Source organism: Methylobacterium iners, assembly GCF_022179305.1.
GTDB classification, from domain to species: domain Bacteria; phylum Pseudomonadota; class Alphaproteobacteria; order Rhizobiales; family Beijerinckiaceae; genus Methylobacterium; species Methylobacterium iners.
In genome coordinates, this window is the sequence record NZ_BPQP01000049.1 from 111,778 (window position 1) to 155,604 (window position 43,827).

Genomic DNA, 43,827 nt, shown 5'->3' on the forward strand with positions numbered 1-43,827 from the left:
GCCCGACAACGCGCCCCACATCCTCGTCGTCGACGACGACCGGCGCGTGCGCGAACTGCTCTCCCGCTTCCTGTTCGAGCAGGGTTTTCGGGTTACGGCCGCCGCCAATGCCGCCGAGGCGCAGGCGAAGTCGCAATGCATCGTCTTCGACGCGCTGGTCCTCGACGTCATGATGCCGGGCATGAGCGGCTTCGATTATGCCCGGCAGGTCCGCGAGACCTCGCGAGTGCCGATCCTGATGCTGACGGCGCGCTCGAACCCGAACGACCGGGTGATGGGCCTCGAGATCGGCGCGGACGATTACCTGCCCAAGCCCTTCGAGCCGCGGGAGCTGATCCTGAGGCTCAACAACATCATCAAGCGCAGCGCCGACGGCACTCTCCTGCGGGAGCGCACCGGCGACACCGTCACCTTCGGGCCGTTCTCTTACCGGATCGACCGGGGCGAGCTCCGCCGCGACGAGGAGACGATCCGGATCACCGAGCGCGAGCGCGAGATCCTGACGATCCTGGCCATGGCCGGCGGCGGCAATGTCGAGCGCGAGACCCTCACGGGCAGCGGCGGGCTTGCGGCCGAGCGCAGCATCGACGTCCAGATCAACCGCCTGCGGCGCAAGACCGAGGTCGACCCCGCCAATCCCCTGTTCCTCCAGACCGTGCGGGGCGTCGGCTACCGCCTCGCCATCGATTAGGGCGGGATCATGCCGGCGGGCGGTCTCACCCTGTCGAGCCTGCGCCGCGGCGCGAGCCTCGCCTGGGCGGCGCGGCCCCGCCCCCGCGAGCTCTGGCGCCGCATCGCGCGCGCCATCGGCGACGCTCTGCCGAAGGGCCTCTACGCCCGCTCGCTGATCATCATCATCGCGCCCGTCGTGCTGCTGCAATCGGTGATCGCCTACACCTTCATGGAGCGGCACTGGCAGCTCGTGACGCGGCGCCTCTCGGCGGCGGTGACGGCGGACGTAGCGGCGCTCATCGACATCTACGAGAGCTATCCTCAGGGGAAGGACGCCGAGACGCTGACCCGGATCGCCGGCGAGCGCCTCAGCCTCGACCTCGACATCCTGAAGGGGGCGAAGCTCCCCGAGCCCGGCCCGCGGCCGTTCTTCTCGATCCTCGACGAGGCCCTGTCGGACGAGATCCGGCGCCAGATCCGGCGGCCCTACTGGATCGACACGGTGGGCCGCTCCAGCCTGATCGAGATCCGGGTCGCGATCCCCGACGGGGTGCTGCGGGTGCTCGCCCGGCGCAGCCAGGCCTACGCCTCGAATTCGCACATCTTCCTGCTCTGGATGAGCGGCTCCTCCCTCGTGCTGCTCGGCGTCGCGATCCTGTTCCTGCGCAACCAGATCAAGCCGATCCTGCGGCTCGCGGCGGTGGCCGAGAGCTTCGGCAAGGGCCGCGAGATCGAGTTCCGCCCGCGCGGCGCCCGCGAGGTCCGCCAGGCGGGCCACGCCTTCATCGAGATGAAGCGGCGCATCGAGCGGGCGATGGAGCAGCGCACGACGATGCTCAACGGCGTCAGCCACGATCTGCGCACCATCATCACCCGCTTCAAGCTCTCGCTGGCGCTCGTCGAGCAGACCGCCGAGGTGGAGGATCTGCGGCGCGACGTCGACGAGATGAGCCGGATGCTGGAAGCCTATCTCGCCTTCGCCCGCGGCGATTCGGGCGAGGCGGCGGTGCCGACCGACATGCGGGCCCTCCTCGAAGACCTGCGCAGCGACGCAGAGCGCCTCGGTGCGCATGTCGACGCCGTGGAGATCGAGGGCGACGCGCTCGTCACCCTCAAGCCCGATGCGATGCGGCGCTGCCTGTTCAACCTGGCCGCCAACGCCGCCCGCTACGGCGAGACCGTCGCCATCGTCGGCAAGCGCGAGGCCCGGGCTTTCTTCGTCTCGATCGACGACGATGGCCCAGGCATTCCGGCCGAGCAGCGCGAGGAAGTCTTCAAGCCCTTCGTCCGCCTCGACGATGCGCGCCAGGACGCAGGCGGATCGGGGCTCGGCCTCTCGATTGCCCGCGACATCGCACGGGCGCATGGCGGCGACGTCAACCTGCACGACAGCCCGCTCGGCGGCCTGCGCGCTACCGTGCGCATTCCCGCCTGAGCCGCCTTCGTCGCATCCCGCGAAATTCTTCCGCTGGGATGTCCCCAGGACGATTGCGCAGTGCTATGAGCCCATCCGTATCCCGATCCGGCCCCGCCCGGATCCGACCGACGTGAGTGCCGAGATGAACCCGCTGGTGCCCCTCTTCGTCCTGCTTCTGCTGCCGCTTGCCGCGATCGGCCTCATCTTGGCCATCGATACGGGTATCGAGCCGGCCCTGTTCTATGCCAGCGTCAAGACCTTCGTGATCCTGGGCGTGCTCGCGGGCCTGCTCTCCTTCGGTGCGAGCCGTCTCGCGGACCGTTCCTAGGCGGTCAGCTCGGCTTCGAGCCTGTCGGCGGCCTCTCCCGGCACGTCGAGGGCATCGGCGAGCATTCGCAGGAACTCACGCTCCTGAAGCGTGTCCGGGTCGATGGCGAGGCGCGCGGCCGCATAGATCCGGGCCGCCGTGTCAGGGTCGTTGACCTGCTGGGCGATGTCATCGACGTCGAAGGGCTCGGCGAGTTCCTTCTCAAGCCAGGCCCGGCCGTCGCTCTCGACGCCGGCCGCGGCGACCGCGTCGTCGAGGCGTTTACGCTCGTCGGCATCGACGATCCCGTCCGCGAGCGTCGCGGCGATCATGGCGCGCAGCATCGTCCGCGCCTCGTCCTCCCCGACATCGATATGGTCGAACGGCGTCGCCGGGCCGGCGCCTGCCCTGGCCGGCTCGCCCCCGCGCAGGGAACGGTAGGCGAGGCCGGCGAGCAACGCGAGGCCGCCCAGGGCAGCCGTCGCCGCGATGCCGCTTCGGCGCGAGCGAACCAGCGCGTCGACGATATGCCTGGCCTGCGCCATGTTCTTCTCGGTCATCTCTGAGGGCTCCGGGTCTGTCGGACTGGAGTGCAACGGACGAAGGCGCGGGCCGGTTCAGCCGGCACGGTGCATCACGTTCGATGACGGCCGGACGGCACAGCTAAGGGGAGGGAGGCGGCAACCGTGCGAATTCCGTTGGTCCGAGCCGTCGCCGCCGCCGTCCTCGCGTCGGGAGCGACCGCCCAGGAGGGCGCCCGCCTCCCCGATTGCGCCCTTTCGGGTGCCGCGAGCGTCATGATCGGCGGCCGACCGGCCCTGCGCATGTCCGACGTCGCGAATTGTCCGGCCGAGCTCTACGAGGTGGTGCCGAGCATCCGCATCGAGGGCCAGCCGGTCATCCGGTTCCGCACCGGGACCGAAGCCCGCGGCAGCTGCACGGCCACCGGCGACCCGTCGGTCCGCTTCGAGGGCCGGACCGCTCCGCGAATCGGCGACGTCGATTGCCGCGGGCGCTGACGTCCGGTCGCCTGGTGGGCGAGCAGAGGACGCGCCGGCATCAAGGCGACCTCGTGCCTGCCGGACGGTTTCGCGCTATAAGCGGTTGACAGGGGCGGCCCTGCCTCGCCACATCCCAGCTATCATGAGTGAATTGAACGCGACGACCCTGCCCGCCGAGGGCAAGAAACCTCCGCTGGAGATCCTGCTCTGTGCGCCGCGCGGGTTCTGCGCCGGCGTGGTGCGGGCGATCGACGTGGTCGAACGGGCGCTCGCGATCTACGGGCCGCCGGTCTACGTCCGCCACGAGATCGTCCACAACAAGTACGTGGTCGAGAGCCTGAAGCGCAAAGGCGCCGTGTTCGTCCGCGAGCTCGACGAGGTGCCGGACGGGAACGCCCCGGTGATCTTCTCCGCCCACGGCGTCGCCAAGACCGTGCCGGCCAATGCTGACAGTCGTGGCCTCGTCACCATCGACGCGACCTGCCCGCTGGTGACCAAGGTCCACCGCGAGGCGGAGATTCACCACAAGCGCGGCCGCCACGTCCTCCTGGTCGGCCATTCCGGCCATCCCGAGGTCGTCGGCACCATGGGGCAGCTCCCCAAGGGTTCGATCACGCTCGTCGAGGACATCGATCAGATCGAGGCCCTGACGCCGGAGAACCCGAACAACCTCGCCTGGGTGACGCAGACGACGCTGTCGGTCGACGACACCCACCACATCGTCGAGGCGCTCAAGAAGAAGTTCCCGACCATCACGGGGCCGCACAAGGACGACATCTGCTACGCCACCACCAACCGCCAAGAGGCGGTGAAGCAGGTGGCGCCGCTGGTCGACGCGCTGATCGTGGTCGGCTCCTCGAATTCCTCGAACTCGCAGCGCCTGCGCGAAGTGGCCGAGCGGGTCGGCGTGCCGATCACCCGCCTCGTGCTTCGCGCCGAGGAGATCGATTGGGAGGCCTTCGGCAACGTGCGCAAGCTCGGGCTGACCGCCGGCGCCTCCGCCCCGGAGGTATTGGTGGAGGAGATCATCGACGCCTTCGCCGCCCGCTACGACGTGACCGTCGACACCGTCTCGACGGTGGTCGAGGACATGTCCTTCCCTCTGCCGCGGGAACTCCGCAGCGAAGCCGCCGAGTAGCTTGTTCCCGGCCATTGCCGGCCTTCAAGCGGGGGCGCCCAGCGGCGCCCCTTCGCGTGTCTCGACACTGACCTGAAGCGACTCCCGTGGCCGTCTATACTGAGGTTTCCGACGCGGCCCTGACCGCCTTCCTCCAGGCCTACGAGATCGGCACCCTGCTTTCCTACAAGGGCATCGCCGAGGGCGTCGAGAACACCAACTTCTTCCTGCACACCACCGCCGGCTTCTACATCCTTACCCTCTACGAGAAGCGGGTGCGGGCCGACGACCTGCCTTTCTTTCTCAACCTGATGGAGCATCTGGCCGACCGCGGTCTTGCCTGTCCGCAGCCGATCCGCAACCGCGGGGGCCAGGCCCTCGGCCAGCTCTGCGGCCGACCCGCGGTGATCGTCAGCTTCCTCGAAGGCGTCTCGGTCAAGCAGCCCAACGCCGACCATTGCCGGGCGCTCGGCCGGGCGCTCGCCGGCCTTCACGCGGCGGGCTGCGATTTCGGGATGGTCCGCGAGAACAATCTCTCGGTCCAGGCTTGGAGGCCGCTGTTCCGGTCGGCCGAGGCCCAGGCCGACGGCGTCGCGCCGGGTCTCGCCGAGCGGATTCGGGCCGACCTCGCCGTGCTGGAGGCCGGCTGGCCCAGCGGGCTGCCGGGCGGCGTCATCCACGCCGACCTCTTCACCGACAACGTATTCTTCATCGGCGAAGCGCTGTCGGGGCTGATCGACTTCTACTTCGCCTGCACGGACGCCTTCGCCTACGACATCGCGATCTGCCTGAACGCCTGGTGCTTCGATCCGGACGGCACCTATCACCGGGACATGGGCGCGGCGCTGATTGCGGGCTACGAGGCGGTGAGGCCCTTGGAGCCCGCCGAGGTCGCGGCCCTGCCGATCCTGGCCCGCGGCGCGGCGCTGCGCTTCATGCTGACCCGGCTGGTGGACTGGCTCAACGTGCCCCCCGGCGCCCTGGTCCAACCGAAGGACCCGCTCGAATACGACCGGCGGCTGACGTTCCACCGCAGCGCTGGGCACGCGCGGGATTACGGGTGGGAGGGGTAGTTCCCACACTCCTTCGACCCAGGCCTGCGTTCTTCCCCACGCTTGTCATCCCGAGGCGCCGCAGGCGAGCCCGGAACCCAGAGCCGCCGACGGCGCCTTGCCTGCCGCGTCAGCGATGATGGGTTCCGGGCTCGGCTCCGCAGCCCCGGAATGACGAAGGTGGAGCAGGACGAAAGGCAGGGGCGGCTCAGATCACCTTGAGCAGCGCTTCCGCCCCCGAGATCTCCGTCTTCACCGGCACCTCCTCGAGGTGCAGCACGCGCACCACGCCGTCGTCGACGAGCATGGAATAGCGCTTGGAGCGCGGACCCAGGCCGAAGCCGGTGCCGTCCATGTCGAGGCCGGTCGCCTTGGCGAACTCGGCGTTGCCGTCGGCGAGGAATTCAATGCCCTCGGCGCTGCTCTCCTTCTTCCAGGCATTGAGCACGAACACGTCGTTCACCGACGTCACCGCGATGGCGTCGACGCCGCGCGAGAGGATCTCGTCCTTGTGGGCGACGAAGCCGGGCAGGTGGTTGCGGTGGCAGCTCGGGGTGAAGGCGCCGGGAACGCCGACGAGGACCACGCGCCGGCCCTTGAACAGGTCGTCCGTCGTCTTGGCTTCCGGCCCCTCCGGTCCGTTCACGCGAAAGGTCACCTGGGGCAGGTGGTCGCCGACCTGGATCGTCATGTTTGTCTCCTCGTCGACGGGGCAGGGGGCCTCGAAGCGCCGCCCCTCTAACGTGACAGGACTGCCATGTCGATGCGCTTTGGTGGTGGACAATGCGGGCGTCGCGCGTAGCATGACGCGCATGTCGGATTCCGATGCGCCTGCCTATCTCGACGGTCAGTTCCTGGTCGCCATGCCGGGGATGGGCGACGAGCGCTTTGCCCGCTCCGTGATCTATCTTTGCGCCCATTCCGCCGACGGCGCGATGGGCATCATCCTGAACAAGCCGGCCAGCGACCTCAACATGCCGGACCTGCTCGTCCAGCTCGACATCGCGACGGAGGCCGACGCCATCCGCCTGCGCGAGCGCGTCGGCCACATGCCGGTGCTGATGGGCGGACCGGTCGACGCCAAGCGCGGCTTTGTGCTCCACACAGACGATTTCCACATCGACCAATCCACACTGATCATCGACGACGGCATCTGCCTGACCGCGACCGTCGAGATCCTGCGGGCCATCGCCAACGGCGACGGCCCCGCCAGCGCCGTCCTGGCGCTGGGCTATGCCGGCTGGCAGGCGGGGCAGCTCGAGAGCGAGATCCTCGCCAATGGCTGGCTCACCTGCCCGGCCGATCCCGAGCTGATCTTCCATCCCGCGCTCGAGGCGAAGTACGAGCGGACGCTGCGCAGCAACGGCATCGATCCTGCGATGCTGTCGGCGAGTGCGGGCCGGGCCTGAGCGCTCGGAACCGAGAATGTTTCACGTGAAATTTTTCCTATTCGCTCCCGGCTGAGCCGATCGATCCGCCCTTCCCCGGACGCCTGGAGCGTCAGCGGAAGGTGACCCGGCACCCAGCCACAAACGTGCCGCGCCAGCGGCTCAAAACGACAGCGCCATCGTTCGGATGCTTCGCGGCTTTTTCGCTGGATCCCGGATCGGGTTCCGCTTCGCTCCACCCGTCTGGGAAAGGACACGGGTGAGACGACCATGCCGTTCGGTCGGAAGAAGCCCAGTCACTCCGGCGGCGCGTCCGGGTTCGTGCCCTCCACCTGCGGCTTGCGCCGGGGCCGTGGCGGCGCGGCGGCGGCGCTCGGGGCGGCAGAACTCACACCGAGGCGGGCGGCGAGTGCCAGGGCCCGGGCCTCGCTGAAGCGGACATGGCAGAAGCCGTGGGCGCCTTCCCGGGCGTAGGTCCGGCAGACCTGCTCGCGCTCGGAGGAGAACGCAGCCTGCTCGGTGACGATCGGCCGGACATCCTGCGCGCGGGCCCGCTGGGTCATGACCTTGTAGTTCTCGCGCACCGCCTTGTCGGCGTTGCCCCGGGCGCTGTCGAACTCGGCCGAGCGCGGGATCAGGCTGGATGCCGCCGGTCCCCAGAGGCCGAACGGCGTCGTGGAGCAATCCTGGGCGGAGAAGGTGCAGACCGGGCTGCCGCCCAGCGGCGTCACGAGCACGCTGCCCTCCAGCACTTCGAAGCGCAGCGGACATTCCGCGGCCGCGGCCTCGAGCCGGGCCACGCCGTCGGGCCGGCCGGCGGAGGCCAGGGTGATGGGCGCGCCGCCGTTCAGCGGCACCTTGCAGGTCTCCGTTGGCTGCGAGACCTTCGTGCCGGGCAAGGTGATCCGCAGGCTCGTGCCACCACCGGCCCGCTCCATCTTCAGGCTCCCGGTCAGGCCGTTGAGCATCAGCTCGTGGCCTATCACGTTGTCCTCGGCCGGCGCCTTGAGGACGACGGGCCTGAGCGGCGCCGGTCTCGGGGCTTCCGCCGCGGGGTCGCCGGGCTGGCCCGGTTCTCCGGGTGCCGTGGGCCCGGGCGAGCCCGGAGGTGGGGGCGCGCCGGGAATGGGGCGGGGCGGCACCGGCGGCTTCGAGGGCTTCAGCCCGAACAATTCCTCGAAGAAGGATTGCGCCGCGGCGTCGGTCGCATGCGTAACCGAGCCCGTGACGGCGGCCGTCGAGAGGAGAAGAACGCGGAAGAGACGCATCGGGACTTTCGAGCCTGGGGCATCGGGGGCCCAAGACTGCAACATCCCTAACATGGCGTCGATGGGGCCGGCGTGGCACGTCCGCAACAATGGCGGGCGCGGCGACCGCGAACGTCCAGTCCTGGGAAGGGGATAAGCCGGATCGGCGGACAGGTGGGACTCGTCTTGGCCGCTCGTCTTGCGGCACTCCAACGACCTTCTTATATGCGCCCCAGCACGGATTAAATCCCGGATTTGGCCGTCGCCGGCCCCTGATCCGGGCTCGCCCCGTTCTCACGATTTCACTGTTCCGTCGCCATGGGCTGAGCTGCTTCGGGGCTCGGCGGTCTGCTTGACCAGAAGACATAGAGGGATCCCACCATGGGTAAAGTTATCGGTATCGACTTGGGGACCACCAATTCCTGCGTGGCCGTCATGGAAGGCACGCAGCCCAAGGTCATCGAGAATGCGGAAGGCGCGCGCACCACGCCCTCCATCGTCGCCTTCACGGACGAGGGCGAGCGCCTCGTCGGCCAACCGGCCAAGCGCCAGGCGGTGACGAACCCCGAGCGCACCTTCTTCGCCATCAAGCGCCTCATCGGGCGCACCTACGACGACCCGATGACCCAGAAGGACAAGGGCCTCGTGCCCTACAAGATCGCCCGTGGCGACAACGGCGACGCCTGGGTCGAGGCGGACGGCAAGAAGTACTCGCCCTCGCAGATTTCCGCCTTCACCCTGCAGAAGATGAAGGAGACGGCCGAGGCCCATCTCGGCCAGCCCGTGACCCAGGCCGTGATCACGGTGCCCGCCTACTTCAACGACGCCCAGCGTCAGGCCACCAAGGATGCCGGCAAGATCGCCGGGCTGGAGGTGCTGCGCATCATCAACGAGCCGACGGCGGCCGCGCTCGCCTACGGCCTCGACAAGAAGAAGGCTGGCACCATCGCGGTCTACGACCTCGGCGGCGGCACCTTCGACGTGTCGATCCTCGAGATCGGCGACGGCGTCTTCGAGGTGAAGTCGACGAACGGCGACACCTTCCTGGGCGGCGAGGACTTCGACAACCGAATCGTCGAGTACCTGACGGGCGAGTTCAAGAAGGAGCAGGGCATCGATCTGACCAAGGACAAGCTCGCCCTCCAGCGCCTCAAGGAGGCTGCGGAGAAGGCCAAGATCGAGCTGTCCTCGGCGACGCAGACCGAGATCAACCTGCCCTACATCACGGCCGACGCCACGGGCCCGAAGCACCTCGCGCTCAAGCTCAGCCGCGCCAAGTTCGAGAGCCTGGTCGACGACCTCGTCCAGCGCACGATGGAGCCGTGCCGCAAGGCGCTGAAGGATGCCGGCGTCTCGGCCTCCGAGATCGACGAGGTCGTGCTCGTCGGCGGCATGATCCGCATGCCCAAGGTGCAGGAGGTGGTGAAGGCCTTCTTCGGCAAGGAGCCCCACAAGGGCGTCAACCCGGATGAGGTCGTCGCGATCGGCGCCGCGGTCCAGGCCGGCGTGCTCCAGGGCGACGTCAAGGACGTGCTGCTCCTCGACGTGACCCCGCTGTCGCTGGGCATCGAGACGCTGGGCGGCGTGTTCACCCGGCTCATCGACCGCAACACCACGATCCCGACGAAGAAGTCCCAGACTTTCTCGACGGCGGAGGACAACCAGAACGCCGTCACGATCCGGGTCTTCCAGGGCGAGCGCGAGATGGCGGCCGACAACAAGCTGCTCGGCCAGTTCGACCTCATGGGCATCCCGCCCGCGCCTCGCGGCCTGCCGCAGATCGAGGTGACCTTCGACATCGACGCCAACGGCATCGTCAACGTGACGGCCAAGGACAAGGCGACGAACAAGGAGCACCAGATCCGCATCCAGGCGAGCGGCGGTCTCTCGGACGCCGACATCGAGAAGATGGTCAAGGACGCCGAGGCCAATGCCGAGGCCGACAAGAAGCGCCGCGAGCTCGTCGAGGTGAAGAACCAGGGCGAGAGCCTGATCCACGCCACCGAGAAGTCGGTGAAGGAGTACGGCGACAAGGTCTCGGCCGACGACAAGGGCGGCATCGAGACGGCGATGACGGCCCTCAGGACGGCGCTCGAGGGCGACGACGTCGAGACCATCAAGGCCCGGACCACGGACCTGATGCAGGCCTCGATGAAGCTCGGCGAGGCGATGTACGCCGCGAGCCAGGCCGAGGGCGCGCCGGGCGCCTCGGCCGAGGCTGGCGCGGACAAGAAGGACGACGTCATCGACGCCGACTTCCAGGAGGTCGACGAGAAGGACCAGAAGAAGCGGGCGTGAACCCAAGCCCTTCCCCCACGGACCTGGGGCTCACTCGGGGTCCGCGATCTTCGTGCTCGGATCGGGCAGGCTCGATCTGAGTGGGGGAGGGTGCCTGCGGAGCAGGCGGGAGAGGGGAACACCGCCCGATCCTGAGAAGGCCGTGCTCCCCCTCCCGACCCGCTGATGCGGGCCGCCCTCCCCCGTGAAGGGGGGAGGGTTTTTCTGTGACGACGCGGATTTCCGACCGGGGGCAGGATGTCGAAGCGGGACTATTACGAGATCCTCAGCGTCTCCAAGACTGCGACGGACGGCGAGCTGAAAAGCGCCTTCCGCAAGCTCGCCATGGTCTATCACCCGGACCGCAATCCCGGCGACAAGGAAGCCGAGATCAAGTTCAAGGAGATCAACGAGGCCTATCAGTGCCTGTCCGATGGACAGAAGCGCGCGGCCTACGATCGCTTCGGCCACGCCGCCTTCGCCCAAGGCGGGCAGGGCGGCCCCGGATTCGGCAACGAGTTCGGCGACTTCATGTCGGACATCTTCGACAATTTCTTCGGCGACGGCCGCGCGGCCCAGGGCACTGGGCGGGGCCGCGGCGGGCAGCCGGGCCGCGAGCGCGGTGCGGATCTCCGCTACAACCTCGAGATCACGCTCGAGGAGGCCTTCACTGGCAAGGCCGAGACCATCAAGATCCCGACCTCCATCGCCTGCGACGCCTGCACCGGCACGGGTGCCAAGCCCGGCTCGAAGCCGCGGGCCTGCCAGACTTGCGGCGGCTACGGCCGGGTGCGGGCCGCGCAGGGCTTCTTCGCGATCGAGCGGACCTGCCCGACCTGCCACGGCCGCGGCGAGATCGTCGACGATCCCTGCACCGCCTGCAGCGGCGCCGGCCGCGTGACCCGCGAGCGCACGCTCTCGATCAACGTGCCGGCGGGCGTGGACGACGGGTTGCGCATCCGGCTGGCCGGGGAGGGCGAGAGCGGCCTGCGAGGCGGCCCGTCGGGCGACCTCTACGTCTTCCTCTCGATCAAGCCGCACACCTTCTTCCAGCGCGACGGCGCCGACCTGTTCTGCCGCGTGCCGATCTCGATGGTGACGGCGGCGCTCTCGGGGGAGATCACGGTGCCGGTGATCGACGGCTCGCAGACGCAGGTCCGCATCCCGGCCGGCACCCAAACCGCCAAGCAGTTCCGCATCAAGGGCAAGGGCATGCCGGTCCTGCGGGCGCGGGAGGTCGGCGACCTCTACATCCAGGTCTTCGTCGAGACGCCGCAGAACCTCACGAAGCGCCAGCGCGAGCTCCTGCAGGAATTCGACCAATCGGCCTCCGACGAGAACCATCCCGAGAGCGCGGGCTTCTTCTCGAAGGTCAAGGACATCCTCGGGGGCCTGAGCGGCGGCGCGAGAAGCTGACCGCCGAGGCCGGATCAAATCCTCCCGGTCACGGTTATGGTTGTGGACGGCCGTCGATGCCCGGTCTCGTCCTTGCTAAGCCGGGACCTAAGCTTGACGGCGGGAAGCCTTTCGTCGTCTAGCCTGTCTCGTCATCCGTGATCCGAGGACGCCCGGTCTTGCCGTCGCTACGCCGTTCCAGCGCCAAATCCGTCGCCTTGTCCGGGAGCCTCCGGCACCGTCGCGATCCGCTGGAAGACGAGGCGCGGTTCCTGCGCTCCTGGTTCGAGCGTCCGCTGGTCACCGGGGCCGTCACCCCCTCCGGCAAGATGCTGGCCCGGACCATGGCCTCCTACGTCGACCCGCGGGTCGAGGGGCCGGTGGTGGAACTCGGGCCCGGCACCGGCCCGGTGACCGACGCGCTGATCCGCCGGGGCATCGAGCAGGAGCGGCTCGTCCTCGTCGAATACAACCCGGATTTCTGCGAGCTTCTGCAGCGGCGCTTCCCTCGCGCGACGATCGTTCAGGGCGACGCCTACAGCATCCGCGAGGCTGTTGGCGCGATCCTGCCTGGCAAGGCGGCGGCCACGATCTCGAGCCTTCCGCTCTTCACCAAGCCCCTGGAGCAGCGCCTCGACCTGCTCACCACCGCGCATGACCTGATGCATGCGAGCGCGCCCTTCATCCAGTTCACCTACGCGATGGTGCCGCCGATCCCGGCGCGCTGCGACACCGGCAGCTACACCGCGAGCCGCTCCAACAAGGTCTGGCTGAACCTGCCGCCGGCCCGGGTCTGGGTCTATCGTAGGCCCTGAGCCGCGGCACAACGCGAGCTGAACGAGGATCTCAGAGCCCGTTCAACCGCCGAGCTCCATCCTGCACATCCAGGCCGAGATCACCTCGGCCGATCGGAGGTCAGGAGATCGTCATGTCGATCCAGAGCTTCAAAGCCACCACGCGCCGCCTGCTCGGTGCGGCGCTTCTCGCCGGTGGCGTCATCATGGGCGCGGGCGGCGCCGCACAGGCCGGCCCCTACGGCCACCACGACGGCTACGTCGGGGTCGGCGGCGGCCACGGCTGGGGCCATCACCGTCACCATCGCCACCACGGCTGGCATCACCGCCATCGCCACTGGGACCATGGCCACGGCTATGGCCGGCGGCATGGGCACCACCACCGCGGTCACCATCACCACGGCTGGTGAGAGCGAGGCGGATCGCGTTCTCGCCCTCGATCGCCGGCGCCGCTCTCCTCCCCATTGTGGGGAGGAGTTGGAGGTGAGGGTGGTTCCGCTTGCCGCAAGTGTGGGTCGCCCAGCCACTCTCACCCCGGACCCTTCCGGCAAGGGCAGGGCGATCGCGAATGAGCTCGCTCTTCGGCCGGCAGCGGCCATTAACCCCCCGCTTGTCATTCCGGGGCGCCGCAGGCGAGCCCGGAATGACAAGCGGGGTACAAGGAGCCTGGCATAGGGCGGGCAATCTCATCTGCGATCGCCCCGCTGCTGGGGGCAGGGGGCGCGTCAGGACGAGATGTGTTCGAGGATCGGCGGGGAGGGTTCCACTGCGGCCTCCCCGACCCGATACGCCGCGCGCAGGGCCGTCGCCGCCTGCTCTGCCGCCGCCTCGTCCCGCGCATGAACGATCCCGAGCGGACGATCCGGCCCGACGGCGTCGCCCGGTCGGGCGAGCTGCGTGACCCCGACGGCCGGGTCGATCCCGTCCTGCGGGCGAGTGCGTCCGCCGCCGAGGCCGATCACCGCCAATCCCAGAACGCGGGTCGCCACGCTCTGGATGATGCCCGCGCTCCCGGGCGCGACCGGCCGCACGATCGGAGCGGCGGGCAGGTACCGACCCGGATCAGCCAGGAGATCGACCGGACCGCCGAGCGCCGCCACCATCCGACCGAAGATCTCGGCCGCGCGGCCGGAGTCGAGCGCCGTCTCAAGCTGAGCCGTCGCCTCGCTGACGTCGACAGCGAGGCTCCCCAGCACCAGCATCTCGGCGGCGAGCGCGAGGGTGACCGTGTGGAAGGCGGGCTCGCGGCCGCGGCCCATCAGGTAGTCGACCGCATAGGCGACCTCGACCGCGTTGCCCGCGGCCGAGGCCAGCGGCGCGTCCATGTCGGTGATGAGCGCCACGGCAGGCAGGCCCGCGCCGCCGGCGACGGAGACGATGCTCTGCGCGAGCGCCCGCGCGGACTCGCGATCGGCCATGAAGGCGCCCGAACCGCTCTTGACGTCCATCACGAGCCCGTTGAGCCCGGCCGCGAGCTTCTTCGAGAGGATCGAGGCGGTGATCAGGTCGAGGGATTCCACCGTGCCGGTCACGTCGCGAATCGCGTAGAGGCGCCGGTCGGCGGGGGCGAGGTCCGCGGTCTGTCCGATGATGGCGCAGCCGACCTCGCGGGTGACGCGGCGGAAGCGGTCGAGGTCCGGCGCCACGTCGTAGCCGGGAATGCTCGCGAGCTTGTCGAGCGTCCCCCCGGTATGGCCGAGGCCTCTCCCAGAGATCATCGGCACGAAGCCGCCACAGGCCGCCACCATCGGCGCCAACGCGAGGCTCACCGTGTCGCCCACGCCGCCAGTCGAGTGCTTGTCAAGGGCAGGCCCCGGCAGGTCCCAGCGCAGCAGCTGGCCGGAGCCCGTCATGGCGCGGGTCAGCGCGACGCGCTCGTCGAGGCTCATCCCGCGGAAGAACACCGCCATGGCGAAGGCGGCGGCCTGTCCCTCGGTGACGCGCCCCTCGGTCAGGCCTTCGACGAAGGCGGCGATCTCGGCGGGGTCGAGGGTGCGTCCGTCGCGCTTGGCGCGGATGATCTCCTGCGGCAGCCTCATCGGGCAGCCGTCAGCGCGGAGAGCAGGCTGCTCGCCCCGAGCCGCAGGGTGGCCGGGCGCGCCCAGTCCGGCCCCATGATCCGGTCGGCGAGGGCGAGATAGCTCGCGGCATCCGCGACCGTCCGCAGGCCCCCGGAGATCTTGAGCCCGACCTCGCGGTCACCGGCTTCGTCCCGGATCGCGCGGAGCATGGTCTCGGCTGCTTCCGGCGTCGCCGAGACCGAGCTCTTGCCCGTCGAGGTCTTGATGAAGTCGGCACCCGCCCGGATGGCAAGCCGGCTCGCGGCGGCGATCCTGTCCTCGCTCGCCAGCGTCCCGGTCTCCAGGATGACCTTGAGCAGGCGCCCATTGCGGCAGACCCCGCGCACCGCCTCGACCATGCCGCGCGCCGTGTCGGCATCGCCGTCGAGGAAGGCCCGGTAGGGCAGCACGAGGTCGATCTCGTGGGCGCCATCGCCCAGCGCCTCCACCGTATCCTCCACCGCCCGCTCGATGTCGGTGCCGCCCGCGGGGAAGTTGATGACCGTGGCGATGCGGACGGCCGAGCCAGCAAGGCCCTGGACCGTCCGCCGCACGAATTGCGGCCAGACGCAGAGAGCCGCGACGCCGTGCGTGCGCCCCTCGCGGATCAGCGCGTCGACCGCGCCGGGCGTGCAGGCATCGCCGAGGTCGGTGAGATCGAGGAGGAGGATCGCGCGCCGGGCCACGAGCCCGGCGTCGAGGCTGTCCGCGGCGGCGATCATGGCGGACTCCCGAGATGGGCGACGAAGGCCTCGACGAGGCGGGCGAGGTCGGAAGCGGCGGCAGCGGCCGCGGCCTTGGTCTCGGCATGGTGCGGATCGCCGCCGCGCAGTCCGGCGGCCATGTTCGTGACGACCGAGACCGCCGCGACCCGGAGCCCGAAGAAGCGGGCGAGGATGGTCTCAGGGACCGTCGACATCCCGACGAGGTCGGCCCCGAGGCGTCCGGCCATGCGCACCTCGGCCGGCGTCTCGAAGCTCGGACCCGAGAACCAGGCGTAGATTCCCTCGAGGAGGTCGAGGCCGCACCGGGCGGCCGCGACCCGGAGCCCGGCGCGGAGTGCCGGATCGTAGGCATCGACCATCGGCACGAAGCGGGCGTCGCTCGCTTCGCCGAAGAGCGGGTTCAGGCCCGAGAGGTTGATGTGGTCGGTGAGCGCCACGAGGCTGCCGGGACCGACACCGGGCATCAGCGAACCCGAGGCGTTGGTGAGGAGGAGCGCGCCGGCACCGAGCGCCCGGGCGACGCCGATCGGCACCCGCATGATGGCGGCGTCGCCGGCCTCGTAGGCATGGGCGCGGCCCTCGTAGAGGAGGACCCGCCGGCCGCCGAAAAGCCCGGCATGAAGGGTTCCGCCATGGCCGCTGACCCCGGGACGCGGGAAGCCCGGGATCTCGACGTAGGGCAGGGCGATCGGCGCTTCGAGCCGGGCCGCGAGGTGCCCGAGCCCCGTTCCCGTGACGATGGCGCAGGCGTGGGGACCCGCGAAGCCGCGCGCGCGCAGGAAGTCCGCGGCGGCCTCGACGGAAGCGGCTTCAGCCGGCGGCACCGAGATGCCCCGGGCCGAAGGAATGGGGAAGCAGCGCATCGAGGCTGAAGCGGGCGCGCAGGCCGTCCAGATCCGCGACGTGGATCACCGTGCCGGGGGACGCGAATTCGCGGATGCGCTGGCGGCAGGCGCCGCAGGGCGTCACCGGCTCCGGGCCGTCGCCCAGGATCAGGATGGCACGGATCTCCCGCCCGCCCGCGGCGACCATGGCGGCGATGGCGCCGGCCTCCGCGCAGGTCCCGACCGGATAGGCGGCGTTCTCGACGTTGCAGCCGGCATGGACCACCCCGGCCTCGTCGAGGATGGCAGCGCCGACGCGAAAGCCGGAATAGGGGGCGTGCGCCCGCGCGCGCGCGCCGCGCGCCGCCGCGAGCAGGACGGAGAGGTCCGTCATGGGGCCTTCGAATCCGGACGGGTGGCACGCATGGGCGGACCATCGCACCGCGCGAGCCCGCCTGTCGAGGCGGGATCATCGACAAGCCGGGACGACGCTCCTATGACGCGAAAGGATTGATCGCGGGCCGGGAGGCTTGAGGGACATGCTGGGTCGGTACGAACGCGGAGGCTCCGGCGAGGCGGTCGTCGAGTACGGCGACGGCACCATGCGCATCGTCAAGCCCGGCACCTTCGTGCGCTGCGCGGTGACGGGCGAGCCGATCCTGCTCGATGCCCTGCGCTACTGGAGCGTCGAGCGCCAGGAGGCCTACGCGAGCCCGGAGGCCGCGATGACGCGGCTCAAGCAGGGCGCGTTCGGCCACCGTTAGCGCGAGGCCATCATCGCCTCCAGGCGGGCGAGGAGGGCGGCCTCGTCCTCGAAGCGGAGGGTGACGGAGAACGTCTCAGCGGGAAAGCCTGGCGGCAGGCGCACATGGTCCTTCTCGGTGGTGACGAGGACGGCGCCGGCACGCTGGGCGGCCTCCGCGAGAGCATCGAGATCCCGCGGCCGGTAGGGGTGGTGGTCGGGGAAGGCGCGCGTGCCGGCGATGCGGGCGCCGGCCTCCCGCAGGCTCGCGAAGAACTTCTCGGGTCGGCCAATCCCGGCGAAGGCGAACACGGCGCGGTCCCGGAACGCGGCCCCGACCGGCGCCAATCGCGCCCTGTGGACGGCGAGACCGCGTTCCGTGGCCCCGCGGGCCAGGCGCTCCCCCGGCTCGCCCCCGCCGATCAACACGAGCCCGTGGACGTGGCGCCATTGCCGCGGCAGCGGCACGCGCAAGGGCCCTGCGGGGAAGGGCAGGCCGTTGCCGATTCCCACCGCCGCATCCACCACGGCGAGCGAGAGATCCTTGGCGAGGCTCGGGTTCTGCAGGCCGTCATCCATCACGATGACGGCCGCTCCCCGCGCCGCGCAGAGCCGCGCGCCGGCGGGACGGTCGCGGGCGACGATCGTGGGTCCGGCCCGCGCGAGGAGCAGGGGCTCGTCTCCGGTTTCGGCCGCGGAGTGCCTAGTCGGATCGATCGCGACCGGGCCGGCGAGGCGGCCGCCATAGCCGCGGGTCAGGAAGGCCGGCGCGGCATCGAGCCGGCGCAGGAGCGCGGCCAGCGCGAGCGCCGTCGGGGTCTTGCCGGCCCCCCCCAGGGTGAAGTTGCCGACGCAGAGGACGGGGCAGGGCGCGGCCTCGCCGGGGCGGTCCATCCGGGCCGCGGTGTGGCGGCCGTAGAACCGGCCGAGCGGCGCCAGCAGCCGCGCGGCGGGATGGTCCGGACTGCCCTCCCAGAAGGCCGGGGCACGCATCAGGCCCGGCTCACGAGGCGGTCATGGCCGCGAGCTTCATCTGGGCGACGAAGGGATCGAGCACCGCCAGCGTGCGCTCGACCGCGCCTTCGAAGGGACGGAAGGCACCCTGGCCGGCTTGCGCCATGGCCTGCAGGCGCTCGGGATCGCTGAGGAGATCGCCGACGCTCACGGCAAGATCGTCCGCATCCAGCACCGGGCGGGCGCCACCCACGGCGTCGAGGGCGGCGTAGACCTCGGAGAAATTCCCGACATGGGGCCCGTGCAGGATCGCGGCGTCGAGGCGGGCCGGCTCGATCGGGTTCTGGCCGCCATGGGGAACGAGGGAGCCGCCGAGGAAGACGAGGGGGGTCAGGCGGTAGAACAGGCCGAGTTCGCCCAGCGTGTCGGCCACGTAGAGGTCGATGGCGCGGTCCGGCTTCGCTCCTTGCGAGCGCCGTCCGGTTCGCAGGCCGGCCGCCGTGGCGAAGCGGGCGATCTCCTCGCCGCGGCGGGGATGGCGAGGCACGACGATGGTGAGAAGCTCGGGGATGCGGGCCTTCAGGGCGGCATGCGCCTCGGCGATCGCCTCGTCCTCGCCCGGATGGGTGCTCGCCGCCACCCAGATCGCGCGGCCCGCGAGCAGGGTGGCGAGCTCCGTCAGCTCCGCACGGTCGGCGGGTGGCACGGCGGAGTCGTATTTGAGGTTGCCCGCGACGCTCACCCGGGGCGCGCCGAGCCTGGCGAAGCGCTCGGCATCAGCGGCGGTCTGGGCGAGGCAGACCGCCACCCGCGAGAGCAACGCCTCCGCAGTGCGGGGCGAGCGCCCCCAGCCGCGGAAGGACCGCTCGGACATCCGGGCGTTGACGAGGAGGAGGGGCACCTCGCGCGCGTGGAGCGCGATGACCGTGTTCGGCCAGATCTCGGACTCGGCGACGAGGGCGAGGTCGGGCCGCCAGTGGTCGAGGAAGCGCTCGACCCAGCGCGGCGCGTCGAGCGGCATGTACTGGTGGATCGCGCCCGAGGGCAGCCGCCGCCCGATCAGCTCGGCGGCGCTGCGCGTCCCCGTGGTGACGAGGACCGAGAAGCCGCGGGCGATCATGCCCTCGATCAGGCCCAGCAGGGAGAAGGTCTCGCCGACGCTCGCCCCGTGCATCCAGACGAGGGCGCCGTCGGGCCGCTCACGCCCGGGCAAGCCCCGCCGCTCGGGTAGGCGGCCCGGATCCTCCTTGCCGCGGCGAGAGCGCCAGGCGAGAAGTCCTGCCACCGCCGGCTCCCCGAGATAAAGGCCGTAGCGATAGGCCTGGAGCGGAAGCGTCAGCGGCGCGGCCTTCACGCAGAGGTTCCGACGGCGTGGTGCTCCGGCTCGATCCGGTTCTGGCTGCCCTGGACGCGGTCCTGGCGCCCGACCAGGGCGTAGGCCTGATCGTGGACGCGGTTGAGCTCGGCCTGGACCCGCAGCCGCAGGGCCTCGAAGGCCTCGTCACCGACCTCGCGCGGCACCAGGATCGGCTCGCCGAAGACCATCGCGCCGCGGCCGAAGGGCAGGCCGAGGCAGGCCCGGTCCCAGGAATTGAAGCGGATGTGCCGGCTCGTCACGACGGCGACGGGCACGATCGGCCTCCCCGAGAAGCGGGCGAGCGTCAGGATGCCGGCGTCGCAGCGGCGCGAGACCTTGGGCACGTCGGCGCTGAAGGCGACGGTCTCGCCGTCCTTGAGCGCGCGCAGCATGGCGCGCAAGCCCTCGGCGCCGCCCTTGGCCTTGGCATCCCGCACGACCCGGCCACGGGCACCCGACGCCCGCATCACGCGCACGCCCATGCGGGTCAGCGCGATGGTGTTGATGTTGCCGTCGGCCGAACGCGAGATGATCGTGGCGATGCGGTCGTGCGGGCGGCGCATGAACGAGATCATCGTGTGCTGGCCGTGCCACATCGCCGCGATGAAGGGGCCGAGGCCGTCGAGCCAGGGATCGGGTTCGGGCGGCACCACGGTGAAGCGGTTCGTCCGGCGCACGAGCTGCAGGTAATGGCCGGCCAGGATGCCCAGCGCCTGCTGGACCGGTGCCGAACGCCCGATGCGTTTGACGAGGCTCATGTCTCGCTCCTGCGGGCTTCACGCCGGGTGGCGTCCGCCCCCTGGAGGTTCGATTCATGGCGAGGCGCGCGGATCGTCGGGCCACGTCGGCGGGCGCTCGCTCCGCCTGAGGTCTAGCCCCGATCCGATCACGGGCGCAACCAATGCCATGTCCCTCCGGCCTCGCTTGACGCGCGGTCGGCGAGCCGCGATGGCGTCTGGCTGCCGCTCCGAACCGGGAATCGATGTTCCGTCTCGCCCACCTGTCCGACCCGCATGTGGGGCCGCTGCCGCGGCCGCGCCTGCGGCAGCTCCTGAGCAAGCGGGCGACCGGCTACGTGAACTGGCGGCGGGGCCGCAAGCACGGCCACGACATGGACGTGCTCGCCGCCATCGTCGCCGACCTCCATGCCCAGGGTCTCGACCACGTCGCCTGCACGGGCGACGTCTGCAATATCGGCCTTCCGAGCGAGTGGGCGACCGCGCGGATCTTCCTTGAAGCCCTCGGCAATCCGGAGATCGTAAGCTTCGTCCCCGGCAACCACGACGCCTACGTGCGCGGCTCCCTCGAGGGCCTGCTCGGGGCCTGCGGCGCCTGGACCACCGGCGACGACGCGGCCGCGGGCCAATTTCCCTATCTCAGGCGGCGCGGCGACGTCGCGATCATCGGCCTGTCCTCGGCGATCCCGACGAAGCCCTTCGTGGCGACGGGCCGGCTCGGGGAGACGCAGATCGCGCTCGCCGAGGCGATGCTTGGCGCGCTCGCGCGCGAAGCGGAGCCGCCCTGCCGGATCGTCATGATCCACCACCCGCCGGATCCCGGTGGGGCCAGCGCGGGGCGCGAGCTGAAGGATGCGGCCGCCTTCACGGCGATGATCGCGAGGGCCGGTGCGGAGCTGATCCTGCACGGGCACAACCACGTCCGCAGCGTGCGCTTCGTAGCGGGCGCCGGCGGCCGGGCGGTGCCGGTGGTCGGCGCCGCCTCGGCCTCGACGGGGCCGGGACGGCGCGACCGCCGGGCGAGCTACCACCTCTTCACGATCGCGCGGACGGAAGGGCGTTTTGTCATCGCCGCGGAGGAGCGGGGTTTGACCGACGAGGGCACGATCGGTCCGCTCGGCCTGCTCGGGCTCCAACAGGCTTGAGCGCGTCGTCCGGCGTCAGACCTGCGCCGGCAGAATCCGCAACTGCCCAGCGATGCTGGCCTCGTAGCGTTCCGCCTGCAGGCGGGTCAGGCCGCTGATCAGGGCGATCGGTCCGCGATAGACCGTGTAGGTGCCGTCGTGTGTCGGCTTGACGCGAATCAGCTCGGACATGGGGAACTCCCTGCCTTTGAAGTGACCATCGACGCTGAAGACAATACGGCGATGTTAATCGGCCGTTCATCGAGCGCAAGTGGCCCCATCCGTTCTGGACAAGACTTTCGATGGCGCGGCGCACAACAGGCGAGATCACGGCCGCGTGAGTTAAGTGGAAAGTTGAGCCCGGCCCGCGCCTTGCTGCAATTGCAGCGCGGCAGGGCGCCCGCGGCTCAAGATTCCGCCGCGGCCTCGATGGCAGCCATATCGTCGTCCGAGAGCCCGAAATGGTGGCCGATCTCGTGGACGAGGACGTGGGTGACGAGGTGGCCGAGCGATTCGTCGTGCTCGGCCCAGTAATCGAGGAGCGGGCGCCGGTAGAGCCAGATCTGGTTCGGCATCTGCCCCGTGACGACCTCGCCCGCCTGCGCCAACCCAACGCCGCGGAACAGGCCGAGCAGGTCGAACTCTGTCTCGCAGCCCATCTCGGCCATAGTCTCGTCGTCGGGGAAATCCTCGACATGGATCGCGACGTCGGCGCAGAGTGCCCGGAATTCCTCCGGCAGTTCCGCGAAGGCCTCCCGCGCCATCGCCTCGAAGGCGTCGAGATCGGGCGCGCGCAGCCCGGCCCAGTCGGGCGGGTTCACCGGGGCGCCACCGCAGGCAGGACCCGCTGGCAGAGGAAGCCGGCGAGGTCGTTCGTGATGTGGTCGATATGGGGCTCCTTCACCGCCTCCTGCTCGAAGGCCTCGCGGAACGGGTCGAGGGTGCGGGGCACGACGAGGACGGTCGACATCCCGATCTCGTGGGGCACCACGAGGTTGCGGGCGATGTCCTCGAACAGGGCCGAGCGGTGCGGGTCGACGCCGTGGCGTTCGAGGAAGCGCTCGTAGGTCGAGCGCTCGGGTTTGGGCACGAACTGCGCGTCGGCGATGTCGAACACGTCCTCGAAATGGTCGAGGATGCCGAGCTTCCTCGCCACGTTCTCCGCGTGCCGGCGCGAGCCGTTGGTGAGGATGAGCTTGCGGCCGGGCAATTCCTTGATCGCGGCGCCCAGCGCCGCGTCGAGGGTGATGGTGGAGTGGTCGATGTCGTGGGCGAAGTCGAGGAAGTCGTGGGGGTCAATTCCCTCCTCTTGCATCAGCGCCTTCAGGGTCGTGCCGTAGCGGTGGTAGAAATACTTCTGCAGGGCACGGGCCGAGATCCCGTCGAGTCCGTAGAGCCGCATCACGTAGAGGGTGATGCGCTCGTCGACCTGCGGCCAGACGCGGGCGTCGCTCGGATAGAGCGTGTTGTCGAGGTCGAACACCCAGGTGTCGACCTGGCTGAAGCCGCGGGCGTCGGAGGTGGTGAAGTGGCTCTCGCCGGGAAGGAGCACGGTGTCCGGGGTCGTTGCAGGGACATGATCGTCAGCCCCTTCAGATGGGGGCCGGCAAGCTTGAGAACAGGTTTGCGGTTTTCGGATGGCTCCCCAGGCGCCGCGCCTCTCAGGCTCGCCGGATCAGCGTGCCCGCGCCGTAATCGGTGAAGAGCTCCAGAAGCACCGCGTGGCCGACCTTGCCGTCGAGGATGACCACCGCCTCGACGCCCTGCTCGATGGCGTAGATGCAGGTCTCAATCTTGGGGATCATGCCGCCCGTAATGGTGCCGTCGGCCACCAGCCTCCGGCAATCCTCGACGGAGAGTTCCTGGATGAGCTTGCCCTCCTTGTCGAGGACGCCCGGCACGTCGGTGAGCAGCAGCAGGCGCTTGGCCCGGAGTGAGCCCGCGATGGCGCCGGCGAAGGTGTCGGCATTGACGTTGTAGGTCTGACCGTCGGCCCCGAAGGCGACGGGCGCCAGCACCGGGATCAGCTCGGCCTTCAGCACCGCGTCGAGGACGCCGCGCTCGACATGCTCGGGCTCGCCTACGAGGCCGAGATCGACCACCGCCTCGGTCTGGCTCTCCGGGTCCATCACGGTGCGCAAGGCCCGCTTGGCGCGGACCATGTTGCCGTCCTTGCCGCACAGACCGATGGCGCGGCCGCCCTCGGCCGAGATCCAGCCGACGATCTGCTTGTTGATCGAGCCGGCCAAGACCATCTCGACCACCTCGACGGTGGCCTCGTCGGTGACGCGCAGGCCGCCCTTGAACTCCGATTCGATGCCGAGCCGGCCGAGCATCCGCCCGATCTGCGGGCCGCCGCCATGCACCACCACGGGCTTTAGGCCGGATTGCTCCAGGAGCACGATGTCCTCGGCGAAATCCTCGGCCGCGGCGCGATCGCCCATGGCGTGGCCGCCGTACTTGATCACCACGATCTCTTGATCGTAGCGCTGCATGTGCGGCAGGGCCTGGACCAGGATCTCGGCGCGCACATGCACGTTCGGCAGGGGATCTTTCATCGGCGGGCAGGTCCTGGCGAGAGGTGACGCGAAGGGCGATGGCGCGCGGCTTCTAGCGCAGCCGGGCCGGGCTGCGAAGCGGCCGGCCGTAAAGATGGGGCGATCGGCGCCGGCGGCGACCGCTTGAGCCTTCGTTAACCATCCTGCGCGATCCTAACCTGTGTTACGACGGATCATCGCTGCCATGCTGAACGCCGACCCGCTTCTGCCCCGCCCCACCCTGACGAATCCGAGCCTGCTCGCCACGGCCCTCGATCGGCTGAGCAGCGGGACCGACTCCGTGACGGAGGTCTGGCGGGTTCTCACCGAGAACTACACCGTCGACCTCGACGCCGTCGCGATGCTGCTGCCGCGCCAGGAGCCCGAGCCGCTCTGGCTCGCCGCCCGCGACTGAGCCGTCACCGCCTGCACGCCGAGCAGGCGGGCCATGCCACCTCACGAACCATCACCGCAAGAAACGATCCTGGCACACGCCATGCTTGGTACGGAACGATAACGGGGGACACCAAGGCAACAATCACGCGGCCGCTCGGACGCCAGAGCCACTCCGCGGACCTTTCTCGCCCATTCGCAAACGGGGGTCCGTCATGTCCGAATTTCTGTCCGTTGCCCTGGTCTGCGCCGGCACGCTGCTGGCCCGGGACTGCTCCCGCACCACCGCCCTCGACGTCATCGTCGCCCCGGTCCGCACGCCCCTGCAGTGCATGATGCAGGCCCAAGCGACGACCGCCTCCGCGGGCCTGCTGGAGGGCGATTCCCGCTACCTCAAGGTCACCTGCGAGCGCCGTCACCACGACTTCCGAATGCTCCGGCGGGCTGGCTACGCCGCGGCCGTCGTGCTGGTGCCGCGCGACGCCATCTGAGGCGCTGACACGTCTACCGGGCGGAATCGCCATTCCGTTGCGAGGACGGCTCGGTCCAGAAGGCGTCGAACAGGCGCTGCATCGCCTTGGCGTTCTCCTGCTGCGCGTCGAGACCCGACTGGACGAGCTGCTGGAACAGCTCGAAGGGCGCACCCTCCTTGCCCCCCGCCGGCTCGGCCCCGCGGGACGGGCCCGGGCGCGTGGGAGGCTTGGCGAGGCTCTGGCTCCGCGAGCGGCCCGCAACCTCCGACTGCTTCGGAGCGCCGCCCGCGGCCAGGAAGGCGTCGACCATCTCGGTCCAGTAGGCGGCCGGCGGGAACCCGTAGAGCGCCGGCGACGGGCTCGGGGCCTGCGGCGGGGGCGGCGACTGGTTGATCATGACGTGGACGATGCCGGCCACGACCATCCCGGCGAGGACGGGCAGCATCTGCTTCAGCACCGGGGTGGCGACGCCGCTCGCCGCGGCCGCCTGCTGGATCACGGCCTGGCTCAGGTGCGGCGAGCCGAAGAGCTGCTGGACGAGGAAGTCCGCCTGGGGTGAGGCCAGGCCGGGCCGGGCCGCATTCGGGCCGACCATGCCGAAGAGCTGAGCGAAGCCCGTCGGGTCCGTCACCGCATTCCGCTGCAGGCCGAGGGTGAAGGCGGGCAGAAGCGCCTCCATCGCCCTGCGGCTCTGCTCGGGCGAGAGCCCGAATTGCTGACTCAAACCCTGGACACCGTTGCCGCCCTGGGCCTGCAGGATGTCGAACAGGGTGAACATGACGGCGGGCCTCACGGAATGCGATGCCGGGACGGTACACCAAACGCACGCGCCGTCCGAATTTCCTGCGGTTCGACCGGGACTTGCCCTTCGAGGTCGGAGCCGCGGCTCAGACGAGGGCGCCGGTGCGCTCCGGTGCGGCCGCCACGGCAGGATCCGAGGGCGGATCGGCCGGCACGGCCCGGCGCTCCAGGGTCCCGACCGTGCGGAAGGCAAGGACGACCGCCGCGAGCCCGAACAGGATGGAGCCGATCCCGACACCCGCGATCACGCCCTCGGGGCCGTACCAGGCCGCACCCAGCAGGGCCGGGGGCATCGTGCCCAGCGTGGCCCGCCCCCAGTTCAGCGCCGTCGACAGGAAGGGAAAGCCGAGATTGTTGAAGGAGGCGTTCGACAGGAACAGGAGCCCGTTGAAGAACCAGACCGCGCCGCTGACGAGGCAGAAGAAGCGAAACAGGTCGGCGGCGAAGCCCTGGAGCTCGAACAGGCTCACGAGCGGATCGCGGGCCAGGATCAGCCCGAGCCAGACCACGATGACGTAGAGGGCGGTGACGAGGGTTCCGTCGCGCAGGACGCCGCGCATGCGATCGAAGCGGCCGGCGCCCCAGTTCTGCCCGAGGATCGGCCCGACCGCCCCCGACATCGCGAAGAGGCCGCCGAAGGCGACGGGCACCAAGCGGTCGATGACGGCATTGGCGGCAACCGCCGGCGCCCCGAACTTCGCGAAGGCGTGCGCCATGAAGGCGCTCGCCACCGGGGGGGCGAGGTTGGCGAGCACCGCCGGCAGCGCGATCCGGAACGTGGCGGGCGCGTCGGCGACGACGTCCCCGAGGCGCGGCCGGGCGAGGAGGCCGTGCCGGCTCATGCCCCACCAGCCGATCAGGGTGAAGACCAGCCGCGCGATGCAGGTGGCGATGGCGGCCCCGTCGACGCCGAGCCCGAAGCCGAAGATGAGAAGCGGGTCGATGACCGCCGTGACCAGGGCCCCGCCCAGAGTGACGTACATGGCGTGCCGCGCAGCCCCGACCGCGCGCAGCAGACCGGAATAGGTCATGCCGAGGCTCATGAGCAGGTTGGAGGGCAGCGTGATCCAGAGGAAGCGCTCCGCCACGGGCAGGGTCTCGGCGTCGGCGCCGATCCAGGTGAGCAGGGGCGTGAGCAGCGGCAGCAGCGCGAGGACGAGGACGCCCGACACGATCACCCCGTGCACGGCGGTCGAGGCCGCGAGCCGCCGCGCGCCGGCGCCGTCGCCCGCGCCGACGGCCCGCGAGACCAGGGCGCCGGCCGCGATCATCATGCCGACATTGATGGAAATGCCGACGAACTGGATGATCGTGGCGAAGCCGACCGCTGCGGTCAGGCGCGGATCGCCGAGCTTGGAGACGTAGAGAAGCGAGAGGAGGTCGACGACGAAGATCGCCATCAGCCCCACCGAGCCGGTCCCGGTCATCACGAGGACGTGGCGCAGGATCGAGCCGGTGACGAAGCGGGCGGGCTCCTCGGGCGCCGGCGGCAGCGCCGGCGCGAGGTCAGCCATCGACGCGTCCGTCCTGGGTCTCCAGGGTGCGGGTCGCCGCCTCGCGCCGCTCGGTCCCAATGATGTCGCGGGTCTCGGCATTGAGGGCGCGGGAGGGGCGCTTGGGCGCGGTCAGCGGCTCAGGCTTGATCTCGGGCGCGCCGCGCATCCAGCCGCTGCCGTCGGGCAGGGCGCCCGCCTGCTGCAGGACGAGGCGGGCGACGTCGCGCTTGCGCACGTCGGCGAGCGTCGCGGCCGCGGCCTCCGGGGCGACGCCGAGACCCTCCAGCGTCGCGCGCCCGAAGGCGAGGGCGGATTCCACCGTCTCGCGCAGCTGGTAATCGACGTCGCGGTTCATGAGCGCGATCGAATGCGTGCGGTCGTAGGAGCGGACATAGGTACGCACGCTCGCGAACTCCTCGTGCACGATGTCGACGATCTTGAGCGCCGCCTCGGCGTCATCCACGCAGATGCAGAGAAGTTCCGCCCGACCGATCCCGGCGGCGCGCAGCACATCGAGGCGGGTCCCGTCGCCGTAGAAGATGCGGAAACCGAAGCGGGAGGCGCTACGGATCTGGTCGACGTCCTTGTCGATCACGGTGACGCTCACCCCCTCGGCGAGCAGGACCTGGGTCAGGATCTGGCCGAAGCGCCCGAAGCCGATGACGAGGACGCGGGCCTCGGCGTTCTCGATGGTGTCGGGCGCGGGCTCCGGCTCGGCCGGGCGGCGGGCGAGCACGCCGTCAAGCGCCTTGGCGGCGATGGGGCCGACCAGCATGGTGAGCGCCGCGAGCGCCACGGCGAAGCGGGTCGAGGCGCCGTCGATGATGCCGAGGCCGCTGGCGAGGGGAAGCAGCACGAAGGCAAACTCGCCTGCCGGCGCCAGGATCGCCGCCCCGCGCACCGCATCGAGCCAGGGTGAGCCGAACAGCCGGAACAGGCCCGCGACCAAGGCCACCTTGATCAGGATCGCCGCCGCCGTCGCCCCGAACAGCGAAGGCCAGGCAGCCTTCAGGAGGTTGCCGTCGATCGACATGCCCACCGACATGAAGAACAGGCCGAGCAGCATACCGCGGAACGGCTCGATGTCAGCCTCGAGCTGGTGGCGGAAGTTCGATTCCGCGAGCAGCACCCCGGCGAGGAAGGCGCCCATCGCCATCGAGAGGCCGACCTTCTCCATGAGGAGCGCGGTGCCGAGCACCACGAGGAGGGCGGCGGCCGTCATCACCTCGCGGGCGCCGCTCGCGGCGAGCAGGCCGAAGAAGGGGTTGAGGCCGTAGCGGCCGACGAGAACCACCGCGACGATGGCCGCTCCCACGGTTCCGGTGGAGCGCAGGGCATCGCCGAGCCAGCCGGCATTGCCGCCGCCCCCGGCCGAGGCGAGGAGCGGCATCAGCGCCAGGATCGCGACCACCGAGATGTCCTGGAACAACAGCACCGCGAAGGAACGTCCGCCGTACGGCGTCCCCAGGTCGCCGCGCTCCTCAAGGAGCTGCAGGGCGACCGCCGTGGCCGAGAGGGCGAGCGTGATGCCGATGACGATCGAGGCCGACGGCGACAGGCCCATCCAGGCGCCGACGCTCCCCAGCGCCAGCGAGCAGACGACCAGCTGCGCCGTCCCCAGGCCGAAGATGTCCCGGCGCATGGAGACGAGCCGCGAGATCTGCAATTCGAGCCCGACGATGAAGAGGAGCAGGACGACCCCGAGTTCCGCCACGCTTGCCGCGGTTTCCGGTTCGGCGATCAGCGAGAAGCCGAAGGGACCGATGATCACGCCGGCGACGAGGTAGCCGAGCACCGCGCTCTGGCCGAGCGCGCGGAAGACCGGCACGCCGATTACCGCCGCCGACAGGAAGGTCAGGACCGGCGGCAGGAAGCTCGCGTGGGTGGAGGCGCCAGCCATCGTAGACCCGGATTGGAGGAGGCCTCCCGGCCCGGGATGTCCCGGCCGGAGGCCCGCATCCTTTAACCCAGGCCGCAGCCCTCCGTCACGCCTCGCCACATGGTCAGAGGCCCATGTGGCGGAACCGGATCGCTCCGTTGTGCCGCAGCACACGCGGCGTCAGCCCGCGAGAACCCCGGCGCTCCCCGCGTCGCGCGATCAGGAAGAGGGAGGGGTCGCCGTTCTCAGGCAGGCAGGCATCCTCCACGTCCTGTGGAACGAGGCCGATATCCCGCAGGTCGCGCTCCGACATCGCGGCGAGCTGGTGAAGGACGCGCCGGTTCATCGCCTGGCGCGAGAGCCCGTCGGCCACCGCACCGACGAGGCGGGCCAGGTAGCGGACCGCCCTGTCGAGGAGGGACCGGGGCGCCGTCGGCGTGCAGGTCGTAGTGTTCATGTCTCGCTCCTTCCGCTTCGTCGCCGCGAAGGAATGGCGCGCGCGGGGCTGGCCGCGACAGGCACAATCCAGTACGATTTCGCGGAATTGTCCGGACAATCTGGCCGTACAGATGAAAGCCTCGTCCCGAGCCGAGCCCAGCCGCGTCGGCCGCGTCACCGCCGCGATCGCCGAGCGGATCGCCGGCCGTCACCTGGCGCCGGGCACCCGGCTGCCCTCGGTTCGGGCCTTCGCCGAGGCCATGGGCGTGTCGAAATCGACGGTGGTCGAGGCCTACGACCGGCTCGGCGCCGAGGGGCTGATCGTGGCGCGCCGCGGCTCGGGCTTCTACGTCGCCGGAAAGACGAGGCCGCTGTGCCTGAAGACCGTGGGGCCGCAGCTCGACCGGGAAGTCGATCCGCTCTGGATCGCGCGGCAATCGCTCCAGTCGGGTCCGGGCCTGCTCAAGCCCGGCTCGGGCTGGCTGCCGTCGGCCTGGATGCCGATGGAGGCGATCCGCCGGGGCCTGCGCCAAGCCGCGCGAACGCAGGACCGCGGCCTCGTCTGCTACGATCAGCCCCTCGGCTTCCCGCCCCTGCGCGCCCAGATCGCCCGCCGGCTGGGCGAGCGGGGCGTCGAGGCGGATGCCGACCAGATCCTGCTCGTCGATTCGGCGACGCAGGCACTCGACCTGATCTGCCGGTTCCTTATCGAGCCCGGCGACACCGTAGTGGTGGACGATCCCTGCTACTCGAACTTGCACGCCCTCTTGCGGGCGCACCGGGTCACGGTCGTCGGCGTGCCCTACACGCCCTCGGGACCGGACCTGGCAGGGCTGGAGGCGATGCTCGCCCAGCATCGCCCGCGCTTCTACCTGACGAACTCCGCCCTCCAGAATCCCACCGGCGCGACCCTGGCACCGGCCGTGGCGCACAAGGTGCTGCGGCTGGCGGAGGCCCACGGCACCCTGATCATCGAGGACGACATCTTCGGCGATCTCGAGCCCGACCCGGCGCCGCGGCTCGCCGGTTTCGACGGGCTGGAGCGGGTGATCCAGATCGGCAGCTTTTCCAAGATCCTCTCGGCCTCGATCCGCTGCGGCTTCATCGCGCTGAGGCCGGACTGGGTCGAGGCGCTCATCGACCTCAAGCTCGCCACCGCGCTGAGCAGCGGCCACTTCTCGGCGGTGCTGATGCACGGGCTCATCACCGACGGCACCTACCGCCACCATGTCGGCGAGGTGCGCGAAAAGCTCGCCCGCGACATGGGCCGGACCCTGCGCCGCCTCGAGGCCTGCGGCCTCACGCCCTGGACGCAGCCGCGCGGCGGCCTGTTCCTGTGGGCGCGCCTGCCCGACGGGCTCGATTCCGCCGAGATCGCCCGGCGGGCACTCGCCAACGACGTGGTCCTGGGGCCGGGCGGCGCCTACAGCCTCTCGCCGATGGGACAGCGCTTCCTCCGCTTCAACGTCGCCCATTGCGGCGACCCGCGGATCTTCGCCGTGCTTCAGGAGGCGATGGCTGCCTCGCGCCGCTCTCCACGCCACGGAGCGGAACCAGTGGCCTACGGCGACGCTTGAGCATCGCGCACCGTTGCGGCTGCGCGATCGAGGACGTCCCATGCCCAAGCGCGAGCCTCAGGAGCCGATCCCGCCGAGTCTGCTCCCGCCCTGGCGCAGCGACGCCCGCGTCGCGCTCCAGGAGCAGGCCCGCGCCTTCGCCCGCGACGTGGTGATGCCGATCGCCGACGAGCTCGACCCGCAGAAGGCCGAGATGCCCCGCTCGCTCATCGACGGAATGGCGGCGAAGGGCTGGTTCGGCATCACCATCCCCGAGGCGCATGGCGGCCTCGGGCTCGGCGTGTTCGAGTACTGCCTCGTATCGGAAGAACTCGCCCGTGCCTGGCTCTCGGTGGGCAGCATCCTCGCCCGCGGCCAGGGGCTCGGCACCCAGACCCTGGACGACGAGCGCCGCCGCACCCTGCTGCGCAAATCCGCGCGCGGCGAGTGGATCGGCGCCATCGCGCTCTCCGAGCCGACGGCCGGCTCGGATCTCGCCGGCGTCGAGACCCGCGCGGTGCGCGAGGGCGACGAATGGGTGCTCACCGGCACCAAGCGCTGGGCCGGCTTCGCACTCGCCGCCGACTTCGTCGAGGTCCTGGCCCGCACCCGCGAACCGCGCGAGGGCGAGCCGCGCTCGGCCGGGTTGGAGCCCTTCCTGGTGGTCAAGCAGCCCGGCACCTTCCCTGCGGGCATGACGGGCCACGCCATCGACAAGATCGGCTATCACGGCTTCCTCACCTGGCAGCTCGAACTCGATGGCGTGCGCGTGCCCGAGGGCGACCGCCTCACCGGCCTCTACGGCGACGAGGGCGCCGACGCGGATTCCGGGGGCTTCGCCTCCGTGCAGCGCGGCCTTAACATCGCCCGCGTCCACACCGCCGCCCGCGCCGTCGGCGTCGCCCGCGCGGCCCTGGAGGACACCCAGACCTATCTCCAGGAGCGCGAGCAGTTCGGCCACCCCATCGCCGAGTTCCAGGCCCTGCGCTTCGCGCTGGCCGACATGGCCGCCGAGGTGGCCCAGGCCCGCGCCTATTGGTGCCAGGTCGCGCATCTCCTCGACGCGGGCGAGCCGGCCGAGAGCGAGTCGGCGCAGGTGAAGCTCGTCGCCACCGAGATGGCCGTGCGCGTCACCAACCAGGCGATGCAGCTCCACGGCGGCAACGGCTACACGACCGAGCGCCGGGTCGAGCGCTACTGGCGCGATGCCCGGCTGACGACGATCTTCGAGGGAACGAGCGAGATCCAACGGCGGATCGTCAGCGACCGGCTGCTGGGGCGGTGAGGAGGCCTGCTCGTCAGGCGCGCGGCGCCCCGTCGGCCTCGATCTCCAGGCCTTCCCCGACGGAGAGCCGTCCCCCGGCCAGCACCTCGGCATAGACCCCGCAATCGGTGTGGCCGAGATGGTGGTCGAGGGTGCGTGGAATCGCGAGGTCGCGCTGGCCCGTCATCGGGTCGACGTTGGTGGCCGCGCAGCGTTCCGTGCGCTTGAGGACGCGCAGGCGCAGGCCGTCGGCGGTCTTGAGGACCCGGCCGACGAGGTCGAGCTCGGCCCAGGGCGCGAGGCCCGTGACATAGAGGTTGGCCCGGAAGCGCAGCGGGTCGACCGGGGCGCCGACCCAATCCTCGATCGCGGCGACGCTCGCGAGATTGATCAGCGAGACGTAGCCGCGGGCCGAATCCGTGAACCGGAATCCCTCCGGCGAGCGCAGCAGGCGCGGCGCGCCCCGGAGCGAGTCCGGCAGGTAGCCACGCAGGAAATCCTCGATCGCCCGCCGTCCTTCCTCAGTGGCAAGGTGCGCTTGTGCCGCGACGCGGCCCTCGTGCCGGATGGTCAGGACGTCCCGCGCCGGATCGTAGCGGGCGTCGAGCCGGGCGAGCGCCTCGTCGCGCATCAGCATGAGGAACTTGATCTTGGGCTGGTGGCGCGGGGCCGTCGGATCGAAGCCCGACGGGCCGTTCTCGATCGCGAACAGGCGGTCGCCCGGAAAGTAGGCCCCAGGCTCCAGCCTGGCCTCGCTGAGCGGCTCGGGGCTCAGCCCCTTCACGGGGTAGCGGTACAGTGCGTCGAGGCGGAGGTCGGGCGTGCGAGTCATGCGGTGAGCGTGACCGTGATCCGCACCGCGATGCAAGTCCCGGCCTCCGCCCTTGTGGTGCTCAATTGCAACACCACATCGGGGCAAGCGGCGGCCGATGCGGCGCCGCCATCCTCAGCGGAAGGGTCCGGAGGATGTCATCGCGTCGATCGGCCGTGCCACCGAGCGGGCGGTTGGGATCGAGCGGGGAGGGAAGACACATGAATTTCGAGATCTATACCGAACGCGCCCGCGGTTTCGTCCAGGCCGCCCAGAGCCTCGCGCTCCGCGAGGGCCATCCGCAATTGCAGCCGGGTCACCTGCTCAAGGTGCTCCTCGACGATCCCGAGGGCCTCTGCGCCGGTCTGATCGACCGCGCCGGCGGCCAGTCGCGGGTCGCGCTGGCTCAGGTCGAGGCGTGGCTTTCCAAGCAGCCGAAGGTCTCGGGCAACGCGAGCCAGCCGCAGGCGACGCGCGAGCTCGTGCGCCTGTTCGACACCGCCGAGAAGGCCGCCCAGAAGGCGGGCGATTCCTACGTCACCGTCGAGCGGCTGCTGCTGGCGCTCGCCGTCGAGAAGGACAGCGAGGCCGGCCGGGCGCTCACCGCCGCCGGCGTCACCCCGGCCTCTCTCAACGGCGCCATCAACGCGCTCCGCAAAGGCCGCACCGCCGACAACGCCTCGGCCGAGAACGCCTACGACGCGCTCAAGAAATACGCCCGCGACCTCACGGAAGCGGCGCGAGAGGGCAAGCTCGACCCGGTGATCGGCCGCGACGAGGAGATTCGGCGCACGATCCAGGTCCTGTCCCGGCGCACCAAGAACAATCCCGTCCTCATCGGCGAGCCCGGCGTCGGCAAGACCGCCATCGTCGAGGGCTTGGCGCTGCGCATCGTCAACGGCGACGTGCCGGAAAGCCTGAAGGAGAAGAGCCTGCTGGCGCTGGACATGGGCTCGCTCATCGCCGGCGCGAAGTATCGCGGCGAGTTCGAGGAGCGGCTGAAAGGCGTGCTCTCCGAGGTGACGTCGGCCGAGGGCCAGATCATCCTGTTCATCGACGAGATGCACACGCTCGTCGGCGCGGGCAAGGCGGATGGCGCCATGGACGCCTCGAACCTGCTCAAGCCCGCGCTCGCCCGCGGCGAGCTGCACTGCGTCGGCGCGACCACCCTCGACGAGTACCGCAAGCACGTCGAGAAGGACGCGGCGCTGGCCCGCCGCTTCCAGCCCGTCTTCGTCTCCGAGCCGACCGTCGCCGACACGGTCTCGATCCTGCGCGGGATCAAGGAGAAGTACGAGCAGCACCACGGCGTGCGCATCCAGGACGCGGCGTTGGTCGCGGCCGCGACCCTGTCGAACCGCTACATCACCGACCGCTTCCTGCCCGACAAGGCCATCGACCTGGTCGACGAGGCCGGCTCGCGCCTGCGCATGCAGGTCGACTCGAAGCCGGAGGAGCTCGACAACATCGACCGCGAGATCGTGCGCCTGAAGATCGAGGGCGAGGCGCTGAAGAAGGAGACGGATTCCGCCTCCCGCGATCGGCTGCAGCGGCTCGAGAAGGAGCTCGGCGATCTCGAGGAGCAATCCGCCGCCATCACCGCCCGCTGGAAGGCCGAGAAGGACAAGCTCGGCGCAGCCGCGGAGCTGAAGAAGCGGCTCGACGAGGCGCGCACCGAGCTCGCCAACGCCCAGCGCCAGGGCCAGTACCAGCGCGCGGGCGAGCTCGCCTACGGGGTCATCCCAGGCCTGGAGCGGCAGCTCGCCGAGACCGAGGCGGGCGCCGAGGGCGGCCGCGACGGCATGATGGAGGAGGCGGTGACGCCGGCTCACATCGCCGGCGTCGTCTCGCGCTGGACCGGCGTGCCCGTCGACAAGATGCTGGAGGGCGAGCGCGAGAAGCTGCTGGCGATGGAGATGGCGCTCGCAAAGCGCGTCGTCGGCCAGCGCGAGGCGGTGGAGGCGGTCTCGACCGCGGTGCGCCGGGCGCGGGCCGGGCTGCAGGACCCGAACCGGCCGATCGGCTCGTTCATGTTCCTCGGCCCGACCGGCGTCGGCAAGACCGAGCTGACCAAGGCGCTCGCCGGCTTCCTGTTCGACGACGACACCGCGCTCGTGCGCATCGACATGTCGGAATACATGGAGAAGCACTCGGTCGCCCGGCTGATCGGCGCGCCTCCGGGCTATGTCGGCTACGAGGAGGGCGGGGCGCTGACCGAGGCCGTCCGGCGCCGGCCCTATCAGGTCGTGCTGTTCGACGAGGTCGAGAAGGCGCATCCGGACGTGTTCAACGTCCTCCTGCAGGTGCTCGACGACGGGCGTTTGACGGACGGGCAGGGCCGAACGGTCGACTTCCGCAACACGCTCCTGATTATGACCTCCAATCTCGGGGCGGAGTACCTGGTCACCCAATCGGAGGGCCAGGACACCGACCTCGTGCGCGACGAGGTCATGGGCGTGGTGCGGGGCCACTTCCGGCCCGAGTTCCTGAACCGGATCGACGAGATCATCCTGTTCCACCGGCTCAAGCGCTCGGAGATGGGGGCAATCGTCGACATCCAGCTCGAGCGGCTTCGGCAGCTCCTGGAGGAGCGCAAGATCCAGATCGCGGTCGAGCCGGAGGCGCGCGACTGGCTCGCCGACAAGGGCTACGACCCGGCCTACGGGGCCCGGCCCCTGAAGCGGGTCATCCAGAAGACCGTGCAGGACCCGCTCGCCGAGCAGATCCTGTCCGGGCTGGTCCATGACGGCGAGACGGTGCCGGTGCGCCTGGGGCCGCTCGGCCTCGTCGTCGGCGACAAGGGCGTCGCCGTCGAGCGCCGGCCGGCGGACGCGACGCTGAACTGAGCGGATGGCGCGGAGCCCTCATCGGGGAGGGCGCCGCGCCCGGAGCCTCAGGCCGGCGCGTTCGGGTGTTGCCGGAAATGCTTGGGGAACCCGACGCGAGCCTCGTCGCCCGATATCACGTGGGCCTCCCGTTCGTTCTCGATCCACCACGCCTCGCACAGATCGCAGCGGCGGAGCTGGGCATGGGCCTCAAGGCTCACGGCGAGCGGGAGAGGCGTGGTGGGGCTGCCCGCGAGGATCCCCGCCCGGCATGCCTCACAACCCTGATCGTACCACTCTGCCATCCTGGGCCATCCCGGGCCTCGCCGATCGGAAAGCTCTCGTTAACCATACTGCCGTAGCGAGGGCTCACAGGCTGCTGGTTACCGTCTCAACACCGGGGCAGCGTGCGACACAGGCGATCCGAGCCCCCCTCGGATCGCCTTCTTTGTTCTGGGTGCCGTTCCGTCAGTTCCGACCCGCCACGGGATTCCGGCGTGCACCTCCGCCAAGACCGTGATCTCGGGCCGTGCGAGGACAAATCGCGCTGGCCAGGATGGTTCACACCTCAGCGCCGGAAGCCGAAGGCGAGCGTCTGGACCTGCTGGTCGAGGGACGCGATCGTGACGGCGGTCGACTGGCCGACGCAGCGGGCGTAGCTGTTGCTGGTCAACATCCCTGTCGCCCATTCGCGGCAGGAGTACAGCGACGGCATAACAAGAAGCGCCAGACCGACGGCGATAACGATCGCGAACTGGAGGAGCAGTCGGCGCAGCCATCCTCCCGGGCTCGGCACGGCCACACTTGGCTCATCGGCCCGTTGGGCGGGCGCGTCGGTCAGGTCGCGAACGGCGAGCCCGCGCTGGCGCCGGACCGCCAGCATGTCCTCGACGCTATGATCCTTCACCGCTACCGACATCGGACGTGCCCCCGGATTCTCACCCCTTCCGGTTAAAGCCAAGCCGCTAAGGAAGGCTGAAGCATCGAGCCGGGCGCGGCTTGAGCCCGGCGGCATCTGCACCAGATGGCACGCCACCGGCGGTTTTCCCAACGCACCGGCTTTCGAAGGGCGGTCGATGCCGACATCCTCCCGAGATCCGTCTCTGCAGGCTTCGCGCCCCGATGCGCCGGCCGAGGGCGCGCTCGCCCGGGCCGGCATCCGCTTCACGGCCTGGGCGGAGCGCTGGTTTCCCGATGCCTTCATCTTCGTCGCGATCGCGGTGGTGATCGTGGCGCTCGGCGCGCTGGCGAACGGTGCGCCGGCGAGCGCCGTCGCCAAGAGCTTCGGCGACGGGTTCTGGAGCCTGATCCCCTTCACCATGCAGATGGCCTTCGTCACGATCGGGGGCTACGTCGTGGCCACGGCCCCGCCCGTGCAGGCCCTGATCGACAGGCTCGCGACGGTGCCGAAAACCGGCCGCGGGGCCGTCGGCCTCGTCGCGGCGGCCACCATGCTGTCCTCGTTCCTGAGCTGGGGCTTGAGCCTGATCTTCGGCGGCCTGCTCGCGCGGGCCCTCGCCCGTCGCGAGGACCTGCGGATGGATTACCGGGCGGCAGGCGCCGCCGCCTATCTCGGCCTCGGCGCCACCTGGGCCATGGGCCTGTCCTCGTCGGCCGCCCAGCTGCAGGCCAACCCAAAAAGTCTGCCGCCGAGCCTCCTGCCGATCACCGGGGTGATCCCGTTCAGCGAGACCATCTTCCTGTGGCAGTCGATGTTCGTGGCCCTGGTGCTGTTCGTGATCTCGGTGGTGATCGCGGTGGCCTCGGCCCCGAGGCCGGCGACGGCGGTGACGGCCCAGGACATGGGCCTCGACGTCTCGCGGGCGGAGGAGGATCTTCCACCCCCTGCTCAGCCCGGCGAATGGCTGGAGCACTGGCCGGTCCTGACGATCCTGCTCGTCGTGCTGGCCGGCGGCTGGATCGTCCAGGAATTCGCGCGCCAGTCCTGGATGACCGCGATCTCCAACCTCAACACCTACAACTTGCTGTTCCTCACCCTCGGCCTGCTGCTGCACTGGCGTCCCAAGCGCTTCCTCAACGCGGTGGCCAAATCCGTGCCCGCCACCGCGGGCGTGCTGATCCAGTTCCCGCTCTATGCGTCCATCAGCGCAATGCTCACGGGGGCGAACAACGCCGCCGGCACCTCGGTCTCGGACCTGATCACCCACGCCTTCGTCAGCCTGAACACGACGGGCAGCTTCCCGATCACGATGGGCCTGTACTCGGCGGTGCTCGGCTTCTTCGTGCCCTCGGGCGGGGGCAAGTGGCTCCTGGAGGCCCCCTACGTCATGCAGGCGGCCAACGAGCTGAAGGTCCATCTCGGCTGGGCGGTGATGGTCTACAACGCGGCCGAGGCGCTGCCGAACCTGATCAACCCGTTCTGGATGCTGCCGCTGCTCGGCATCCTCGGCCTCAAGGCCCGCGACATCGTCGGCTTCAGCTTCCTGCAGATGCTGATCCACCTGCCCGTGGTGCTGTTCCTGCTCTGGGCGCTCGCCTTCACGCTGACCTATCACCCGCCGGTGGTGCCGGGGTGAGGCAGGCCGCGGGAAAGCCGCAAGGGAAGAGCAAACGGCAAGGTCCGAGCAAACAGTCCTTCTTGGGCTCGGTCGTTCAGCACCGCAGGGAAGGGAGGGCGGCGAGCAGAGATCCCGCCATCAGCGGTTCCCGCAGCCCGCTGCCTGGGTGCCGTTCATGCTCCCGGCGCCGACCGTCGCGCTGGCGCATCACCGGCCGGTGCCGTAAGCGGGCGGTGCAGGGCCACGGCGAAAGCGGCGAGCCATGACGGAGATCGAGGCCGCCGTCGCGGCCATCCCCTACGAGGACGCGTACGGCACGCCCGAGCGGTACACGGACGATGCGATCACGGCCTGCGAGCAGCAGGTGGGCAGGCCGCTGCCCCCGATGCTCCGCTGGTATCTCACGAATGTCGGCTGGCGTAAGCTCGCCTACGATCACCGCTCCATCCTCGTACCGGACGCTGCCTATCTCTGCTTGTTGGCCTTCGAGGGCGCCGACCACCAGGTTTTTGCGCAACATCATTATGAGGAGTATCTCACGCGCAACGAGGGCGGCCTCCTGCCTCACGACAAGGCCGCCTATCTGCCGTTCGGCATGCTCACGGGCGGGCGCGGCAGAACCGCTTCGCTGCGCCTGCTGATCAGCCTGAACGACGACGATCACGGCTCGATCTGGGCCGTCAAGCCGTTCGCCTTCTTCGGAAACTGGTCCCCGTCGCAACCCTTGAGGCTCGCCGACGATTTCGCCGCGTTCCTCCGTCAGATCGGTCCTGCCGACAGGCTCGGCCCGGTCGCCGACGCCAACAACGAGGCGCTGTTCGAGCGGCTCGTCGACCGCTACCTCGCCTCGAGAACCGTCGAGCCGACATCCGCACCGACCGCCGAGGCGCTCATGCGGACGTTCTTCGAGCGCTACGCGGACATGATCTTCGACGGCGCCCGGAACGTGGAGTTCCAGCACCGCGCCTATGGCCACCCTTACGAGGACGAGCGCGCCTTCGCGATCGATGCCAATCGGTTCGGCATCGAACTGCGAGCGACGTCAGCGTGGATGCCGGGTCCGCTGCAGCGCCGGGACATCCGGATCGGGCAGCCCGAGCTGTTCGACCGGATCTACGCCTACAGGACCGGCGAACATCGCCTTCGAATCGTGACGATCGACAGCGTGGTCGGCGACGGTCATCGCCTGAGGGAGGAGTTCCTCCTGCACCACGATCCGGACGCGGCGTCCTGGACGATGCTTCGCCGCTTGGAGGCGACGATCGACGACGTGCGCGTGAAGGGGGTTGGGACCTTCACCTTCGACGCGACCGAGCAGTGGCGGCTCAAGAAGAAGATCAGACCGGCCTGGAGCGAGCTGCCGGCAACCCTCCACGTCGCGGGTGACGAGGGCGCGCTCACGCGCGCCCGGATCGCGTTCGTCGAGGACATCCTGCGCCGGGAGGACTTCAAGCCGATCCTGGAGGCGCATGTCTTCGATCTCTACACGCGCGTCGCGTATCCCGAGTTCGAGGCGATGCCGGAAGAAGGACGACTGGCGCGATGCCTTTCCGCTCCTGAACGCCACGAAGGACATCTGGCGGCTCTTAGGCAAGCGGTGCGCGATCTCCGTCGAGAGCGACCAGGCCTTTCACCTTCAGGCCGATTGTACCTGGGACACCGAGCATGGGCTGACGGTCCGGGTCCGGGACTGGCGGATCGAGCCGTGAGGCGTTTCAGCGCCGCACGGGCAGGCAGGCCACGACGGCGACCGCGAGCCAGGCAGCGATGAGAACGATGCCGCCCGTCGGCGCCGCCATCGGGAAGAGCGGGGTTTCGGCGAGCACCCGCATCGCCAGATCACCCGAGAACAGCGTGAGCCCCAGCACCAGCGCAGCCGCCGCGACGCGGGTCGGACCGCCGCGGGTCAGGCCGGCGGCGGCAAAGCCTGTCAGAGTCAGGATCGCAGGCGCGTGGAACAGCAGGAACTGCGCGGCGGTCCTCAGCGTCTCGCCGCCGCTCGTATGGGCCGCTGCGGCGCTGCCCGCGACGCCGAGGAGGCCGGCGAGCGCGGCGAGAGCCGCGAGGGCGCGATCGGGCCCGCTCATGCGCCGCGCTCGGCGAGCAGGCGCGCGACGCTGGCGCGGAGTTCCGCCACGCCGCGATCGTCGCGGCTCGAGGTCAGCAGGATCTCCGGATAGGCCGCCGGGCGCTTGGCGAGCGCCGCCCGCGTCGCGGCGATGCGCGCGTCGACCTCGGATTTCTTGAGGGCGTCACCCTTGGTGAGCACCACCTGGTAGCTCACCGCCGCCTTGTCGAGCCCATCGAGCACGTCGGTGTCGATGCTCTTCAGCCCATGCCGGGAATCGATCAGCACGAAGACCCGGGCGAGGTTGGCGCGGCCTTTCAGGTAGGAATGGATCAGCGCCGTCCATGCCTCGACCTTGGCCTTCTCGACCGCCGCATAGCCGTAGCCCGGCATATCGACGAGGGTGAGCCGCCCCTTGATGTCGAAGAAGTTGAGCTGCTGCGTGCGCCCCGGCGTGTGCGAGGTCCGCGCCAGAGTGTTACGGCCGGTAAGCGCGTTGACAAGGCTCGACTTGCCGACGTTCGAGCGTCCGGCGAAGGCGATCTCGACGCCCTTCATCGGCGGCAGAACTCCGAGCGAGGGCGCCGCGGCCGTGAAATCCGCGGTGCCGGCGAAGAGCAGGCGGCCGGCCTCGATCAGGTCGGCATCGTCGGCAGCGACCGTCAACGGGCCGACCTCAGCTCTTGGCCGCCGCAGGCGCCTTCTTCTTGAACATGCCGGTGAGGTTGTCCCAGAGCTCCACCTTCACCCCGTTCTTGCGCATGATCCAGTATTGCTGGATCACCGAGAGGAGGTTGTTCCAGGCCCAGTAGATGACGAGCCCGGCCGGGAACGAGCCCAGCATGAAGGTGAACACGATCGGCATGAAGGTGAAGATCTGCGCCTGGACCGGGTCCGGCGGCGCGGGGTTCATCTTCATCTGGACGAACATCGTGATGCCCATGATGATGGGCCAGATTCCGAGCGGGATGAAGTCGGGCGCGGCGAAGGGCAGGAGGCCGAACAGGTTCAGCACGCTCGTCGGGTCCGGCGCGGCGAGGTCCTGGATCCAGCCGAAGAACGGCGCGTGCCGCATCTCGATGGTGATGAACAGGACCTTGTAAAGCGCGAAGAAGACTGGGATCTGGATCAGCACCGGCCAGCAGCCGGCGACCGGATTGATCTTCTCCTTCTTGTAGAGCTCCATCATCGCCTGCTGCTGCTTCACCTTGTCGTCGGCGTAGCGCTCGCGGATCGACATCATCTCCGGCTGCACGGCCTTCATCTTGGCCATGGACTGGTAGGACTTGTTGGCGATCGGCAGGAACAGCAGCTTGAGGAAGAACGTCACGACGAGGATCGAGACGCCGAAATTGCCGAACAGGTGGAAGAAGAAATCGAGCGCCCGGAACATCGGCCGCGTGATGAAGTGGAACCAGCCCCAATCGATCACGAGATCGAACTGCTTGATGCCGAGCTCCTTCTCGTAGGCGTTGATCGTGTTGACTTCCTTGGCGCCGGCGAAGAGCCGCTGCGTCGCGCTTGCGGAGGCACCGGGCTCGACAGCGACGCCGTCGCCGCGCACGCTGGCCTGGTAGACCTTGGTCTGGCCGTCCGTTCGCTCGGTGAAGGCACCGGTATAGGGGGTGTTCTGGTCGGGGATCGCAGTCGCCGCCCAGTACTTGTCGGTGATGCCGACGAAGCCGCCGGTGACGTTCGCCCAGGCCTTGCCCTTGGTCGCGGCGTTGCCGTAGGCCGGCTCCTTGGCAAGGTGGTCGTAGGTGTATTCCTGCAGGCCCTCGCCGCCGAGCACGCCGACCATGCCCTCGTGCAGCACGTAATAGCCCTGGACCGTGGGTTTGCCCCAGCGAGAGACCAGGCTGTAGGGGTAGAGGGTGACGGCCTTCGCGCCCTTATTCTCGACCTCGTCGCGGATCGTGAACATGAACTTCTCGTCGACGGCGAGGATGCGCTTGAAGACGAGGCCCGCGCCGTTGTCGAAGCTGAGCGTCAACGGCTTGCCCGCCGAGAGGACCTCGCCGTCGGCCGTCCACAGGGTCTCGCCGTTCGGGAGCGGTCCGGCGTTCTGACCGACCCAACCGAACTCGGCATAATAGGGGTTGGCGCTGCCGGTCGGCGAGAGCAGCACGATCTGCGGGCTCTTGTCGTCGACGGTCTCGTGGTAGTTCTTGAGCGAGACGTCGTCGACGCGGCCGCCCTTCAGGGCGATGGAGCCCGAGAGCGCGGGCGTGTCGATCCGGACGCGCGGCGAGCGGGCGAGCGCGGCCTCGCGCGTTTCGACGGTGACGGTGCCGCCCAGCGTGCCGGGCATCGGCGTGGTGGGGCCGCCCTCCTTCGGGCTCGGCGTCGGCACGGCATCCGCACTGGCACCCGGGCTCGTCGGCGTCTGCGTCGCGGCCTTGTTCTGGAGCGCGGCCTGCCGCTGCTGCTCCACGCGCGGGGCGGCGACGAAGTAGTTCCAACCGAGCAGGACCGCCAGCGACAAGGCGATCGCGACGATCATGTTCGTCTTGTCATTACCCATCGTGAGATCCGGCGCAGGCGTTCGCAGGTGAAGAGGACGGCCGGCTTGGCTCGGCCATGGGCTCGGTCGCAGGTGTTGACGGCGCGGACGATCCGCCAGAGGCCGCCTTCGCCGCACGGCCGCCCTTGGCATCGGGCGAGCGCGGCTTGGTGACGGTCCCGACGGCGCGGCGCAGGTCGTCGCAGAGCGCGTCGAACGGCGCGTGCAGGGCAGGCCGGCGGGCGATCAGGACGATGTCGGCGGGAAGGCTTGGCAAGTCGCCGCCTACCTGCGCCAGGGCACCGCGCAGGCGGCGACGGATGCGGTTGCGCTCCGTCGCATGCCCGACCCGCTTGGTAATGGTAAAGCCGAGATGCAGGCCGTCCACCGGCGCGTCGCGGAGCTCGCCTGCGTCCCGAAGGCGGCCCTGCGCCGTCATGCGCTCGGTGTGGAAGCGTCGCCCCGCCGCGGCGGCGAGGAAATCCGGGCGTCGCTTGAGCCGTCCGATCGTCGACAAGGCCGGTCCGATCCTTCGGCCTGTGGCAAAGGCCATGCCTGACGCGCCGCGCATCGCCGGCGGCGCGAACGACGGTGCTTTTACGCCGAGAGCTTCTTGCGGCCGTGGGCGCGCCGCGCCGCGATGACCTTGCGGCCGCCGGCGGTCGCCATGCGTGCGCGGAAGCCGTGGCGGCGTTTGCGCACGAGCTTGCTCGGCTGGTAGGTTCTCTTCATCGCGCGATCTCCGAAGGGCGAGGATCGATGCGGGTGGCCTCAAGGCCGCGCCGACATGTTCACTCATCCCAAAAATGTGTCTGCAAGCGCGACGGGCGCCCGAAAGGGGCGCCGGATCGCGATGGCGCGGCTTATGGCGGAAGGGGGGCGCCAAGTCAATTCCGAGCACCGGCTCCGCAGCGTCCAAACGCGGATGTTCGCCACGGGAACGATCCAACCACGTTTGTCATTCCGGGGCGCCGCAGGCGAGCCCGGAACCCAGAACCTCGCCGAGTGCCAGGCATGGCTGTGCCGGCGGCTCTGGGTCCCTGTGTGTGGGGAATGTGTCAGGCTGGAAGCGGG

The 43,827-nt window shown here is 69.9% G+C and carries 46 protein-coding genes (1 of these 46 only partly in view); 20 read left to right on the top strand and 26 right to left on the bottom strand.

Annotation, left to right across the window (positions count from 1 at the left end; genetic code table 11):
* The 3 genes from MFF55_RS16160 to MFF55_RS16170 form a co-directional block, all read left to right on the top strand.
* Window positions 1-691 carry the 3' portion of a response regulator gene (locus MFF55_RS16160; RefSeq protein WP_238245123.1) on the top strand. The gene continues 35 nt to the left of window position 1, outside the view, so the window shows 691 of its 726 coding nt (coding positions 36-726); its start codon lies beyond the left edge, outside the window; it ends in the stop codon at window positions 689-691.
* 9 nt (window positions 692-700) lie between these two features.
* Window positions 701-2,107 (top strand): ATP-binding protein, encoded by a 1,407-nt coding sequence (locus MFF55_RS16165; protein ID WP_238245124.1) that lies wholly within the window; start codon window positions 701-703, stop codon window positions 2,105-2,107.
* Between the two features lie 124 nt (window positions 2,108-2,231).
* Window positions 2,232-2,417, top strand: coding sequence for a hypothetical protein (locus MFF55_RS16170; RefSeq protein ID WP_238245173.1), 186 nt, complete (start codon window positions 2,232-2,234; stop codon window positions 2,415-2,417).
* Here MFF55_RS16170 and MFF55_RS16175 read toward each other — a convergent pair.
* On the bottom strand, window positions 2,414-2,956 hold the full coding sequence (locus tag MFF55_RS16175) for a tellurite resistance TerB family protein (protein WP_306421448.1): 543 nt from the start codon (window positions 2,954-2,956) through the stop codon (window positions 2,414-2,416). The two genes, MFF55_RS16170 and MFF55_RS16175, sit on opposite strands and share 4 nt — an antisense overlap.
* A 126-nt stretch (window positions 2,957-3,082) precedes the next feature.
* Between MFF55_RS16175 and MFF55_RS16180 the strand changes: the two genes are divergently transcribed.
* The 3 genes from MFF55_RS16180 (at window position 3,083) to MFF55_RS16190 (ending at window position 5,587) form a co-directional block, all read left to right on the top strand.
* Window positions 3,083-3,415, top strand: a complete 333-nt coding sequence (locus tag MFF55_RS16180; RefSeq protein WP_238245125.1) for a PAAR domain-containing protein — start codon at window positions 3,083-3,085, stop codon at window positions 3,413-3,415.
* A 124-nt stretch (window positions 3,416-3,539) separates the two neighbouring features.
* The gene (ispH, locus tag MFF55_RS16185; RefSeq protein ID WP_238245126.1) at window positions 3,540-4,535 is read left to right on the top strand and encodes a 4-hydroxy-3-methylbut-2-enyl diphosphate reductase; all 996 of its coding nucleotides are present in this window, start codon (window positions 3,540-3,542) and stop codon (window positions 4,533-4,535) included.
* A gap of 86 nt (window positions 4,536-4,621) precedes the next feature.
* On the top strand, window positions 4,622-5,587 hold the full coding sequence (locus MFF55_RS16190; protein WP_238245127.1) for a homoserine kinase: 966 nt from the start codon (window positions 4,622-4,624) through the stop codon (window positions 5,585-5,587).
* A gap of 187 nt (window positions 5,588-5,774) precedes the next feature.
* Here the strand turns inward: MFF55_RS16190 and MFF55_RS16195 are convergent, their stop codons facing one another.
* Window positions 5,775-6,257, bottom strand: coding sequence for a peroxiredoxin (locus MFF55_RS16195; RefSeq protein WP_238245128.1), 483 nt, complete (start codon window positions 6,255-6,257; stop codon window positions 5,775-5,777).
* Between the two features lie 112 nt (window positions 6,258-6,369).
* Between MFF55_RS16195 and MFF55_RS16200 the strand changes: the two genes are divergently transcribed.
* Complete coding sequence (locus MFF55_RS16200) at window positions 6,370-6,975, top strand: YqgE/AlgH family protein (protein ID WP_373874813.1); 606 nt, start codon at window positions 6,370-6,372, stop codon at window positions 6,973-6,975.
* A 275-nt stretch (window positions 6,976-7,250) separates the two neighbouring features.
* Here MFF55_RS16200 and MFF55_RS16205 read toward each other — a convergent pair whose 3' ends face one another.
* Window positions 7,251-8,222 carry a hypothetical protein gene (locus tag MFF55_RS16205; RefSeq protein WP_238245130.1) on the bottom strand — a complete coding sequence of 324 codons (972 nt, stop codon included), beginning with the start codon at window positions 8,220-8,222 and terminating at the stop codon, window positions 7,251-7,253.
* Between the two features lie 360 nt (window positions 8,223-8,582).
* Between MFF55_RS16205 and dnaK the strand changes: the two genes are divergently transcribed.
* From dnaK to MFF55_RS16225, 4 genes are all read left to right on the top strand, one after another.
* The gene (gene dnaK, locus MFF55_RS16210; protein ID WP_238245131.1) at window positions 8,583-10,499 is read left to right on the top strand and encodes a molecular chaperone DnaK; all 1,917 of its coding nucleotides are present in this window, start codon (window positions 8,583-8,585) and stop codon (window positions 10,497-10,499) included.
* Window positions 10,500-10,736: 237 nt separating this feature from the next.
* Entirely contained in the window at window positions 10,737-11,894 is a 1,158-nt protein-coding gene (gene dnaJ / locus MFF55_RS16215; protein ID WP_238245132.1) for a molecular chaperone DnaJ, read from the top strand.
* 158 nt (window positions 11,895-12,052) lie between these two features.
* A complete protein-coding gene (locus MFF55_RS16220) occupies window positions 12,053-12,688 on the top strand; it encodes a class I SAM-dependent methyltransferase (protein ID WP_238245133.1) in 636 nt (211 codons plus the stop codon).
* Between the two features lie 113 nt (window positions 12,689-12,801).
* Entirely contained in the window at window positions 12,802-13,077 is a 276-nt protein-coding gene (locus MFF55_RS16225) for a hypothetical protein (protein WP_238245134.1), read from the top strand.
* Window positions 13,078-13,392: 315 nt separating this feature from the next.
* Here the strand turns inward: MFF55_RS16225 and deoA are convergent, their stop codons facing one another.
* From deoA to MFF55_RS16245, 4 genes are read right to left on the bottom strand one after another with little or no spacing between them, the layout of a single operon-like run.
* Window positions 13,393-14,706 (bottom strand): thymidine phosphorylase, encoded by a 1,314-nt coding sequence (deoA, locus tag MFF55_RS16230; protein WP_238245135.1) that lies wholly within the window; start codon window positions 14,704-14,706, stop codon window positions 13,393-13,395.
* Window positions 14,703-15,449, bottom strand: coding sequence for a deoxyribose-phosphate aldolase (gene deoC / locus MFF55_RS16235; protein WP_238245136.1), 747 nt, complete (start codon window positions 15,447-15,449; stop codon window positions 14,703-14,705). Before deoC ends, deoA begins: the two co-directional genes overlap by 4 nt.
* The gene (locus MFF55_RS16240; protein WP_373874814.1) at window positions 15,446-16,315 is read right to left on the bottom strand and encodes a purine-nucleoside phosphorylase; all 870 of its coding nucleotides are present in this window, start codon (window positions 16,313-16,315) and stop codon (window positions 15,446-15,448) included. Before MFF55_RS16240 ends, deoC begins: the two co-directional genes overlap by 4 nt.
* Entirely contained in the window at window positions 16,263-16,670 is a 408-nt protein-coding gene (locus MFF55_RS16245) for a cytidine deaminase (RefSeq protein WP_238245138.1), read from the bottom strand. Before MFF55_RS16245 ends, MFF55_RS16240 begins: the two co-directional genes overlap by 53 nt.
* A 145-nt stretch (window positions 16,671-16,815) precedes the next feature.
* On the opposite strand from MFF55_RS16245, the gene MFF55_RS16250 reads away from it, so the two are divergent.
* Window positions 16,816-17,040, top strand: coding sequence for a DUF2093 domain-containing protein (locus MFF55_RS16250; protein WP_238245139.1), 225 nt, complete (start codon window positions 16,816-16,818; stop codon window positions 17,038-17,040).
* On the opposite strand, the gene lpxK is transcribed toward MFF55_RS16250, so the two are convergent.
* The 3 genes from lpxK to MFF55_RS16265 are packed head-to-tail and all read right to left on the bottom strand — an operon-like array spanning window position 17,037 to window position 20,087.
* Entirely contained in the window at window positions 17,037-18,011 is a 975-nt protein-coding gene (gene lpxK, locus MFF55_RS16255) for a tetraacyldisaccharide 4'-kinase (protein ID WP_238245140.1), read from the bottom strand. The two genes, MFF55_RS16250 and lpxK, sit on opposite strands and share 4 nt — an antisense overlap.
* Before the next feature lie 10 nt (window positions 18,012-18,021).
* The gene (locus MFF55_RS16260) at window positions 18,022-19,326 is read right to left on the bottom strand and encodes a 3-deoxy-D-manno-octulosonic acid transferase (protein ID WP_238245141.1); all 1,305 of its coding nucleotides are present in this window, start codon (window positions 19,324-19,326) and stop codon (window positions 18,022-18,024) included.
* Window positions 19,323-20,087, bottom strand: a complete 765-nt coding sequence (locus MFF55_RS16265; RefSeq protein WP_238245142.1) for a lysophospholipid acyltransferase family protein — start codon at window positions 20,085-20,087, stop codon at window positions 19,323-19,325. The genes MFF55_RS16260 and MFF55_RS16265 overlap by 4 nt, the downstream gene beginning before the upstream one ends.
* A 224-nt stretch (window positions 20,088-20,311) precedes the next feature.
* Between MFF55_RS16265 and MFF55_RS16270 the strand changes: the two genes are divergently transcribed.
* Window positions 20,312-21,211, top strand: coding sequence for a metallophosphoesterase family protein (locus MFF55_RS16270; RefSeq protein ID WP_238245143.1), 900 nt, complete (start codon window positions 20,312-20,314; stop codon window positions 21,209-21,211).
* Window positions 21,212-21,226: 15 nt separating this feature from the next.
* Here the strand turns inward: MFF55_RS16270 and MFF55_RS16275 are convergent, their stop codons facing one another.
* From MFF55_RS16275 to argB, 4 genes are all read right to left on the bottom strand, one after another.
* A complete protein-coding gene (locus tag MFF55_RS16275; protein ID WP_238245144.1) occupies window positions 21,227-21,382 on the bottom strand; it encodes a hypothetical protein in 156 nt (51 codons plus the stop codon).
* Window positions 21,383-21,597: 215 nt separating this feature from the next.
* The gene (locus tag MFF55_RS16280) at window positions 21,598-21,954 is read right to left on the bottom strand and encodes a metallopeptidase family protein (protein ID WP_238245175.1); all 357 of its coding nucleotides are present in this window, start codon (window positions 21,952-21,954) and stop codon (window positions 21,598-21,600) included.
* Window positions 21,955-22,007: 53 nt separating this feature from the next.
* A complete protein-coding gene (locus MFF55_RS16285; RefSeq protein ID WP_238245145.1) occupies window positions 22,008-22,742 on the bottom strand; it encodes a pyrimidine 5'-nucleotidase in 735 nt (244 codons plus the stop codon).
* A gap of 109 nt (window positions 22,743-22,851) precedes the next feature.
* On the bottom strand, window positions 22,852-23,748 hold the full coding sequence (argB, locus tag MFF55_RS16290; RefSeq protein ID WP_238245146.1) for an acetylglutamate kinase: 897 nt from the start codon (window positions 23,746-23,748) through the stop codon (window positions 22,852-22,854).
* A gap of 184 nt (window positions 23,749-23,932) precedes the next feature.
* Here argB and MFF55_RS16295 point away from each other — a divergent pair, with 184 nt between their 5' ends.
* Both MFF55_RS16295 and MFF55_RS16300 read left to right on the top strand, forming a co-directional pair.
* A complete protein-coding gene (locus MFF55_RS16295) occupies window positions 23,933-24,142 on the top strand; it encodes a hypothetical protein (protein ID WP_238245147.1) in 210 nt (69 codons plus the stop codon).
* A gap of 193 nt (window positions 24,143-24,335) precedes the next feature.
* Entirely contained in the window at window positions 24,336-24,611 is a 276-nt protein-coding gene (locus tag MFF55_RS16300) for a hypothetical protein (RefSeq protein WP_238245148.1), read from the top strand.
* Window positions 24,612-24,624: 13 nt separating this feature from the next.
* On the opposite strand, the gene MFF55_RS16305 is transcribed toward MFF55_RS16300, so the two are convergent.
* From MFF55_RS16305 to MFF55_RS16320, 4 genes are all read right to left on the bottom strand, one after another.
* The gene (locus MFF55_RS16305; protein ID WP_238245149.1) at window positions 24,625-25,371 is read right to left on the bottom strand and encodes a DUF937 domain-containing protein; all 747 of its coding nucleotides are present in this window, start codon (window positions 25,369-25,371) and stop codon (window positions 24,625-24,627) included.
* 109 nt (window positions 25,372-25,480) lie between these two features.
* A complete protein-coding gene (locus tag MFF55_RS16310; RefSeq protein ID WP_238245150.1) occupies window positions 25,481-26,908 on the bottom strand; it encodes an MATE family efflux transporter in 1,428 nt (475 codons plus the stop codon).
* Window positions 26,901-28,790, bottom strand: a complete 1,890-nt coding sequence (locus MFF55_RS16315; RefSeq protein ID WP_238245151.1) for a monovalent cation:proton antiporter-2 (CPA2) family protein — start codon at window positions 28,788-28,790, stop codon at window positions 26,901-26,903. Before MFF55_RS16315 ends, MFF55_RS16310 begins: the two co-directional genes overlap by 8 nt.
* 103 nt (window positions 28,791-28,893) lie before the next feature.
* Window positions 28,894-29,226 (bottom strand): DUF1127 domain-containing protein, encoded by a 333-nt coding sequence (locus tag MFF55_RS16320; RefSeq protein WP_238245152.1) that lies wholly within the window; start codon window positions 29,224-29,226, stop codon window positions 28,894-28,896.
* A 112-nt stretch (window positions 29,227-29,338) separates the two neighbouring features.
* Between MFF55_RS16320 and MFF55_RS16325 the strand changes: the two genes are divergently transcribed.
* Both MFF55_RS16325 and MFF55_RS16330 read left to right on the top strand, forming a co-directional pair.
* On the top strand, window positions 29,339-30,784 hold the full coding sequence (locus tag MFF55_RS16325) for an aminotransferase-like domain-containing protein (RefSeq protein ID WP_238245153.1): 1,446 nt from the start codon (window positions 29,339-29,341) through the stop codon (window positions 30,782-30,784).
* Window positions 30,785-30,824: 40 nt separating this feature from the next.
* On the top strand, window positions 30,825-32,048 hold the full coding sequence (locus MFF55_RS16330) for an acyl-CoA dehydrogenase family protein (protein WP_238245154.1): 1,224 nt from the start codon (window positions 30,825-30,827) through the stop codon (window positions 32,046-32,048).
* Between the two features lie 13 nt (window positions 32,049-32,061).
* Here MFF55_RS16330 and MFF55_RS16335 read toward each other — a convergent pair whose 3' ends face one another.
* A complete protein-coding gene (locus MFF55_RS16335; RefSeq protein ID WP_238245155.1) occupies window positions 32,062-32,859 on the bottom strand; it encodes an MOSC domain-containing protein in 798 nt (265 codons plus the stop codon).
* A 200-nt stretch (window positions 32,860-33,059) separates the two neighbouring features.
* Here MFF55_RS16335 and clpB point away from each other — a divergent pair, with 200 nt between their 5' ends.
* Entirely contained in the window at window positions 33,060-35,684 is a 2,625-nt protein-coding gene (gene clpB / locus MFF55_RS16340; RefSeq protein WP_238245156.1) for an ATP-dependent chaperone ClpB, read from the top strand.
* Window positions 35,685-35,731: 47 nt separating this feature from the next.
* Here clpB and MFF55_RS16345 read toward each other — a convergent pair whose 3' ends face one another.
* Window positions 35,732-35,968 carry a hypothetical protein gene (locus MFF55_RS16345; protein WP_238245157.1) on the bottom strand — a complete coding sequence of 79 codons (237 nt, stop codon included), beginning with the start codon at window positions 35,966-35,968 and terminating at the stop codon, window positions 35,732-35,734.
* A 263-nt stretch (window positions 35,969-36,231) separates the two neighbouring features.
* Window positions 36,232-36,570 (bottom strand): hypothetical protein, encoded by a 339-nt coding sequence (locus MFF55_RS16350; protein WP_238245158.1) that lies wholly within the window; start codon window positions 36,568-36,570, stop codon window positions 36,232-36,234.
* 169 nt (window positions 36,571-36,739) lie between these two features.
* Here MFF55_RS16350 and MFF55_RS16355 point away from each other — a divergent pair, with 169 nt between their 5' ends.
* Both MFF55_RS16355 and MFF55_RS27295 read left to right on the top strand, forming a co-directional pair.
* Complete coding sequence (locus MFF55_RS16355) at window positions 36,740-38,200, top strand: short-chain fatty acid transporter (RefSeq protein WP_238245159.1); 1,461 nt, start codon at window positions 36,740-36,742, stop codon at window positions 38,198-38,200.
* Between the two features lie 244 nt (window positions 38,201-38,444).
* The gene (locus tag MFF55_RS27295; protein ID WP_238245160.1) at window positions 38,445-39,953 is read left to right on the top strand and encodes an SMI1/KNR4 family protein; all 1,509 of its coding nucleotides are present in this window, start codon (window positions 38,445-38,447) and stop codon (window positions 39,951-39,953) included.
* On the opposite strand, the gene MFF55_RS16365 is transcribed toward MFF55_RS27295, so the two are convergent.
* The 5 genes from MFF55_RS16365 to rpmH form a co-directional block, all read right to left on the bottom strand.
* Entirely contained in the window at window positions 39,898-40,269 is a 372-nt protein-coding gene (locus tag MFF55_RS16365) for a DUF423 domain-containing protein (protein WP_238245161.1), read from the bottom strand. The two genes, MFF55_RS27295 and MFF55_RS16365, sit on opposite strands and share 56 nt — an antisense overlap.
* Window positions 40,266-40,916: a ribosome biogenesis GTP-binding protein YihA/YsxC gene (gene yihA / locus MFF55_RS16370; RefSeq protein WP_238245162.1), complete on the bottom strand. Its 651-nt coding sequence runs from the start codon at window positions 40,914-40,916 to the stop codon at window positions 40,266-40,268. Before yihA ends, MFF55_RS16365 begins: the two co-directional genes overlap by 4 nt.
* A gap of 10 nt (window positions 40,917-40,926) precedes the next feature.
* Window positions 40,927-42,774, bottom strand: a complete 1,848-nt coding sequence (yidC, locus tag MFF55_RS16375; protein WP_238245163.1) for a membrane protein insertase YidC — start codon at window positions 42,772-42,774, stop codon at window positions 40,927-40,929.
* On the bottom strand, window positions 42,767-43,270 hold the full coding sequence (rnpA, locus tag MFF55_RS16380; RefSeq protein WP_238245164.1) for a ribonuclease P protein component: 504 nt from the start codon (window positions 43,268-43,270) through the stop codon (window positions 42,767-42,769). The genes yidC and rnpA overlap by 8 nt, the downstream gene beginning before the upstream one ends.
* 80 nt (window positions 43,271-43,350) lie before the next feature.
* The gene (gene rpmH / locus MFF55_RS16385; protein WP_055947927.1) at window positions 43,351-43,485 is read right to left on the bottom strand and encodes a 50S ribosomal protein L34; all 135 of its coding nucleotides are present in this window, start codon (window positions 43,483-43,485) and stop codon (window positions 43,351-43,353) included.
* Between the last annotated feature and the right edge of the window lie 342 nt (window positions 43,486-43,827).

Excerpts from the sequence above, each read along its gene's own strand:
- MFF55_RS16245 (WP_238245138.1), bottom strand. The coding sequence starts at position 16,670 with ATGACGGACCTCTCCGTCCTGCTCGCGGCGGCGCGCGGCGCGCGCGCG.
- ispH (WP_238245126.1), top strand. The coding sequence starts at position 3,540 with ATGAGTGAATTGAACGCGACGACCCTGCCCGCCGAGGGCAAGAAACCT.
- MFF55_RS16295 (WP_238245147.1), top strand. The coding sequence starts at position 23,933 with ATGCTGAACGCCGACCCGCTTCTGCCCCGCCCCACCCTGACGAATCCG.
- MFF55_RS16195 (WP_238245128.1), bottom strand. The coding sequence starts at position 6,257 with ATGACGATCCAGGTCGGCGACCACCTGCCCCAGGTGACCTTTCGCGTG.
- deoC (WP_238245136.1), bottom strand. The coding sequence starts at position 15,449 with ATGATCGCCGCCGCGGACAGCCTCGACGCCGGGCTCGTGGCCCGGCGC.
- deoA (WP_238245135.1), bottom strand. The coding sequence starts at position 14,706 with ATGAGGCTGCCGCAGGAGATCATCCGCGCCAAGCGCGACGGACGCACC.
- MFF55_RS16300 (WP_238245148.1), top strand. The coding sequence starts at position 24,336 with ATGTCCGAATTTCTGTCCGTTGCCCTGGTCTGCGCCGGCACGCTGCTG.
- dnaK (WP_238245131.1), top strand. The coding sequence starts at position 8,583 with ATGGGTAAAGTTATCGGTATCGACTTGGGGACCACCAATTCCTGCGTG.
- MFF55_RS16335 (WP_238245155.1), bottom strand. The coding sequence starts at position 32,859 with ATGACTCGCACGCCCGACCTCCGCCTCGACGCACTGTACCGCTACCCC.
- lpxK (WP_238245140.1), bottom strand. The coding sequence starts at position 18,011 with ATGCGTGCCCCGGCCTTCTGGGAGGGCAGTCCGGACCATCCCGCCGCG.
- argB (WP_238245146.1), bottom strand. The coding sequence starts at position 23,748 with ATGAAAGATCCCCTGCCGAACGTGCATGTGCGCGCCGAGATCCTGGTC.
- MFF55_RS16355 (WP_238245159.1), top strand. The coding sequence starts at position 36,740 with ATGCCGACATCCTCCCGAGATCCGTCTCTGCAGGCTTCGCGCCCCGAT.
- rpmH (WP_055947927.1), bottom strand. The coding sequence starts at position 43,485 with ATGAAGAGAACCTACCAGCCGAGCAAGCTCGTGCGCAAACGCCGCCAC.
- MFF55_RS16305 (WP_238245149.1), bottom strand. The coding sequence starts at position 25,371 with ATGTTCACCCTGTTCGACATCCTGCAGGCCCAGGGCGGCAACGGTGTC.
- MFF55_RS16205 (WP_238245130.1), bottom strand. The coding sequence starts at position 8,222 with ATGCGTCTCTTCCGCGTTCTTCTCCTCTCGACGGCCGCCGTCACGGGC.
- MFF55_RS16275 (WP_238245144.1), bottom strand. The coding sequence starts at position 21,382 with ATGTCCGAGCTGATTCGCGTCAAGCCGACACACGACGGCACCTACACG.
- clpB (WP_238245156.1), top strand. The coding sequence starts at position 33,060 with ATGAATTTCGAGATCTATACCGAACGCGCCCGCGGTTTCGTCCAGGCC.
- MFF55_RS16310 (WP_238245150.1), bottom strand. The coding sequence starts at position 26,908 with ATGGCTGACCTCGCGCCGGCGCTGCCGCCGGCGCCCGAGGAGCCCGCC.
- MFF55_RS16365 (WP_238245161.1), bottom strand. The coding sequence starts at position 40,269 with ATGAGCGGGCCCGATCGCGCCCTCGCGGCTCTCGCCGCGCTCGCCGGC.
- dnaJ (WP_238245132.1), top strand. The coding sequence starts at position 10,737 with ATGTCGAAGCGGGACTATTACGAGATCCTCAGCGTCTCCAAGACTGCG.
- MFF55_RS16225 (WP_238245134.1), top strand. The coding sequence starts at position 12,802 with ATGTCGATCCAGAGCTTCAAAGCCACCACGCGCCGCCTGCTCGGTGCG.
- MFF55_RS27295 (WP_238245160.1), top strand. The coding sequence starts at position 38,445 with ATGACGGAGATCGAGGCCGCCGTCGCGGCCATCCCCTACGAGGACGCG.
- MFF55_RS16170 (WP_238245173.1), top strand. The coding sequence starts at position 2,232 with ATGAACCCGCTGGTGCCCCTCTTCGTCCTGCTTCTGCTGCCGCTTGCC.
- MFF55_RS16165 (WP_238245124.1), top strand. The coding sequence starts at position 701 with ATGCCGGCGGGCGGTCTCACCCTGTCGAGCCTGCGCCGCGGCGCGAGC.
- MFF55_RS16330 (WP_238245154.1), top strand. The coding sequence starts at position 30,825 with ATGCCCAAGCGCGAGCCTCAGGAGCCGATCCCGCCGAGTCTGCTCCCG.
- yidC (WP_238245163.1), bottom strand. The coding sequence starts at position 42,774 with ATGGGTAATGACAAGACGAACATGATCGTCGCGATCGCCTTGTCGCTG.
- MFF55_RS16320 (WP_238245152.1), bottom strand. The coding sequence starts at position 29,226 with ATGAACACTACGACCTGCACGCCGACGGCGCCCCGGTCCCTCCTCGAC.
- MFF55_RS16265 (WP_238245142.1), bottom strand. The coding sequence starts at position 20,087 with ATGAGCCTCGTCAAACGCATCGGGCGTTCGGCACCGGTCCAGCAGGCG.
- MFF55_RS16240 (WP_373874814.1), bottom strand. The coding sequence starts at position 16,315 with ATGCGCTGCTTCCCCATTCCTTCGGCCCGGGGCATCTCGGTGCCGCCG.
- MFF55_RS16280 (WP_238245175.1), bottom strand. The coding sequence starts at position 21,954 with ATGGCGCGGGAGGCCTTCGCGGAACTGCCGGAGGAATTCCGGGCACTC.
- MFF55_RS16250 (WP_238245139.1), top strand. The coding sequence starts at position 16,816 with ATGCTGGGTCGGTACGAACGCGGAGGCTCCGGCGAGGCGGTCGTCGAG.
- MFF55_RS16175 (WP_306421448.1), bottom strand. The coding sequence starts at position 2,956 with ATGACCGAGAAGAACATGGCGCAGGCCAGGCATATCGTCGACGCGCTG.
- MFF55_RS16325 (WP_238245153.1), top strand. The coding sequence starts at position 29,339 with ATGAAAGCCTCGTCCCGAGCCGAGCCCAGCCGCGTCGGCCGCGTCACC.
- MFF55_RS16270 (WP_238245143.1), top strand. The coding sequence starts at position 20,312 with ATGTTCCGTCTCGCCCACCTGTCCGACCCGCATGTGGGGCCGCTGCCG.
- MFF55_RS16345 (WP_238245157.1), bottom strand. The coding sequence starts at position 35,968 with ATGGCAGAGTGGTACGATCAGGGTTGTGAGGCATGCCGGGCGGGGATC.
- MFF55_RS16200 (WP_373874813.1), top strand. The coding sequence starts at position 6,370 with ATGACGCGCATGTCGGATTCCGATGCGCCTGCCTATCTCGACGGTCAG.
- MFF55_RS16315 (WP_238245151.1), bottom strand. The coding sequence starts at position 28,790 with ATGGCTGGCGCCTCCACCCACGCGAGCTTCCTGCCGCCGGTCCTGACC.